The sequence below is a fragment of the Marinobacter excellens LAMA 842 genome (assembly GCF_001574445.1).
GTDB lineage: Bacteria > Pseudomonadota > Gammaproteobacteria > Pseudomonadales > Oleiphilaceae > Marinobacter > Marinobacter shengliensis.
Genome location: NZ_LOCO01000012.1, coordinates 57,672 through 111,210 on the forward strand (window position 1 = coordinate 57,672; position 53,539 = coordinate 111,210).

Sequence of the window (53,539 nt, forward strand, 5' to 3'; positions counted from 1 at the left end):
GATGAAGATCAAATCTCCGGGCTGGGAGCTGCGCACGAAGAACTGGCCGTAGGGGCCGGACAGGTTCAGTTCATCGCCTGTTTTCAGCTGCTCGTGGATGTAGGTGGTTGCAGCGCCCCCTTCAACCAGGCGAATGTGCAGTTCCACTTCATCGGGCTTGCCTGGCGGGTTAGCGAGTGAGAACGCGCGGGCACCCTCAACTCCGGGCACTTCAATGTTGATGTACTGGCCGGCCTGGAAGGTCATCGGGCGGTCCAGTTTCAGGTGCAGACCCTTGATGGTGGGCGACAGGTCAACAATATCCGTTACTGTCGCTACGTAATCCTCCACCGGGTGGCCCTCGAAGTCCGGATCGACATCGATATCGGCTTCGATGGTCACGTCGCTTTCCACTGTGGCGCAGCAGGCCAGCACCTTGCCTTCGCCTCGCTCCACGTCCATCAGGGCAAACGGTGAGGCGTCGCCAATCTCGACGTCGCCCTCAAGCACCTGCACCTTGCAGGTAGCACAGGTGCCGTGACCGCAAGCGAAGGGCAACCACACACCCTGGCGAAGGGCCGCCTGGAGGATAGTCTGGCCATCCTCGACTTCAATCTGCTCGCCAATCGGCTCGATAGTAACGGTATGACTCATCGCTCTGCCCTCAGTATCCGGCGTTCGCCATGCCTTTCAGGCCCGGCGTGGTAACCGTCAGCATGCTTTTGTGATCAATGCCCTGGTCTTTCAGGGTGGCATCCGCATTCGGGGTGAACAGCTCATCGTTCAGCAGCCATTCAGCATTCAGGAAGTCCGCTTTTGCAGATTCCGGGTGTGCTGCGGTGGCCGGCTTGAGGATCTCCTCCACCAGGGCACGGAAGGTCATATCCGGCTGCACCAGCAACGCAAACGGCGCGCAGAACAGCAGGTGGTCGGGCCAGTAGATATACAGCAGCTGCATGCCGTGAAAGTTTTCGACCTTGTCTTTCGGTTCAAACTTGTAGTCGTAAAGTGCGCTTACACTCATGATGGTCACCTTGTTGTTTTTGTGGGTGGTTCGCCCGGCGCCAGTGGCTACCGGGCGACTCCCGGGTCAGTATCAGGCGGCGTCCTGGTTCTCATCAGCAGGCTTTTCGCCCTTGATGGACATCCAGCGCTTGTGGTCCGGCGAACCGAGGTACTCGAAATTGTCCTCGCCGATGTTGATGTGGTAGTACTTCTGCACCACGGTCTCGACATCTGCGCCTTCGCAGTTACCCTGATAGATCTGATGCACCGGCAGCCAGGCCTGCACGTATTTTTCCGGCTCGTGCTTGAAGATGTCGCAGCAGGCTTCGGAGCAGAAATGGTAACGCTCGCCTTCATGAACCAACTGACGATGGCTCAACTTGGTGGGCGCGCCCATTTCGGTGAACAGGTTCGGTACCTGGCACACCTGGCACAGTTGCGGCAGGGTGTTGTTGTAGAAGCGACGGCCAGCGGCGGCCTCTTTCGCCAGGAACTCGTAGCGCGGACGGTAGTACTTGTCGAAAGTGTCCGGGTACTTTTCAGACATCCAGTCCATTTCTTCCTTCTCTGGAACCCAGGTATGGAAGTTGGTGGCATGGCTATACTGGTAGAAAGTGGTCCACAGCTGGTGGCTCAGGTGATGCTTGGCATCGTTGGCCACGTCCTGGTACTTGGGCGGACGGATGCCGTAACGCTCCAGATCCTTGAACAGGGCTCCACCGTTCTGCTCGTAATACACTTCCCAGGCCTCGGCCCAGCTCATCACCTTGTTCGGCAGCATGTAGTCCATCATCATGCTGACCAGGCTGAGCAGGCGGAATCCGCGCCAGAACCACTTATCGATCCAGCGCTGAACAATGGGCACGTTGTCTTCGTGCTGCTCCAGGATGAACTTGATCACCTCCAGGCCCAGAGTCATGTGGCGTGCTTCGTCTGACTGGGCAGAGAAGCCGAAGGTCACGGTGGCCATGTCGCCGTTGTATGCGGCGCCCGACATAAACGGAACGAACAAGAGGTTAGTCAGCACATACTCGAACGAGAACGAAATGGCGGTCAGGAATTCGAAAGGACCAGCGGTGCGGGCATCGTCAAAGAACGACTTGGGCACCGACAGGAACCACACCCGGTCGTGCATGTGCGCTGCATCATGCAGGCCGTTAAAGTGCTTGTTGTAATGGCTCATGGCGTGTTGCTGGGTCTGCGAATGACGCAACTCGTCAATCGACTGCATCTGACAAGCCACCCGCGCACCAGTACCACTGAACTGACGACCTGCCTTGGCATATCCCTGGAAGGCCCCATGTTCCAACGGAGATACGCCACCGAGGAACAGCTTCAGGGCGTTGACGTAGCGAGCGTCTGAAATGTTCTGGTGGCCATTATTCTGGGCAAACGCATCAAAAATGGCGTACAGCTTCTTCTCTTTTTCCGCCTGATACTTCCAGTACGAATCCATGGTCAGACGGAATGGGTCTTCCCACTGAGACCAATCGGTAATCTTGATACCTTCAAAGTCCTCGTGCGGGAAAATGTCTTCTTTTTTCTGGTAGGTAGGCTCCCAACCCATGTCGCGGGTCAGATACTGGTATTTGTCTTTGAGATTCAATTTCTTGTTTTGAACAGCCATGATGATTCTCCCAATTATTTCCACTCAAGAATAAAATGGTCATCGTCCTCATCGACATTGCCGCCGATGCTGATGACATTTACGAGCATTTCCTGAACATCCCAATCGCGCCCCAGCTTTTCTTCCATCGTTTCCCGATTTATCACCAGGCGCTTCTCAGCCTGGATCCGGATCAACGCAGGCTGGTGCTGTATTTCCGCATGAGGGTTATCCTCCATAACCGCTTCGGCGAGATAGCGAGAGTCATCGTTGTCCTGAAATACAATGAATACCAACTGGCTCATGCTGAGACTCCCCTACTCTGCAGTCCGAATTTCTTCAGGCGGGTAGAAAGCTCCGCCCGGGCTTCATCCAGAGCGTCAATACCCACCGAGGCTTCTGCCAGTGGTTGGAGAGCGCTATAGATCTGCGGCTCCCACTGATCGATCCACGTCTGGAGCAGTTCGCAATTGGCTTCGCTCTCACCGGCGACGGCTTTGATCATGGCGTTGGTCCAGCGAAGGGATTCTTTGTACCAGTCGCGCATGAACTCGGTGAGCATGGAAACGTCTTCCGCACCCTGAGTCGCAAGCCAGGCATCCATTTTGTCGTACACCAGGGTGTACATCAGTCCATCCAACAGAATGTTCTGAACCAGGGTCAGTTCGAACCAGTCATCAACGACCAGGGTGTCCTCCACGAGTTTGCGCATGGGCTGCCACAGCTCGTCATCCATCCAGTAGCCTTTGGACTCGTCCAGTGCCTTACCGGTGCTACCGTCAATCATCAGAGCAATGCGAGACAGGTACTGACCAATGCCCAGACGATCCATCGCGGCGTAGATGTGCATCTGGGAAACAGTGGTGGCTACAGCGTCACCAGCGATCTTGCTGTTGTTCATGTTGGCGCCCAGTTCCACATGGCGCAGGGGCACCATCAGGCGCAGCAACAGCTTCTGGGTTTCTTCGGGCAGGCGGGTCAACAAGTTGCGCTTGTCGCAAAAGCCAAAGCTGGTCTCGGCGGACTCCTGCATTTTGGCCCGGTTGCCTACGTAGGCGCCGTAGTAGTACTGGCGGGGATCAGACACCGCGTACCAGTCGTCCATGCGGATGGCGGTACGGCGATCATCATTGAGCTCGTATCGGGAATCCCATTGGGGGCGATAGTGGAAGTTGGTTTTCGCCTCCAGGTCGTAGCTCGCTTCCTGATAGCGAGTCGCCGGCTTGTCACCAAATCGGCGCGCAATGTGGCTGTAGGTGTGACGAATGGGTTCCATCGAGGTGGTTTTGATTTCGATACTCATATCAACCTTTCCGTTTTGTTTTTGTGGATCAGATTGTGGGTGTTGCTTGTTTGGCTCAATAACGCTGGCCGCGCTCTCCGAAGCGCCACTTGACCATGTCTTCGTCGATCTCGCGGATCATGTCCGAATCCATATGGACCACGTTGTTGTGCTTGCAGAAGATCTCGAAGGCTTCCCGTGGCAGCACAAGCTCGACGAACAGCTCCGGATAACCAATCGCAAAATCGAATTCCACGAATTTGTCACCTGGCTCGCTGCGGACCCGGATATAGCGGGTCATTTCGTTAAAGGTCTTGGCTTCTGGCTGGTTCGTCATAGTGAGCCCCGTTTATGTTTATGTTTGTGGTCGGCTTGCAGTGTACTGAGCAACGGCTGTGCCACTTCGGAGACGACCACCACGAGAAAGTATGTAGACCAATGTTTTTGATAGGTTTTTCAGGATCAAACGAACGCTTCAAGCGGTTAAAACGAGCTCCGAACTTCGGCTCGAGAGGGGTTCTTTTTTCACCAAATGATCAAAACCAAGGGTGATCTGACCAAATGCTCAGACCAAGGCCCAATTCAACGATCACCTCCATTTTTTTACTATTTGGTTGATTTTTGACCTTGATCAGGTGTTAGATGATCAATTAACGAGCTCCGAATGAGCTGTTCCCCGCCTACAACTATAAAAGGGGTCTCCGACCATGGCTGTCAGTTACAAGCCACAACTGAACTACACCGATTTCAAGGATCTGACGGAGCAGATTCATTTCCAAAGCTCGGAAGGCAAGATCTGGTTTGGCGAGCAGCGGATGCTGCTGATGAACCTCACCTCTCTGGGTGCGTTTCGCCGTGAGATCGTCAACAGCATGGGCGCAGAGAGAGCCAAGGGGTTCTTTCTGCGGCTGGGTTATCTGTCTGGTCTGAAAGATGCCGAGCTGGCCCGCAAACTTCGCCCGCATTGCAGTGAGCTGGACATTTTCCTGGCAGGCCCCCAGTTACACTCGCTCAAAGGCATGGTCAAGGTGATCCCGCTGGAAATCGATCTGGACCAGGAAACCGGCGATTTCTATGGCCGCCTTGAATGGATTGACTCCTGGGAAGTGGAAATCTGCAAAACCGAACTGGGGCAAATGAGCGAGCCGGCCTGCTGGGTTTTGCTGGGGTACGCCTGCGCCTATACATCGTCATTCATGGGGCGGGAAATTATCTTCCGGGAGGTGAGTTGTCGGGGTTGTGGCGACGAGAAATGCATTATTGAAGGCAAACCGGCAGAGGAATGGCCGGATGCAAAAGAATTTTCCCGCCACTTCAAAGCAGACCCGATCATTGAAGAGCTCTACGACCTGCAGGAGCAACTGAACTCCCTGCGCAGTACCCTGCAGCGACAGCAGGGCCAGTACTACGGCATCGGCCAGTCGGCTTCCTATAACAAAGTGTGCAAGATGATCGACAAGGCAGCCCAGGGCAAGGTGTCTGTGCTGCTGCTCGGTGAAACCGGCGTTGGTAAGGAGGTCATCGCCAAGAGTGTTCACCTCCGCAGCGAGCGGGCTGACGGCCCGTTCATCGCCGTCAACTGCGCTGCCATTCCGCCAGACCTGATTGAAGCCGAGCTGTTCGGGGTGGAAAAAGGCGCCTATACCGGCGCCAACCAGGCCCGTGAGGGTCGCTTCGAACGCGCCCACGGCGGCACGATTTTTCTGGACGAAGTGATTGAACTGACCCCTCGGGCCCAGGCAACCCTGTTACGGGTTCTGCAGGAGGGCGAGTTGGAGCGGGTGGGCGACAACCGTACCCGCAAGGTGAATGTCCGGGTGATTGCCGCGACTAATGAAAGCCTTGAGCAAGCGGTCGAGCAAGGCCGGTTCCGGGCCGATCTGTTCTATCGCCTCAACGTGTTCCCGGTACAGATTCCGGCCTTGCGGGATCGCCTGGAAGACCTGCCTCTGCTGGTGGGGCACTTTCTTGAAAAGTTTCACGCCCAGTACGAGAAGCGCACGCTTGGCCTCTCCGACAAGGCATTGTCGCTGTGCATGAGCTACCACTGGCCGGGCAATATCCGGGAACTGGAGAATGTGATTGAGCGGGGGGTGATCCTGACCGACAACAACGAAACCATCAGTCAGGATGCCCTGTTTGTGACTCCGCCCGCGACGGACAAACAGCCAGGTGAGCGTATTGATGAAGAAGGCAATATGCGGTCCGGCCCACCGGAAGGCGGCACGAGCAGCTGGTCAGATACGATTCTGGGGGCTGGAATAAGCCTGGATGAGGTAGAGGAAACCCTGATGCGCCAAGCCATGGAGCAAGCCAATCAGAACGTCTCCAAAGCCGCCCGACTGCTGGGCCTCACTCGCCCCGCCCTAGCTTACCGCCTGAAGAAATCCGGCATTCTTGTTGAAAGCTGACCAGCAACCTGACTCTTGCAGCAACAGGGATGTTGCAACACTTGACCGCCGCCTTACGAAATGGACAACCCGCCAGATCACTTGATCATTTGATTAAAATAAAACCCTGACAGCCCCCCTCTGCTTTTGCCTCCAACCCTTCTAGAAACAAAATATTTACATATTATTCAATACGTTAATCAATCACCATTCCAAATGGCACAGCCGTTGCTGATGGCATTGTCAGTCGCTTTTCACAACAACAAAGACGGTGACAAAACAATGCAAAACGCTTTCCTGCGCTCGAAGCGCAAAACGACGGTGGCTGTCGCGATGGTCGGCGCATCGTCGCTTATCCTGACCGGGTGCGAAGCACCGCTTAATCTGGAATCCGTCAGGGCGGTTTCAGAGCAACCCTCAAAACGCACAGATTTCTACCAGGCCATGGCCAGCAACCACCAGGTGATTGTGGTGTCTGGCAATGATGGGGTTCTCCTGGCCAGTGATGACCAAGGCGATACCTGGAAGCGGCTACCGGTCGACGCCGCCAGCAGTTTCCTGGCCATGGATGTGTGCCCCGACAACTCCTTTATCGCGCTGGCCTTCGACAACCACATCTGGCACGGCACAGCCGATGCATCCGAGTGGACAGCCCACGCCATGCCCAGCCAGGAGCAGATGATGACCGCGGCCTGCGGGCCCGATGGTAGCTGGGTCGCCGCAGGCAGCTTTACCACCGTTCAGTTCAGCACCGATCAAGGCGAAAACTGGGACGAAACCTCTCTCTACGAAGACGCCATCATCAACAATCTCCAGTTTGTCAGTGACGAGCAGGTGATCGCCACCGGCGAATACGGGCTGGTTCTACGCAGCGACGACAGTGGCATGAACTGGGAAATCGCCGGCCGTGCTCCGGACGAGTTCTACATTCACGCCAGTTACTTCGCATCTGAGTCTGAAGGCTGGGTAGGTGGCCTGAACGGCTTCATCTATCACACCACGGACGGCGGTGAGAGCTGGGATCAGGTGCCGACCGAAACCTCCGCACCGGTGTTTGGCTTCATTCCGGGTGCAGGTGCCGTCTACGCCCTGGCCGATAACGCCACGGTACTGAAACTGGGCGATGCCGGCTGGAGAAAGATCTCGGAATCCAGCCAACCACTCTACCTGAGAGCCGGGCTGGCTCTGCCAGACCATCGCCTGTTGGTGGCCGGTGGCCGGGGCCTGCTCTTCGACCTTGAACTCCCCACGGCCCTTGCCGCCAGTAAAGACTGAGGATTCCCACCATGTCCCAACTGCATCGTTTCACGCATTTGCTGCACCTGTTGGAAGTGTGGATCTTCAACAATCCACGCAAGGTGTTGTCGTTAATTGCCATTCTCACCCTGATGTTTGCCCTGCGCATTCCGGGGCTCAAGATTTTCACCGATTTCGCGGACCTGTTGCCGCAACAGCACCCCTACATTGAGCTGCACAACAGCATCAAAGACAGCTTTGGCGGCGCCAACGTGCTGGTGGTTGGTGTTGAATTCGAAGAAGGGGACATTTTCACCAACGAGAACCTGGCGCGGATTGATCGCATTACCCAAGCGGTGGACAGCCTGCCGGGGGTCAACCACAACCTGGTGTCCAGCGTTACCCACCGCAATTCCCGGAAGGTGTGGCTGACGGAAGTCGGCAGCATCAACTCCGAGCCTTACTACGATTCCACCCGGGGCCTGTACTCACCGGAGGCTCTTGAAGCCATGCGTGCGGATGTGGCTGCCAACCCGCGGGTTTACGGCCCCCTGGTGTCACCGGACCTAAAGATGGCCCTGGTGAAAGCCCAGCTGATTGAAGGCCAACTGGACTACGAAACAACCTTCGCCCAACTCCAGCAGCTTCGGGCCAATGAAGCCGCCGAAGGCGTCAATATCTACGCCACCGGCCAACCAGTCTTGGTGGGCTGGGCCTATACCTACATGGATCAGATCCTGCAGATCTTCATTTTCACCGTGCTGACCATGCTGGCCCTTCTGATCTTCCATTTCCGTAAAGCGTACGGTGTGCTCATCCCCCTTGGAGGCGTTCTGGTCTCAACGATTTGGGGGCTTGGGATTATCAGCCTGCTGGGCTACAACCTTGACCCCCTTGGGCTGGTAATCCCCTTTTTGATCGCCGCACGGGCCATGAGCCACGGGGTGCAGCTGGTCGAGCGCTACTACGCCGAAACCCTGGTATTGGGCAGCGGCCCCAAGGCAGCCAAAGCTACCTTCGACAGCCTGTTCCGCCCCGGCTCACTGGGCGTGGTGTCAGATGCCATCGGCCTGTCCCTGATTGCCATTGGCTCGATTCCCCTGAACACCCACCTGGGCATTTACGCGTCCCTGTGGGCGATCACCGTGGTGTTCACGGTGTTGATTGGTGTGCCGCTGCTGCTCTCCATTCTGCCCACCCCGAAAAATCCGGAAATCCGGGAAACCGCATTGCGTCACATTGGTTCCACCTGCTCCCGTACGGTCACCAAACCGGGGGCGGCACGGTTGATACTGGCGTTCGCCGCGGTCGCCATGCTCGGAGGCTTGCTGGCGTCTTCCAATGTGCAGATTGGTGATTCCGAACCAGGCTCTCCAATTCTGTATCCGGACCACGATTACAACCTCTCTTCCAGAATCGTTAACGACCGCTTTCCGGGTTCCGAGGAACTCTACATCGTTGCCGAAACCAGCGAGAACGGCGGTCTGAAGCGGCCGGAAGTGCTGGCGGCACTGTCCGATCTGCAAGCTCATATGCTGCTCGACCCGGAAGTAGGCGGCACCAAGGGCCTGCCAGACCTGATCAAGCAGGTTAACCGCCTGATGCACAACGACGACCCCCGCTGGTACCAGATTCCCCACGATGCCGGCTACGTGGGCGGATTGATGTTCACCTACATGGCTTCCAGCCCGGTTCCCGGCGCTTTGGACGAGTTCAACGATACCGACGACCGCGTCGCCAACCTGGTGTTCTATTACAAGGACCGCCAGGGCGAGACCATCCGCCGCGCCATTCACATGGCCAAGGAGTGGATTGACGCGAACGGCGACAGCGTGGAGGGTCTGAACATCCGCCTTGCCGGTGGCACCCTGGGTGTGGCCGCCGCCATGAACGAGTCCGCGTTCGAAACCAACGTGATTGTTCTGCCCCTGGTGTTCCTGCTGATTTTCATCTTCGTGATGCTGTTCTACACCTCCTGGCACGCCGGGCTGATGATGCTGTTGTCGATGCTGTTCGCCACCACGCTGACCTACGCCTACATGGGCATCAAGGGGCTGAGCATTGATATCAACACGGTACCGGTGATTGCCGTTGGCATTGGTGTGGGTATCGATTACTCCATCTACATGATGGATCGCATCCGGGAAGAAATGGCCAAGTGCCAGGATCTTCGCGAGGCGGTGCGTCGCGCAATATCCACCACCGGTATGGCCATCAGCTTTACCGCCCTCACCCTGATGGCCGGCATCGTGATGTGGGTGATCTTCTCTGACCTGCGTTTCCAGTCCGATGCCGCGTTGCTGCTGTGCGTGATGATCGTGATCAACGGCCTGGCCGCCATGCTGCTGGTGCCTTCCTGGGTGCTCAGTTTCCGCCCCCGTTTTATCACCGATGTGTACGCCGATGAAGACGGCATCCTGCATTCCGACCACAGAACCCCGAAATCAACTCCCTCTTCCGCTCCAGCCATGAAGCAGGAAGACGGATTTGTGCCAGGAGAACCGTACCGGGCCTGAGCCCGGTACCAACTCCCCAAAACCTGTAACGAGGACAAGCCATGCAAATAAAAACAAGAGGCCTGAGATTCTGGTGCTACACCCTGGCGGGTGGGGCCAGTCTGGCGCTGCTACCAATGACCACCACCGTGGCCGCGGAAGACACCCGCTTTAACGGCTACGTGGAAAACGCAACCTACGGGCGGGAGGGCGTTGGCCTTTCCAAGTTCCGTAACACCCTTCAGTTAGAGGCTCAGAAACGCGCTGGCGACATGGGCATCTTCAGTAACGTTCGCTTCAACGCCATCCTGCGGGGTAGTTACGATGGTGTTTATGATCTGAATGATGACGAGTATGGCCGTAACGCCGGCGGGCCGATTCAATTACAGGATCTTGCCCAGGGCTCCGTACCCCATGGCAGCGGTGTTGGCAGTCCTGCCAGCGCGATCCCCTTGCCGCCGGGAAACACCTTCGGCTTTGACACTACCCAAAACCCGAACGACGGCATGGTGGTACTGGGCGAACACCTGCACGGGCAGGACAACGGCGTAGCCTTTGGTGTTCCCGTCCGGCCCTGCGACAAAGACGACCGGGGCTGTATCCAGGGCTACCTGGATAAAGATTCAAATGAGATGAGGTTCCAGGAATTCAACGACCGGGCCGACTTCATCCGTGAACTCTACGCCGATTTCGACATTAACTTCTCCAACGGTAATATCCTGAGTACTCGTGTGGGTAAACAGCAGGTGATCTGGGGCCGAACCGACCTGTTCCGGGTGCTCGATGTGATCAACCCGGTCGACTTCTCCCGCAACAACATCTACGACGAACTGGAAGATATCCGGATTCCGATGTGGATGGTTCGTACCGACTACCGCATGGGGCCCACCGAAGTCTTCGACGGCCTGGCGTTTGATGATCTGAACTTCCAGGTGGTCTGGAACTTCGACAAGTTCCGGCCCCATGACATTGGCCAGTGTGGCCAGCCAAATGTGATTCTGGATGCCGGCTGCTTTTTCCGGGGCATGAATAACCTCTGGGAGAATGGTGGCACCGTGGCCAACTTCGCGGGCGCCACTCCTGACGGGGGGCTGGCAACAGACTTCGGCCCTGGCCAGATCGGTATCCGCAAGGCGCACATGCCCAGCTGGAGCCTGTCCAACACCCAGCTTGGTCTGAAGATGGAAGGGGTTTACGGCGATCTTGGCTTCTCGCTGAATGCGCTGACCTACCGTTCACAGCTGCCCTCGCTCCGTGGAGGCATACCCGCCCAGAACGGGTTCACAGGTGAAACCGGCGTTTGGCCGAGCCTGATTGCGTTCGACATTCACTTCCCGCGGGTCAACCTGGTGGGCGGTTCCCTCGATTACTACTCACAAGGCATCGATACCGTATTCCGGGTCGAAACCGCCTATACCTCCGGTGAGGAGTTCGCCAACACCCTCCGTGAACGGCTCTACTCCGAATCCGATGTTCTGCGTTACGTGATCGGTGCAGACAAGAACATCTTCATCCCGGCGCTGAACGAAAGCCAGGCGTTCCTGTTCTCAGGCCAGATCTTTGGTCAGCACATTCTGGATCACGAACGTGAGCAGCGCACCTACGGCGAGGCCGGTATCCCCGACTGGGAACACAACTGGACCGCGACACTGCTGATCAAGGGCTTCTACATGAATGGCCGGCTCAGCCCCCAGCTCATCACCGCTCACGATTTCCGTGCCCAGGCCACCGCCCTTGCACCGTCTGTTGAATGGCTGGTGACCGATCGGTTCAAACTGACCGCCGGCGGCAACTTCAAAGTGGGCACTGGCGCCCGCAAGTTTGACGACTGCCGCTCCTGTAACCCCTGGGATCCGTTCACACAAACCCCGGGCGTTGTCGGACACCAGCCGGGTGAATCCGCAGGTCTCTCCGGCTATGAACCGCTCGGTCGCTTCCAATCCGGCCCCATCGGCATGGCCCAGAAGGAAGATGAAATTCAGCTGACCGCCCGTTACAGCTTCTGATTACAAGAGGACAGAACCATGAGAACCCTAACCAAACCAACGCTGCTTTCCCGGTGCTTGGCCGCCGGCCTGGCCACCGGCATGCTGGCCTCACTGGCCCATGCCAGTGACGACGTTATCGAGAACTCTTTTTTCCCATATAACGATTCGGTGCCTACGAAAGAGGGCCTGAACACCGGCCTGGTGATCGACCAGTCTAACGTGGCTGAATTCAAAGATGTGATTGACCCGGCCTTCTACACGTTTATCGAGAATGGCTGGACTTCCATCACTGTGGGTGACACCACCTCCTTCGGATTAAATGAAGGATACATTGACGCCACCCGCGCCGCCCTTGGCCAGGTATCGCTGGGTGACCAAGTGGGTGAGATCAACGGCTGGCAAGCCGGCCGCCCGTTCCCGGAAGAGCCGGATGCCAACGACCCGCGCGCTGGCGAGAAGCTGGCGTGGAACTACAAGTACGGTTACAACTGGGGCGACAGCGCCGCCATTTACCCGTTCTACTGGAAGTACCGGGACATGAACTCCGGCAAGCTGGAGCGCACCATCAAGTTCAACTTCCACTTCCTGAACTTCAAGGGTCGGGTAAACCAGGAACCGACGCCGGAAATCACCCCCAACCCGTCTGACCTGTTCCGTGCCATCTACGTGCAGGTACTGGACCCGGCCGATGTGCGCAACACCCAGTTGCTGATTCACCGCGCCGCAGATGACCTCAAGCGCGACAACTCCTGGCTGTACCTGGGCTTCCAGCGCCGGGTTCGTCGCCTGGCCACCGGCCAGGTAACCGATGCCTTCCTCGGCTCAGACCTGATGATCGAGGACTTTGAGGGCTACAACGGCCGAATTTCAGACATGAACTGGACCTACAAAGGCACCCGGAACATGCTGATGCCGTTCTACAACCACAACGACCTGGAACTGGATACCGAGACCCACCAGGACAGCGATGGCTACCAGGTTGTGGCCTTCGGCGGCCAGGGTGGCTGCTTCCCAAACATCACCTGGCAGCTGCGCAAGGTCTACGAAGTGGAATCGGTGCCGGTGGATGACAGCCACCCGCTGTCGCGCCGGGTTCACTACATGGACGCCCAGACCTTCACTATCCCGCGCACGGTGTCTTATGACCGCAAGGGCAGCATGTGGAAAACCTTCACCATCGGTCAGGCCCATCCGGACCATCACCTGCCCAAGAACAAGGGCAGCGGCGTGTCTATCGATGACAGCTTTAGCATGATCGATGTTCAGGCCAGCCACTGCACCACCGGCCAGTTCAAGGGCCAGGTTGACCCGGAGATGTCACCGCCACAAATGTTCAACGTGCAACACATGCGCGCAACAGGCAGCTGATCGGCAAGTCGTAGTTGCTCTCCTTTGGGCCCGCTGTACGGGCCCCTTTTTCATTTCGGAGCGTAGAATATGTCAGACGCACTCCACACTCCCCTCACAGTGGTGGTTTCCCGCCGGGTAAAAAAAGGTGAGGAATCGGCCTTTGAGCAACTCAGCAGCCAGATGACCGAAAGGGCCGCCAGCTTCCCGGGTTATCTGGGTGCCACCATGTTCCGGCCCTCCTCGCCGGATGACCCGGAATACCGGATTGTCTTCAAGTTCAGGGACCGGGACACCCTGACCGCCTGGGAAGACTCCCCCGAAAGAGCCGAACTGCTTGAGCAGATTGAAGCGCTGCTGGCAAAACCCAGTGAGCGGGAAGTCACCTCTGGCATTGTCACCTGGTTTACCCTGCCCGGTCAGAACCCGGTCAAACCGCCACCCAAGTGGAAAATGACCTTCGTCAGCTGGCTGGCCCTGTATCCCGCCGTCACCCTGGTGTTCCTGCTCTTTGGCGACCTGCTGGCACAGATCCCGCTGCTGCTGCGCACCATGGCGGTCACCATCGTGGTCATGCTGCTGATGAGCTACGTGCTGATGCCACGGATGACCCGCTGGTTTGCCTTCTGGCTGTTTCCGAAAAAGAACCACGATGTTCGTTAACGGCAAGAAGGATCTTACCCGGCAATGACCAACCTGCCTGTTAGCCGGTCTCAGTGGCTCGCGCTGGCCCTGATTCCATTATTGTCTGCAGCGTTGCTGTTCAGCCCGGTGGTGGACTGGTTTGAAGGCCCGCAGCTGCTATCGGCCTTGCTGGTGATGGCCGGGCTTGTGCTGTTCGCCACCGGCGCCATGCCGGAGTTTGTCACTGCCCTGCTGGTGCTGACCCTGGCCATGCTGTTGTCGCTGGCCCCGGCCGAGGTGGTGTTTTCCGGGCTCACCTCAACCGCCTGCTGGCTGATTGTGTCGGGGCTGGTGATCGGCATTGCCATCTCGGAAACCGGCCTGGCCCAGCGGGTGTCAGACCTGTTTACCCGCCACCTGGATGCCAGCTATACCCGGTTGATCGCCGGCATCGTGGTGATTGGCATTGTGCTGGGCTTTGTCATGCCGTCCTCGGTGGGGCGTATTGTTCTGTTTATCCCCATCGCGCTGACCATCGCCCACAGCTGTGGCTTTGAGCCTGGCAGCAACGGCCAGAAAGCCGTCGGGCTGGCGGCGGCCTTCGGCAGCCATCTGCCCACCTTTGCCATTCTGCCCGCCAATGTCCCGAACATGATCATGATCGGCTCTGCCGAGAAGATTCATGGCTGGAGCCCGATGTTCGGGGAATACCTGTTGCTGCACTTTCCGGTGCTGGGCATCCTCAAGGCCATCCTGCTGGTGGTTGTGCTGGTGCGGTTGTACCCGGACAGCCCGAAACCGGCTCCGCAAGCGGGCCCCGGCCGGCCTTTCAACTTCACGGAATCGCGGCTGATGGTGATTCTTCTGGTGACCCTCGGGTTCTGGCTGACCGACACCTGGCACCAGATATCGGCGGCGTGGATTGGCCTGGCGGCAGCCACCCTGCTGCTGATGCCCGGTATTGGCATGATCTGCACCCAGAGCTTCAACCAGAAAGTGAATATCAGCTCGATTCTGGTGGTGGCCGGCCTGCTGGGCATTGCCGGGCTGATCAACCATCAGAACATCAGCGGCATTCTGGGCGGCCATGTACTGGCCTGGCTGCCGCTGGAGCCGGGGCGGGATTTGGCCAACTTCCTTACCCTGTCACTGGCGGCAACCGCGACCGGCATGGTCACCACCCTGGCCGGCATTCCGGCAACGCTCACCCCTCTGGCTGGCGCCATGAGCGAGATGACCGGCTTCAGCCTGGAAGCGGTGCTGATGACCCAGGTTCTGGGCTTCTCCACCATCATCTTCACCTACCAGTCCGTGCCCCTGATGATGGCCATGCCCCTGGCCGGAATTCCCATGCGCCATGCCGCCCGGTTGTGCCTGATACTGGCCGCCCTCACCATCGTGATTCTGTTTCCGCTGGATTACCTGTGGTGGAAGTGGCTGGGGTGGATCTGAGGCGACAGCGCGCCCCAGCCCCGGTTCTGATTGTCCCTACAGGTGGTTCATCAGTGCCCGCAATTGTGCGTTATCGGGGTATTGTTGCAACAGGGCCTGGGTCACTTGCCGGGCTTTGTCCTTCTGGTCCAGCTGGAACAGCGCAACCGCGTACCGGTAGCCAAACAGCCACTGGCCGGGCACCAGTTGATGGGCCCGTTCCAGATCCGCCAGCGCCGCCGGGTAGTCTTGCAGGCGAATGCGGATCAGCCCCCGCAGGTGAATCAGTTGGGGTTCGTCAGGGCTGTGTTCCAGGGTTTGATCAATGGCCCGGACCGCTTCCAGGTTACGGTCGCCGGAACGGAGAATATCGGTCAGCAGGATGGTGGCGGGCACATAGCCCCGGTCTTTGGCCAGTGCACGTTTGAGTTGTTGCTCAGCCTTGTAGACATAATCCCCGGCCATCAGGTATCGGGCTTTCAGCACACTGCCCGCGGGCAGGTCTGACTGCATATCAACATAGTGCTCGTATTCCCGCTTGACCCCGGCCCAGCGTTCGGAGTCCGGCAGGCTGCCGCTCCACACCATGGATTCAAAGGCCGCCAGCCTGACCGCCAGTGATTCATCAGCCAACCCCTGCTCGGCAAGGCTCCGGACCCAGCCCGTCTCGCCATGCCTGAGCACACGATAGGCGCTCTCGCGGATCACCGCATGATCGCTCTGGGCCAGACGCGCCACCACCGACATGTGCCGGGCCACGAGGGCGTCCCCGTGCTGTTCCAGCAGCGTTGCCCGGCGAATGGCAGGCTCGCCCTCATCGGCCAGATAGGCCAGAACCTCTGCCAGGTTACGTTGCTGAACGTGATGCCACGTGTCCGGCTGGTAAAGATCCGGATACCAGCTCCCGACGGTGTCCATCGACCAGGCACGATCCCGGTCTGTGTGGCACGCCAGGCAAACATCAGGGCTGCCGGATGCCTTCGACACATCTGGCCGGGGCACCATGAAACTGTGCTCCCGCCGGTCATCGATTCCCATAAACGTGGCTTCGGGCATGTGGCAGCTTACGCACTGCTCACCTTCGCTGTTGCGGGGGTGATGGTGGTGATCCGGGGTATCGTAGTCACCGGCGTTGTGGCACTGGGCACAGACACCGTTGCCTTCAATCTTGAGCTTGCCGGTATGGGGGTTATGGCAGTCGCTACAGACAACACCGGCCTGGAACATCTTGCTTTGTTCAAAGGAGCCCAGCACAAATACCTCTTCCCGGACTCGCCCATCAGAGTAATACAGCGGCTGGTCCAGCCGGCTCAGGCTGAACTGGTCGTGTACCTGGCCACCGGCGGAATCCGTCAGGCTGGTGCGCAGGGAATGGCACTGGCCGCAGGTGGCCACCTGTTTGGAACCAGGCTTGGCCCCTTTCAGGCGAGGTGGCTGTTTTCCTTCGCTCACCAGCCAGGCCCCCACCGCCGCCAGTTGCACACCGGCGGCCAGGGAGTCTCCGCTTTGCTGCGCAGAGGCATGGTCCAGAGCCGCATCATGGCAAGCGGTGCAACTCACGGCCACGTGCTGCCACTCGGTGTGGTATCGGTCTTCCACCGGGGCGTAGTTACGCTCCAGCCCGGTGGAATGGCAATCGGCGCATTGGTTGTTCCAGTTCTGGTAAATGCCGGTCCAGTGCATGGCATCACCGGGCCGGTTCTGCCCCGGTTCGTCTAACCGGAACCAGCGTTGGCCACCCTCGGACTTGCTGCGGGTATCCCAGGCAATGTTGAAAGCCTGAAGGCGGCCATCGCCAATATCAATCAGGTACTGTTGCAGCGGGTAAACCCCGAAGGTGTAGCGGACGGTCCACTGGCGTTTTTCGTCACCCTCCCGGGTGTGAATAACGAATTGCCCGTCTTTCTCCAGGAATTGAACGGCGAGCTCTGAGTCTTGATAGTGGGCGCCGGAGAAATCACCGGCCACCGCCTCCGGGCTGGCTTCCGCCATGGCGACGGCGTGCTGGGAGCGGGACCATTCGGCCACTTCCCCTTCATGGCAATCCACACAAACAGAAGGGTCGGCCACAGCGGTACCGCCGGTCAGCACCAGCAGACCGATGGCTAATAGCCTCCAGCCTCGCTTCATCATATCGTTCAATTCCATGTTACTTCAGCACCCATTTCACCAGATCATAAACCCGAATTCCCGGAATATCCTGCGACCACCCCTGTAAGCCCACGACTTGCAAAGGCTGGCCCAACTTTCGGGATGTGGCCTGCCGCTTGCTTGATTTATGATAAAGATCGCTAAGATCCCATTGGCTGAACACACAAAAACAACGACTCCGCCATGAACGAAAAACAGGTTCCATTCCGATACAACGTGGGTGTGCGCTCTCCCGATTTTGAGGAGGCAAAGGCCTTCATCAATGCCCACATTGAAGACCGCGAGGTTGCCCCTCTGTCTCACAACGGCCGGGCCGAGAACCTGCTAACCTTGCAGCCCGTGGGCAGCAGCTCGCTGTTCGGCGCCATGTGGTCCGAGAAGGTTCACATTCAGTCCGAAACCCAGCAGACCTTTCACGCGGTTCTGGTGCTGTCGGGCAACATCTATTGCAAATCCCTGGATACCAACGTGCCAGCCGACAGCCTGGTGTTGACAGCGCCGGGCAAGCAGGCAGACCTGGTCTGGGAAAAAGGCACCCGGGCCGTGGTGATGAGCCTGGCGCGCCAGAAACTGATCGACACCCTGGGTGTCCCGGACCTCAGCTTTCTCAGGGAAACCAACGCCTTTATCCCCGGCAATCATCAAGACGCCCTGGTGTTGAGAAACGCCATTACCTGCCTGGCGCAACAACACGAAATCTGTCAGGGGCGGATAGACCCGGCGGTTCAGTCCCAGTGGGAAGGCTTGCTGCTGGCACAATTTGCCAACCAGTTGCACCGTGAGGGCCTGGAAAACCCGTCGATACTCCCGAGCCGGATTCGCCTGGCAACGGAATGGATACTGGCGCATATTCGCGAACCTATCTCGGTGTGCGACCTGCTGCGGATCACCGGCGCCAGCCGGCGGTCGCTGGAATCCGGGTTTCGTACCTACCTCAACACCACGCCGGCAAAGTTTATTCTGTGCCACAAACTCAAAGGCGTTCGGGAGTTACTCCGAACCAGCCCCGACATCAACATCGGCGATGCGGCGTTTTCCTTCGGCTTCAACCACCTGAGCCACTTTACCCGCCAGTACCACGAAGCCTTTGGCGAGCTGCCTTCGGAAACCCTGCGGCAGTGCCGTGCATCCCGGGTTGTGGTCAGTAAAAAGGCCCGGCTCGATTCGGTTTAATGCCGAATCTCCCCGGGCAAGACGCTTTCAGAGTCAGAAGGTTAGGTTAAAGCCAATGGCGTAATTGGTATCGGTCACGAGCGCCCCTTGCGGGCTGACAACCGGCTTATCGTATTGGCCGGTTTCTGCCCATACCTTCACCTGAGGGGTGATTCGCTGCTCGAGCTTCACGGTGTAGACGGAGTTGTCCGCCGCCGAGTAATCGTGATCCTTTTCCTTGTAGCCCACCGCTATGCCAGCACCGCCTTCGGTGATGTATTGGGCAGAGACACCGTAGGAATCAAAATCGGCCTTGCCTTGCGGGTCCAGTGGGTATGGCGCATTCCGGTTGTTTTCCCAAACCGCACCCAGGGCCAGACCACCCAGCTGGTAACTCACGCCAGCGGCAGAGATCAGGTAATCATCCGTGGCAAACGGCGGCAGTTGCTCCTGCACCAATTGAGTGGTTCCGATGGCGAATCCGAGGTTGTCGCCCTTATGAACCAGTCGCACCGAGCGACCATCGGCATCTTTACCGTTACTGTCGTTCAGGGTGATCGCCGCGAATACCAGCTTGGTCTTCATAAACCAGGGGGTATGGTAGGCAAAGGTACCTGAGGTCCGATCCGGCTGGGCGAAGATGCCATCGGGCCGTGGGTCTGCCCGGGACACGTTGTATTCATAGTGGTTGATTGGCCCGTAGATATCCGTCCACTGGCCACTGGTGCCCCGGGGCGCCGCCACAAACAACCCGTAGCGGGTTGGCAGCCAGAACTTGGCCTCTTTCACATGCACATCGGCTTCACCATCACGGCCGGTGGTGGGGTCATCGGCGCTGTTGGCGGCCCAGGCAAGGTCCACCTCAACGGCGTAGTTCAGGTTCAGGCCTTGATCGATGGCCGCTTTGCCTTGCAACCCGAGTTCAAGTTCAAAAGCTTCTGCTTCCGCGTCTTTTCCTTCGATCTTCAGGGCACCGGCATTCAGGTTCCCGTAGAAGTTCGGTTTATCCAGCTCGACCGCGAGGGCCGGGGTGGCGGCGGCTGCGCATACCGCAGCCGCCAGCAGTGTCTGTTTCAGTTTCATGGCGTATCTCCTGTTTTCTGACATGGGGTCGGGTTACTCAACACACTTGCCGTACAGGCAGGTGGTGAAGCTGTATCCAACTCTCCGCATGTCGGCAGGGTCAGCTGCGATCACGCCATTGCGCTTGACGTACTTGTCCCACTCAGCCAGCAGTTGTTTCAGCTTTTCAGGTTCCTTGCTGGCCAGGTCCGTGGTTTCAGTAGGATCAACAGCCAGATTGAAAAGCTGCCACTCGCCCGGGCCATAAGGTGGCTCCATCAGTCGAATTTTCCAGTCACCCATGCGCACCGCCGAACGGCCATAGAGCTCCCATCCAACAACCCGGTTTTCCGGCGCGTTACCGTTCAGGCCGGGCACCATCGAAATGCCTTGAACCTCGAACACTTCCCGGCCCTTGTAGGGGCTGGTAGGAACATCGATACCCGCCAGTTCCAGGAACGTCGGCATGATGTCCATCACATGGAAAAACTCGTGGTTGATTTCACCGTTGGCGTCTTTGCCCGGCAGGCTGAGGATAGCCGGCACCAGAAAACCACCCTGGGTTGGGTAGCCTTTCCACATCGGCCAAGGCGTGGCACTTACCTGTCCCCACTGGGCGCCATACCAGATGTAGGAGTCACGACGGCCCATGTTCTCGAAGCTGTTGTCGTACTCAGAGGCAATCCATTCCTTGTTGCGGGGCAACACTTCCGGGCTGTTGCCATCTGCGCCGTTATCGGACATGAACATGACCACGGTATTATCGAGCTTGCCAGCTTTTTCCAGGTGACCAATAACACGGCCGATGTTCTCGTCCATGTTGTCCACCATGGCGGCGTAGATCTCCATCTTTCGGGCTTCGATCCTGCGCTGCTCATCGGTCAGCTCATCCCAGCTCGGCAGCTGGTCAAAAGGTACGTTGGCGGCGAGTTCATGCCCAACCAGCCCCATGTCTTTCATCTTGCCCAGGCGCTGCTGGCGAATGGCTTCATAGCCCTCGTCGTAACGACCCTCGTATTTCTTGATGTAGGAATCCGGCGCCTGCAGGGGCCAATGGGGTGCGGTGAACGACAACACGTGGAAGAACGGCTTGTCGCCGGCCGCGTTAACGTACTCGATGGCCTTGTCGGCGTAGAAGTCGGAAGAGAAGAAGCCCTTGGGCACTTCTACCTGCTTGCCGTTCTCCAGGTATATGGCTTTCGGATCGACCCCGATAATCGCGCGGCCATCATCAAAGTGGCTGGCGCCACCCTGCACCAGCACCCAGGATTCGTCGAACCCACGCGCATTGGGGCTCAGCGCCTCAGTCCGGCCAAGATGCCATTTACCGGTGGTGGATGTGTGGTACCCGTTATCCCGCAGTACCTCAGGCAGAGTCACCACCAGATCATTCAGGTGGCCCTCGTAGCCTGGCTGCCCTTTCTGTTCCGGCGTCAGCAGCTCGGCCATGTTGCCGATACCGGCGCGGTGATTATCGGTGCCGGAAAACAGCATGGACCGGGTCGGGGAACAGGTGGGTGCGGTGTGGAAGTTGGTCATCCGGATGCCTTCATTGGCCAGGGCATCCAGGCTCGGGGTTTCAATCTCGCCCCCAAACGCGCCGATGTCTGAATAGCCCAGGTCATCGGCGATAATCAGCAGGAAGTTGGGTTTTTCAGCCTGGTTGGCTGATGCCAGCGTAGACGCTGCCACCAACCCCAGGGCAAGCCCCAACCGACGAAGCAGCGTGTTGTTTTTGTACATGCTATGCCCTCAATCAGTTCGTTGTTGTGCCACCAGTGTGTGGTCAACTTCATTCTGCTGAGGGTTTAGGGGTAGGGGTTATCCCGTATGCGCAGCCATTGTCATAAATGCGCAACATTCTCTGAGACGCAACACACCCGATTACGCTAGGTAGTGGTGGTAATTCGCGTTGCACGAGGAGTATTCATGGAACTGGATCGTGAAGAAAGCTGCCCCCTGTTTGAGTCGGCAGGACAGTGACAATGTCACTGACCCCATTCCCACGGAGCTCTATATTGAGCGGTGAAAACCTCACTCAAGGAGCTCAACCAATGACCAATATTCTCAAACTTTTCACCCTGGCCGTTCTGGTGACACTGGCACCGATGCACGCGATGGCCGCCAGCCACGGAAACAAAGGCAGCGCCGTAGAAGAAGTTCTGGTGATTCTGTCCAGCGACTCCCTCCAGACCCAGGGCATGGCCATGGTGCTGGCCAATACCATGGCGGAAAAAGGCGCCAAGGTTAACGTGCTGCTGTGTGATGAGGCCGGAGACCTGGCCCTGAAATCCTATGAGGGTGAAGCTCTGGCGCCGCGCAACGTAACGCCCGGCCAAATGCTGCGTGGATTGCTGAAAGCGGGTGGCACTGCCAGTGTTTGTGCTCTGTACTTGCCGAACAGCGACAACAGTAAGGACGACCTGATTGACGGTGTTGGTGTCGCCATGCCGCCGCAGATGGCCGACCAGATGCTGAATCGCAATATGCGTGTCTTCACGTTCTGAAATGACAAGGACTTCGGGTGCCTTCCGCGGCAGGCACCCGAATAATCAAGGACGATAGATTTTTTCGGGGTTTGCCTTGGTGGTCCAGGGCATTCCGGAGTTCTGCCAGCCATTCTTCAGGCGCATACCCTTCTGCGGACCTTCTTTCAGGGAATCACCCTGGAAGCCGTGGTCCACATACTTCACGTTGGTAAAGCCACGCTCCAGCAAATAGTCCGCACTGGGCTTGCCACGGGCAGAACCTGAACGACACATGGTAATGATCAGCGAATCCCGGTCCAGCCCCTTTTCAGCCAACGCGGCATCCACCTCGGCAACAAAATTTTCGTTGATATCCATGGCGAAGACGGCTTTGTCTTCGTTGAACCGGGTGCGGTCCACCATCTGGAACGGAATGTTCAGGTCCACCGCATCGGTGAAGCCGATGAACATGATTTCCACCGGGTCCCGTACGTCAATAAACAACACCTGATCGCCCTGCTGCTGGACCATATCGAGGGTTTCCTGTGGCGTGACTGAAAGCGCTTCCTCAGCCTGGGCCGTGGTCACCAGGCCAAAACTGAACAGCAACATCACGAGTAACGATTTCATGGCAATCTCCTGTTTTGAGTCTAGGATTTCTCTTCGAGCATAACGATATAACCTCCCATTTGACACCCGCCAAACCGCTTCGTTCAGCGGCGAAATGTCGCAGCTAACCCTGAATATCCACGACAAAAAGTGAAAATTGACAGACATCAATTATGACGCCAACTCTGACCGGTTTTCCGTGCAGTTGCCGGGGCATTTGTTAACGTTGATTCAGAGAGACCAGACCTGTCTCATAAGGAGAGTGAACCATGATGAAACGTCCATTAACCAAAGCCCTGATTCTGAGTCTTGGATTTATGGCAGGGTCCGCTGCCGCGGATCAGCTGCTCGACCGGGCCAGAAACACCTTCGAACCGATTCCCAAATACCCGCCAGTGATAGACGGCAATGAGCTGACCCAATCCAAGGTGGAACTGGGCAAGATGCTGTTCTTCGAACCGCGCCTGTCTTCCAGCCATCTGATCAGCTGTAACACCTGCCATAACGTAGGTATGGGCGGTGATGATTACCTGCCGGTATCCATCGGTCATGGCTGGCAGAAAGGCCCCCGGAACTCCCCGACGGTATTCAACGCGGTGTTCAACGCAGCGCAGTTCTGGGATGGCCGGGCAGCAGACCTTGCTGAACAGGCCAAGGGCCCGGTTCAGGCTGGCGTGGAAATGAGCAGCACGCCGGAGCGGGTGGTTTCTACCCTGAAGAGTATGCCGGAGTATGTTGAGCGCTTTGGCGATGCCTTTCCGGGGCAGGATGACCCGGTAACCTTCGATAACATGGCCATTGCCATCGAAGCTTTCGAGGCAACCTTGATCACTCCGGACTCAGATTTCGACAAGTACCTGCGTGGCAACACTGAGGCGATGAACGAAAAAGAGAAAGAGGGACTGGCCCTGTTCATGGATCGCGGTTGCGCGGCCTGCCACAGCGGTGTGAACCTGGGTGGCCAGGAATACTACCCGTTTGGTCTGGTCGAACGCCCGGGCGGTGCCATTCTGCCTGAGGGTGACCGCGGGCGCTTCGAAGTGACCCAGACAGCAACCGACGAGTATGTCTTCCGTGCGTCCCCGCTTCGGAACATTGAGCTGACCGCACCCTATTTCCACTCTGGCGCAGTCTGGAGCCTGGATGAGGCCGTCGCGGTCATGGGGACCGCACAGCTGGGTACCGAGCTTAATGACAACGAGGTTCAAGCCATCGTTGCCTTCCTCAAGACCCTGACCGGTAATGTCCCTGAAATCCGGTACCCGATCCTGCCGCCGAGCACCGCCACCACACCTCGGCCCACCGACATGGTGCCGTGATCACCTGATCAGCCGGTACCTTTAACAGCGTGCCTCCGGGCGCGCTGTTTCGTTCAGGGCCAGGGCCATACGAACAATTCCCCACCTTTGTCCTGTTGTGCCAATCCTGATAAGCAAGCTATCGTCTGCCTTTACCCGCAGCAGATGAGGTCCTATGAATCCGACCATTGAACTCCTGAAATCCCATCGCTCCATCCGCAAATTCAAGGATCAGCAGATTCCCCGGGAACTGTTTGAAGACCTGATCCGTGCCGGACAATGCGCAGCTACCTCCAACCATGTCCAGGCCTACACCATTATTCATGTGGTCAACCCGGAAAGCCGGCGGAAACTGGCAGAACTGGCCGGGGGCCAGACTTATGTGGAAAGCTGCTCGGATTTCCTGGTGTTCTGCGCAGATATGAAGCGGGCGACCGAATCGGCAGAGAAAGCCGGTGCGGATGTGATTCGCGGTATGACCGAGCAACTGCTGGTGGCCAGCATTGATGCCGCTCTGATTGCCCAGAATGTGGTGGTAGCGGCGGAATCGGAAGGACTGGGTATCTGCTACATTGGCGGTATTCGCAACAACCCGCAGGAAGTGAGCGATCTGCTCAAGCTGCCGGAGCATGTGTACCCGGTATTTGGCCTGTGCCTCGGCTATCCCGACCAGCAACCGGAAGTTAAGCCGCGCCTGCCCCTGGCCGCCATCTTGAAACAGGATGCTTACGACGATTCACAGGATGAACACCTGGTGGCCCGCTTCGACGACACCATGGCCCGCTATTACCGCGAGCGCACCGGAGGCAACAAGGACACCAACTGGTCCGAGCAGCTTAAGCCGCTGTTTACCAGCAAGCTTCGGCCGCACATGAAGGAGTTCCTGAATAAAAGAGGCTTCGGCCTGAAATAGATCGGTTTTTTCGATCCTTTAATACCAAGAAACACGATTTTTACGAACCAGACGTTCGACTAAAGTATGCACCCTTTTATTCGTTTGCTACCGAAAGGGTCATACTATGGCGAGCTTCGATACAGATGTACTTCTGATTGGCGGCGGCGTAATGAGCATTACGCTGGCGTCTCTTATTTCACAGCTGGACAGCTCGCGCTCGATGACACTGGTCGAGCAGGGTCGGCAATTGGCCGGCGAGAGCTCCGACGCCTGGAACAATGCCGGAACCGGTCACGCCGGCTACTGCGAGCTCAACTATACCCCGGCGCAGGGTGATGGTAGCGTCGCCATTGACAGGGCTCTGGCCATCAATGAGCGGTTTGAAATATCCCTTCAATTCTGGAGTTCACTCGTCGAAAAAGGCCTGCTGCCGGGGCCTGACGACTTTATCCGCAGCGTTCCGCACCTCAGTTGGGTGCAAGGCCAGGACGAATGCCGGTTCCTGCGCGCCAGGCACCGCGCCCTGCAGGCTCACCCACTTTTCCGGGGTATGGAATTCACCGATCAGGATTCGACACTCTCAGACTGGCTGCCTCTGATCCACGGAGCGCGGCAAACATTCACACCCTCGGCAGCCACCCGCGTAACGCATGGCAGTGATGTCAATTTCGGCTCGCTGACCCGCCTGCTGGGGCGTTCACTCACCCAGTCCGGGGCCTGCGACATCCGCCTTCAGTGCCGGGTGACGGGGCTTGAACGTCACAACCGCGGATGGCGGGTGACGCTTACCAATTATGAAAGTGGCGAACAACAGGTTCTCACGGCCCGCTTTGTCTTTATCGGCGCCGGTGGCGCCGCGCTGCCCCTGTTGCAAAAAGCGGGGGTTCAGGAAGCCCGCGGGTATGGCGGCTTCCCCGTTTCCGGGCTATGGCTGGCTTGCAATGACCAGAGCCTGGCACTCCAGCACAACGCCAAAGTCTACAGTCAGGCCCCGGTGGGTGCTCCGCCCATGTCTGTTCCGCACCTCGATACCCGTTTTATCAACGGTAAGGCTGCTCTGCTGTTCGGTCCCTTCGCCGGTTTCACGACACGCTTTCTCAAAGAAGGTGGCGTGATGGATCTGGTTCGGTCGGTAAGACACCACAACCTGAAGCCGCTGCTTGATGTGGCTATCCACAACTGGCCACTGACCCGCTATCTGATCAAGGAGTCGCTCAGCCCGAAATCATCTCGCCTTGAGCAACTGCAGCGTTTTATCCCGGACATTGATCCCGACGCCTGGGCGCTGGTGAGAGCCGGGCAACGGGTGCAAATCATCAAACCCGATAGCCAAGGCCGCGGTTCACTGGAGTTCGGCACGGAAGTCCTGAGCACCAGCGATGGCAGTCTGGCAGCCCTGCTGGGCGCCTCGCCCGGCGCGTCCACCTGCGTCGCCGCCATGCTCGATGTGATAGAGCGCTGCCTGCCCGAACTGGTTCAGGGCGCCTCCCTACAAACCCTTCAGGCACTGATCCCCAGCTACGGCCAGTCGCTGCAGCAGGATCACCAGCTTCTGGCAGACATCCGAAAGCACACCCTCAGCACCCTGGCATTGGGTAATGGTATGGAAAACACTCAAACTGAACGGAGCCTTTACGCATGATGATTGGCATACCCCGAGAGCGAGTCCCGAATGAGAACCGGGTCGCTATCATACCAACCGGTGTTTCGACGCTGCTCGAAGCTGGCTACGAAGTCATCGTCGAAAGCGGCGCTGGATTGGCCGCACACTTTACCGATGACGATTATCGCCATGCCGGCGCAATCATCGCTGACGATGCCAGTGCCCTGTATCGGCAAGCATCCGTCATTCTGAAAGTGCTTGCCCCCTCCCTTGAGGAAGCCGAGCTTATTCAGGAAGGGAGTACGATCATCAGCTTGCTGAACCCATGGTTCAACAAGCCACTTCTGGAGCGGTTTGCGTCCAGAAAAGTACAGGCATTTGCGCTAGACCTCGTGCCCAGAACAACCCGGGCGCAGCCGATGGATGTGCTGAGTGCCATGGCCGGCATCAGTGGCTATCGAGCCGTGCTCAGCGGCGCCATGGCACTGCCACGATACTTCCCGATGCTGATGACCGCCGCCGGCACCATTCACCCGGCCCGGGTGCTTGTCATCGGTGCCGGCGTCGCCGGATTGATGGCCATCGCTACCGCGCGGCGCCTGGGCGCCGTAGTCGAGGCTTACGATCTGCGACCAGAAGTAAAAGAGCAGGTTCAGAGCCTGGGAGCCGATTTTATCGAAATTCAGGTGCCATCATCGGAGACCTCCGGCGACAGCGGCTATGCAAAAGCCCAGAGCGAAGCCTTCTATACAGCACAGCGCCAGCAACTGGCAGATTGTGTTGCACGGGCGGATATGGTGGTCACGACCGCGGCGGTTCCAGGCAAACAGGCACCGAAACTGATTAACAGCGACATGATTCATCGCATGAAGAGTGGCTCGGTGATTGTCGACCTGGTGGCCGATAAAGGTGGCAACGTAGAGGGCACCGTACTGAATAAAAAAATCGTGGTGGATGGGGTAACACTTGTCGGGCACGCCAACCACCCTTCCCGGGTGCCGGTTCATGCCTCCCAACTGCTGACCAGGAACATAACCGCCTTCCTTCTCAACATGACCAAAGCCGGGCAGCTTGTCCCCAACTTTGACGACGACATTGTGTCCGCAACCCTGGTCACCCAGGGCGGACAGGTGCTTCACGGCGCTGAGCCTTCCGCCCCAAAAAACGAACCCACCGAAAGCAAGGAAACCGCCTGATGGAACTGTTTGTCCTCAGCTTCACCATTTTCATTCTGGCACTGTTTGTTGGCATTGAACTGATCAACAAGGTGCCACCAACACTCCACACGCCATTGATGAGTGGCACCAACGCCATTTCCGGGATCGTCATCGTGGGCGCCATCATCAGCGCTGGCAGTTCGGACCTCTCTCCCAATGTTGCCGGCGTGCTCGGTTTTATTGCTGTGACTCTGGCAAGCATCAACATTGTAGCCGGCTTCATGGTTACAGATCGCATGCTGAATATGTTTAAGCGAAAGGGATAATCATGTTTGCATTAATCAACCTGTCTTACCTGGCTGCGGCGGTTTGCTTCATTCTTGGCATTAAAGGCATGACCCGCCCGAAAACCGCGGTTCGCGGCAACCAGATCGCCGCAATCGGTATGCTGATCGCCGTTGTCTCCGCCCTGTTGCACCAGGGAATCATTAACTACGCCGCTATCCTCGCCGGTATGATTCTGGGCGGCAGCATCGGTATCTGGCTGGCCAGGCGCACCGCCACCACCGAAATGCCTGAACTGGTGGCCAGCCTGAACGGTATTGGCGGGGGCGCGTCGGTCGCGGTGGCCGCCAGCACCTGGATGCAGACCGTGGCCGTGTCCGGCGCCGGCAACAGTGGCTGGACGGCAGCGATTCTTGTCTCAATCATTATTGGTTCCGTGACATTGACCGGCTCGGTGGTGGCGGTGCTGAAGCTGAAAGGCAACCTTGGTGATAGTCGCAATAACCGCCTGTGGCACAGCGTCACACTGATCACACTGGTCGCAGCTCTGATTGGTGCCGTTCTGTTCACGACCGAAGCCAGCACCAGCCCACTGGCACTGGCTGCACTTATCGGCCTTTGCCTCCTGCTCGGGGTTGGGCTGGTCCAGCCGATTGGCGGTGCCGATATGCCGGTGGTGGTGGCACTGTTGAACGCCTACTCGGGGCTCGCCGGCGCCGCAACCGGTTTTGTGCTGGGCAACCAGGGGCTGATCATCACCGGTTCCCTGGTGGGTGCATCGGGGCTGATCCTGACGGCCATCATGTGCAAAGCCATGAACCGTTCCCTGCCCAACGTGCTATTCGGTGGCGTCTTCGGCGCCACTGGCAACAGCGCCAGCAAGCAGGACGAAGGCGAGTTCTACGATGGCAAGGTGAAATACGCCACGCCTGACGATCTGGCCCTGCTGCTGGACGGCGCCCGCAATGTGGTCATGGTGCCGGGTTATGGCCTGGCGGTGGCGCAGGCCCAGCACGCGGTCAAGGAACTGGCCAACCAGCTTGAGGGCCGTGGTGCCAAAGTCAGCTACGCCATTCACCCGGTTGCCGGGCGCATGCCGGGGCACATGAATGTGCTGCTGGCGGAAGCTGAGATTCCCTATGATCAGCTGAAAGATATGGAGGCGATCAATCCGGAACTGCCTCAGGCCGATGTGGCCATCGTTCTGGGGGCCAATGACGTGGTGAACCCGGCCGCCGCCGAAGATCCGAACTCTCCCATCTTCGGCATGCCGATCCTGGATGTTCACAAGGCAAAAACCGTGGTCGTGGTCAAGCGAAGCCTGTCCGCCGGCTTCGCGGGCATTCCCAACGGCCTGTTCATTCGGGACAACAGCCTGATGGTGAAAGGTGATGCCAAGGAAGTACTTCAGGCAACCACCACCGCAATCAAAGATCTCTGATCAGGCGTCCTCAAGGATGAGGACCACCAGCTCTTTCGGGCCATGGGCACCGTAAGCCAGCACCTGCTCGATATCCGCAGTCTTGGACGGGCCGGAGACCAGCAACAGGTTCGTGGGCAAACCCGCGGACCAGTTGTGTTTTTGCATCATCCCGTACAGGTTATCTTCCACCTCACTGGCCTTGAGCAGGGCTATGTGCAACGGCGGCAGCAGGCTCATCAGGCGCGGTTCATGACGGTCCGGCCAGAGCACCAGGGACCCGGTGGCTGCAATGCCGCCCACAGTACCGGTTATGCTGGCATCCACCTTCCAGAACAACTCATCTTTCCATTCCTCGATGGGCCGGTCGTAGACCATCAACTGAACTTTCGCACTGCTCCTCTGCCAGTGCACCGCCAGCTGTCTGCCATGGGCGGTGCCTGGGGCATATAGCAGGTTGCCCAGACCTCGGCTCTCCAGCAATTCCTGCACTTTGGCAGGCCACTGGGCGCTGGTGACCTGATGAACCTCGGTGTGTACCGCTTCCATCAAAGTGCGCAGGCGGGTAATCCGGTCTTCCGGGGCGTACTGCCAGGGAGTTGTAACCAGACCCTCGTCAAAATCATCAGGCCGGGGCGTGGTGCCGGCCAGGCCGGCACGAAGTTTGTTCAGAATATTGCTGCGAGCGCTCATCACCGATCCCCCTGATTCAGATGGGCTTTGGCCAGATCGTGCAACGACCGGCGGGCCGGCACCGGTGCTGAGTGGTTCTCGGTCCATGGGCCGACGTTTTTCGGTGCCAGCTTGCGCAAGCGGGTCGCGCCCCACAGGAACAACCAGTAGAACACCGGCGACGTGTTCAGTCTTGCCCAGAAGCGCCAGATCGCCCGCTCCTTGCGGGAGTATTTGGCACCGCCATCTTTCACTTTCGGCTGCTCCGCCGGGCTTTTCACGTTTTCCTGCCGCAATCGCTGCAGCATTTCCGGAATCGGAATCTTCACCGGGCACACTTCGCCACAGGCACCACACAATGACGACGCGCTGGGATGGTCGGGCACCTTATGCAAGCCCACCATGTGCGGCGTAATGATCTTGCCGATCGGCCCCGGATACACCTCACCGTAGGTATGGCCGCCCACCCGGGTATACACCGGGCAATGGTTCATGCACGCGCCGCAGCGGATACAGTTTAATGTCTGGCGCAGTTGGGCATCGGCGAAAGCGCCGCTGCGACCATTGTCCAGCAACACCAGATGCACTTCTTCCGGACCATCCAGCTCATCCGCCTTGCGGGGGCCGGAAATCATGTTCACGTAGGTGGTGATGGGCTGGCCCAATGCGGAACGGGTCAGCAAGGACAACAGGGGCACCACGTCCCGCAGGTTCTCCACCACTTTTTCGATGCCGGTGACGGCAATGTGCACTGGCGGCGCCGTGGTGCTCATGCGGCCATTGCCTTCGTTCTCCACCAGCAGCAAGGTGCCGGTTTCGGCAATGGCGAAGTTGACGCCGGAGACCCCGACATCCGCTTCAAGGAATTTCTGGCGCAGGGTGCGGCGGCCAATCTGGATCAGTTCGTTCACATCCTCGGTCTCATCCACGCCCAGTTTGTCGTGGAACAGTTTGGAGACCTGAAAGCGGTTCTTGTGAATCGCCGGCATGATGATGTGGGAGGGCTTTTCGCCATCCAGCTGGACGATGTACTCGCCCATGTCGGACTCCAGGCACTCGATGTTGCGTTCGGCCAGGTAGTCGTTCATCTCCATTTCTTCGCTGACCATGGACTTGCCCTTCACCACCTGAGAGCCCTGCTTCGCCTCAATGATGGAGTGGACAATCCGGTTGGCCTCTTCGGTGGTCTCGGCCCAGTGGACCTTGACACCGTTGGCGGTCAGTTTGGCTTCCAGCTGCTCCAGTAAATCCGGCAACCGGGACAGGGCCCGGGCCTTGATGTGGTTACCCAGTTCCCGCAAGCCTTCGCGCTCGTCTTCATCCGGGAAAGCATCGGCGCGCTTTTTCATCAGCGAATCCATAGCCACCCGGAAGTTGGTGCGCAGCTGGTCGTCCGCCAGGGCACCCACAGCGCGGCCACGGAAGCTGTCGGTCAGCTCCTTAATGGGTATGCGCTGGCTCATGGCGTCACCTCACCACTGACCCGCTCCCACAGGAAGCTGGCCAGATGCCGGCCCCGGAAGGCCTGTTGCTGTTTTTCCAGGGAGCCATTGATGTTGAGCAGGCAGCCACCATCGGCGGTGACCATTTCCACCGCGCCGGACTCCCGTAGCGAACGGGTTTTGTCCAGCACCATGGCGCCGGAGACTTCCGGCATGCGCACCGAGAACGTACCACCGAAACCACAGCACTCGCTTTCATGGTCGTGGTCCAACCGCTGCACGTTGGCCAGTTTTCCCAGCAGCTCTCGGGCGTGCACGTGAGTGTTCATTTCCCGACGGGCAGAGCAGGAGGTGTGCAGGGCAATCTGCGTGGGCTGGCCCAGGTCCTGCCAGTCCACTTTACATACATGCAACAGGAATTCGGTCAGCTCGAACGTGCGCTCGGCCAGGCTTTCAACACGCTCGAGGGTATCCGGCTCTTCGGCAAACACTTCATGATAATGCTGCCGGAACATGCCGGCACAGGAACCGGAAGGCACCACCACCGGCAAGCCATTATCCAGCAGATTGAGCTGTGCCCGCGCCACCTCCCGGGCCTCATTCACGTAACCAGAGGTCCAGGCCGGCTGGCCGCAGCAAGACTGCGCCTGCGGAAAATGTACGCGAATACCCTCCCGTTCCAGCAGGCGGATGGCGTCCAGCCCGGCCTCGGGGAAGAACAAATCCACCACGCAGGTACCAAACAGCGTGACCTCGGCCGGCTTTGCCGAGTAGGTCCGGGGCTTGGGGCGCTCCGGAGCCACACGGGTGGCGTTGGGGGCGGCATCGTAGAACAGCTCACTCATCAGTCATTGCCTCCGGGCGATACGGCCACCGGCCGCCCGCCCGTCATTGTTATGTCAGCGTTACCGGCTCATTAACGGGTCCATTACACCCAGGCCATAGGCCGCCAGCAGTGCAATCAAACCGGTCGCCAAGAGGTAGTATAGGGTCGGCCACACAGTCTTGCGCAGGGTCTGTCCTTCACGGCCCAACAGCCCCACCGTGGCTGAGGCGGCCACCACGTTATGAATGGCCACCATGTTACCGGCAGCGGCACCCACGGCCTGCACCGCCACCATCAGGGCGGTGGACAGGCCGAGGCTTTCAGCGACACCAAACTGGAACTGACTGAACATCATGTTGGATACGGTGTTGGAACCCGCCAGAAAGGCACCCAGCGCACCCACGGTCGGTGCCAGCAGCGGATAGATACCACCCACGGCATCGGCGGCCCAGGTGGCCATGGCCAGCGGCATACTGGGCAAATCGGACATGTTAACGCCCGAGTTGATCAGGATCCGCACCATCGGCACCGTAAACAGAAGAACAAAGCCTGCGCTCAACAGCACACCACTGGATTCCTTGACGGCATTCCCAAGGGCACGAGCGCTCATGCGGTGAATGAAGAAGGTTGCCAGAACAACCATCACCAGGATACCGCCCGGCAGGTAAAGAGGCTGAACACCGGCATTGATGCCTGCCTCACCCAGAATATTCGAGAACGATACACCAACGCTGGTGAAGGCCTGTTTGATCGGGTCGACGGTCCGGCTCAGTACCAGCACGACGCCCACCAGTACGTAGGGCACCCAGGCGCGGAAACCGCTCATGGGCTTGGCCGCGATGTCTTCGAGTTTCATCTCGATACTGCCCAGCCACTCGGAGGGCCAGTCCTTGCGGTCGGCAAAATCCCAGGCGTTTTTGGGCATAAGGAAGCCTTTTTTCGCCGCCATGGTCACGATCGCCAGGCCAATCAGGCCACCCAGCAGAGACGGGAACTCCGGCCCCAGAATCACACCGGTCAGCGCATAGGGCACAACAAAGGCAACGCCGGCAAACAGGGCAAACGGGAGCACCTCCAATCCTTCTTTCCAGCTTTTGTTCTTGCCGAAGAAGCGGGTCATCATGGTCACCATCAGCAACGGCATAACCACACCGACAACGGCGTGGGTGATGGCCACTTCCGAGGTGATCAGCTGCAGGTACGCATCCCAGTTGGAGCCCAGAGCCTCCAGTCGCTCGGTAATCGTGGCACGGTCGAGACCCGTGGTTACACCAACCACCACCGGGGTGCCCACGGCACCAAAGGACACCGGCGTGCTCTGCACCATCATGCCCAGCATCACAGCCGCCATGGCCGGGAAGCCCACAGCCACCAGCAGAGGCGCGGCAATGGCCGCCGGCGTGCCGAAGCCGGAGGCGCCTTCGATGAAGCTGCCGAACAGCCAGACAATGATAATCGCCTGAATACGGCGGTCCGGGGTGATGTTGGTAAAGCCCGCCCGAATGGTGGTGATGGCCCCCGAATGTTTCAGCGTGTTCAGCAGTAAAATAGCGCCGAAGATAATCCACAGCAGTCCAATGGTAATCACCAGACCCTGCAGGGTGGAGGCCAGAATACGGTTCAGGGTCATATCCCAGGCGCTGTAACCGATCAGCGCAGTGACCAGGAACACCACGGGCATGGCGCGGCGGGCAGGCCAACGCAGGCCAATCAGAAGGATTCCGGCCAGCAGAATCGGGGCAAATGCCAACAGGGCGAGCAATCCGGACGACATGATTTTCTCCAGAGTATTGTTGTTGGATACTATTTTTGGATAATTGGTAATACCAATTTACAAGTCTGTCCAAGTACGTTATTTGAACACCCTTTGGGCTGTCAAAAGCAGAGCGTTCGACATTCGTCTAATTGCCTATGGGTTTTACTGGGAAAACAAGAACAAAGCAGGCTAATATTTATTGGTAAGACCAATTTATTTATCAACCGGAGCCGTACATGGCCATCAATCAGGTGGCGCCCAGGCGCCTCGCCGACACCATCGTTGAGCAACTGGAAACCATGATTCTGGAAGGCACATTGCAACCGGGCCAGCAGTTACCTCCGGAGCGGGTGCTGGCAGAGCAATTCGGTGTGTCCCGGCCATCGTTGAGAGAAGCAATCCAGAAACTGGCCGCCAAAGGCCTGCTCCACAGCCGCCAGGGAGGGGGCAACTTTGTCACCGAAACGCTGGGTGCCAGTTTCAGTGACCCACTGATCAAGTTGCTGGAGACGCACCCGGAAGCCCATCGCGACCTGCTGGAATTTCGCCGCACGCTGGAAGCAGACTGCGCCTTTTACGCAGCGCAAAGAGCCACCGAAGTTGACCGCCAGTACCTCACTCAAGCCTGGACCGCCCTGGATGCCTGTTACCGTGACAGCTCCGGCAACAACCTGGAAGCCGAAGGCGCAGCGGACGCCCGCTTCCACATGGCCATCGCCGAGGCCAGCCATAATGTGGTGCTGATGCACACCATGCGTAACCTGTTCAACATGCTCAAGAACAACATTGTGACCAACATCGGCGGCATGTATGCCAGGGCCGCCAAAACCCGGCAGGGCCTGGTAGACCAGCATTCCCGGCTGTTTCAGGCAATCATGGAAGGAAGGGCCGAGGATGCCCGGGCCATTGCCGGCCACCACATCGAGTTTGTCCAGCAGACCATCTCGGAACACTCGGAAAACGAACGGCGCAAACAGCGGGCCTTGCGCCGGGAACGGCACAACGCTGACGAGCAGGCATAAAAAAGCCGGGGGAGTTCCCCGGCCAAAGTATTCACACGATGCACCAACACAATGCGTGTCGTCCTGATGAGTCTTTAAATTAACACCCGAACATGACCGTTCAGTGACAGCGCTCGTCAGGCCGGCAACTTTTCCCAGATGGTCAGTTCTGAAAAGCTGTGCTGGAATTTGTTACGGGTTTCCCGGATCACGAACGGTAGGCTTCGTGGCTCGCCCAACAACTTGAAATGAGACGCCAGCATATCCTTCAGGCCGTCGAGCGTGGTGAAAGGCTCACCGTTTTTCAGGTAACCGCCCACCCACTCGGATTTCGGCGTGTAGTCTTCCAGCCAGGTGTAAGGTGATGCGATCACCAGCAAACCCAGATCATTGATCCGCTCGTGGATGGTTTCAAGAAACAGGGACGGCTTGTATAACCGGTCGATCAGGTTACCCGCCAGCACCAGATCATAATCCCGGTAGTCCTGCCCCAGATCGCAGGCATCGCCCTGGTGGAAAGCGACGCGTTGAGCCGCTTCTGCCAGACCCAGTGCCGCCAGTGAGCGCTCCTGATAACTGACCAGCTCACCCTCTTCCGGCCTGGCGTAGCGGGCCCTACCGCTGGCCACAACATCCCGGCAGGTGTTCACAAAGGTCTGGGAAAAATCGACGCCATCGACATGATCAAAATGGCGGGCCAGTTCCAGCGTGGTTCGCCCCACCGCACAGCCGATATCCAGCGCCCGACAGGTTTCACGGCCATTCAGTGCCTCCAGGGCAGCCTCCGCCAGCTCTTTCGGGAAATTCGCCTCGCCATGCCAGGATTCACCAAAGTGAAACTCCAGATACTGGGCCAGGGTGGTATCGTTTTCATAATAATCGCTGGGATTGTTCACCTATTTCTCCTAGTAGAGAGCCACTTAATTCGGGACGTGGATGTTCCAGACGAAAGGAAGTCAATCTCGACTATCCTTGAAAATACACATAAGAAACACCACTGTCAGTGGTCTCGAAGCTCATCATATCGGAGAACTATGCCTACCCTGCCCGATTATTCCCTGCTCGAACTGGCCTCCGTCCGCGAAGGTGATTCGGTGAGCACCACGCTGGCAAACAGTGTTGCCTACGCCCAACATGCCGAAACACTGGGCTTCAAGCGGTTCTGGCTGGCCGAACACCACAACATGGAGGGCATATCCAGTTCCGCCACGTCTGTGCTGGTGGGTCATATCGCTGGCCGAACCAACACCATTCGGGTTGGCTCTGGCGGCGTCATGCTGCCCAATCACCCGCCGTTGGTGGTCGCTGAACAGTTTGGCACCCTGGAATGCCTTTATCCGGGGCGCATTGACCTTGGCCTTGGCCGGGCACCGGGTACCGACCCGATCACGGCCAGGGCGCTGCGCCGTGAAGGCCTGGGAGCAGAACAGTTCCCGGAAGATGTGGCCCGCCTGCAAAGCCTGCTCGGCCCCCTGCAACCGGGCCAACCGGTCAAGGCGATTCCCGGGGCGGGCACCGAGGTGCCCATCTGGCTTCTGGGCTCAAGCCTGTTCAGCGCCCAGCTGGCAGCAGCGCGGGGCCTGCCCTATGCCTTCGCTGGGCACTTCGCCCCAAGGCTGTACCGGGAAGCCCTGAGGGTTTACCGGGACAACTTCCAACCCTCCGAGCAACTGGAACAGCCCTACGCCATGCTGGCCATACCGGCGATCCCCGCCGACTCCCTGGATCAGGCAAAGTTTCTGGCCACCACCAGTTACCAGCGCATTCTGTCTCTGTTCCGTGGCCAGCCCCTGTGGATGAAACCGCCGGTTGCATCCATGGACGGCCTGTGGAATGCCGGTGAGAAGGCCAGCGTACTGGATTTCCTGGGGTTACAGGTGATGGGCAACGCCGGTGACATACGCCAACAGCTCGATAACCTGCTGGCGGATATCCACGTAGACGAACTGATGTTCACCGTCGATATCTATGACCCGGCACAGCGCCGTCATGCTCTCGACATCCTGGCGCAAACCCGGGATCAGAGCACCTCTTCAATGGCTTCCATTAACTGAGGATCGTCCGGGCGAACCCGGCTGGGGAAGCTGGCGGTGACCTTGCCGTCCCGGTCCAGTACGTATTTGGTGAAGTTCCAGCGCGGCGGCTGGCTCTGACGGTTGATCTCGCGGAACACAGGGTTCGCCTGGGTACCGGTCACCGGCCCGGGCGCGATCATCGTGAAGGTGACACCAAAGTTGACGAAACAAACCTCGGCGGCTTCTTCTTCGGTGCTCGCCTCCTGCCGGAAATCATCGCTGGCGAAGCCCACCACAACCAGGCCCTTGTCGCGGAATGTCTGATGCAGCGCTTCGAGCCCCTCAAACTGGCCGGTATAACCGCAACGGCTTGCGGTGTTCACAACCAGCATCGGCTGGCCGGCGGCCAGGTCACACAGGTTGACGGAATCCCTGGAGTGCAGCTTGCGCTGGTCATGGTCGAGAAACGCGGGGCACTCGGCGGTCCATGCTGGCAAAGCAGCAACCATAAGGGCGATCAGCGACCACCGCTGCCATCGTGTCGTGTGCATTGTTAGACTCCTTTTCTGCTGACAAGAAGGAATACGATTGCGAGTGGCAATCCGCTCATAACCCGACTTAACGACAAAGTTCCTGACCAACCACCGGAGTAAATCCCGTGTCTGCACCCGAAACTTTCGTTTTTCTTTCCCATGGGCTCGAAAGCGGCCCCGGGAGTACCAAGATCCAGGCCCTTAAAACGGTGGCGGAGTCGTTCGCCGGCGTCCACGCTGAAGCCATTGATCATCGTAGCACCAAAGACCCGGCCCAGCGCCTTGGGCAAATGCGAGATGCCATGGCGGCAGCGGGTGCTGACCCGGCCCGGACCATTCTTGCCGGTTCCAGCATGGGCGGCTGGGTGTGTGCGCAAACCAGTGCAGACACACCGGTACTGGGCTGTTTCCTGCTGGCGCCAGCCCTGGCCCTCCCCGATTACCCCCAAAGCCGGCCTCGCATTCAGGCTCGGCATACCCAGATCATCCACGGTTGGCAGGACGACGTGGTGCCACCTATGCCGGTCATTGAACTGGCGCAAGCGCAGAACCTGCCAATCCTGCTGTTACCCGACAACCACCGGCTGGAGCACAGCGTTTCCCGGGTTGCTGATGAGTTCCGTGCCTTTCTCATGAACACCGGATTAAACCCGCGTCATCATTAACCGATGTCATCCAAACGCCGTGCATGACCGAATCATTTTGGTAGGGTGGTTCTGCTGCCCTCGCCGTTGCCTGAACCCCGGTTCCGGCAGGGCAATCCACAAATGATGAGAGAGAAAGGAGTTACCAATGAGCGATTTCAATAAAAGTCGACGGGTATTCCTGCGCACTGCCGCGTTAGGTGTCGCTGCCGTTCCACTGGCACGGGTAGCTACACACGTTCCGGCAGCCCGAGCCGAGAAGCCGAGAGCGGAGGACGGCCATGCACTGGACTACGTGAACGACGGTAGTACCAGCGATCATGAGAAATATCAGGATGGAAACAAGTGTTCCAACTGTGCGTTTTGGGCCGGGGAAGTTTCCGGGGGATGGGGCGGTTGCCGCCACCCGCAGTTCAGCGATGTACTGGTCAATGCCGATGGCTGGTGTAACACCTGGGTACCGGGCGGTTAACGTAACATGACAGGCGGCCACAAGGCCGCCTGTCATCCACCTGCCCGCCATCAAAAATTCAATTTTTTCCTCCCCTGAGTAAGACAGAAAACCGAATAAATCGAAAATTCATAGACTTGCGATACCAATAAAACCTGTCGCCTGAATTATCTGATTTTGGCCATTTCCTTGCGAAAACCCTCATGTTTTGCCAGTCTTTAATAATGTAACAAAGGATTTCAGCAAAAAAACAAACGGAGACAGCGCGATGAGCAACACAAGTAAATTCAGGAAACTGGCCGGTTTTTCGGCGTTCGCCTTTGCAGCGATCACTGCGGCAAACTCGGTAAACGCAGCCAACTGGCGCTATGCCCATGAAGAATACGAGGGTGATGTTCAGGACGTTTACGCCTACAAATTCAAGGAATACGTTGAGGAGAATTCCGACCACACGGTCCAGGTGTTCCGCTTCGGCGAGCTGGGCGAGTCTGATGACATCATGGAGCAAACCCAGGCTGGCATTCTCAACTTCGTAAACCAGTCACCAGGCTTCACCGGCTCCCTGATTCCCGAAGCACAGATCTTCTTCATTCCCTACCTGATGCCGACCGACATGGAAACGGTCATCAAGTTTTTCCGGGAATCCAAGGCCATCAACGAAGACTTCCCGGAGCTCTATTCCGAACAGGGCCTGGAACTGCTGAAGATGTACCCCGAGGGTGAAATGGTGGTCACGGTAGATGAGCCAGTCACCTCACCGGAAGAATTCCGCAACAAGAAAATCCGGGTAATGACTAACCCGCTGTTGTCTGAAACCTATTCCGCCTTTGGTGCCACACCCACGCCGCTGCCTTGGGGTGAAGTGTACGGTGCCCTGCAGACCAACATGATCCAGGGTCAGGAGAACCCGATTTTCTGGATTGAATCCGGTGGTCTGTACGAGGTATCCCCGAACCTGGTATTCACCGGCCACGGCTGGTTCACCACCGCCATGATGGCGAACCAGAATTTCTACAACGGCCTGTCTGATGAAGACAAAAAGCTGGTTCGCGATGCTGCGGACTACGCCTTTGAGGAAATCATCGTTCACATCGATGGCCTGGCCGATGAAGCCCTGGAGAAAATCCAGGCAGCCAGTGATCGGGTTACCGTTACCCGCCTGAACGACGAGCAGATTGAAGCCTTCCGCGCCCGCGCCCCGCAGGTGGAAGAGCGCTTCATCAACATGACCGGCGAACGTGGCAAGCAACTGCTTGACCAGTTCAAGGCCGACCTCGAAGCCGTTCAGGGACAGTAAAACGGCAGGATTCAAAGGGTGGCACTTCGCCACCCTTTGATGTCCGGCCCTGGTTTAACCCCCGCCCCGCCGGGGTCTTTACCGGCCGGGAGCAAATGATTCTGGAGAGGAATCTATGTCTGAACATCCCCAGGAGGTTGTTGAAGACGATACCGGCAGCTATGAGTCCGGTCTACCGGGCTTTCTGGGCACCATCGACGAATGGATCGCCAAGATTGAAGCCGTCATGCTGGCCGCCGGCGTTATCCTCATGGCCATCAACACCTGCGCCAACGTTATCGGGCGTTTTGTGTTCGGAGAAGGGCTGTTCTTCTCTGGTGAGATCAACCGTATTCTGATCATCTTGATCACCTTCGCCGGCATTGGTTATGCCGCCCGCCATGGCCGCCACATCCGGATGTCTGCGGTCTACGACGCCCTGCCCGCCAAAGCGCGCAAGGTTCTGATGATCTTCATCGCCCTGTTCACCTCGGTGGTGATGTTTTTCTTGTGTTACCACGCCTACGGCTACATCGAAACTCTGTATGGCCGTGGCCGCATTTTGCCTGCCCTGGGCATACCTATCTGGATCATCTACATCTGGGCGCCCATCGGTTTCGCCATTACCGGTATCCAGTATTTCCTGACAGCCATCAAGAACCTCACCAGCAAGGACGTCTACCTCTCAACCGGCGTGGTGGATGGCTACGCTGATACCGAGTCCGAGGTCTGAGACAGCCGTAACCCGATAAGGAACAGGAAGATTACTTATGGCAACCATTCTGATGTTGATCATGATCGGGCTACTGCTGCTGGGCTTCCCGATGATGATCCCACTGACCACCGCGGCGGTGGTTGGCTTTGTAATGATGTTCGACGGCTTCGGCCAGATGCAAACCTTCATCCAGCAAATGATGGGTGGTATCCGGCCGGCGTCGTTGATTGCGGTACCCATGTTTATCCTGGCCGCCGATATCATGACCCGGGGCCAGTCGGCCGACCGGCTGATCAATATGGTGATGTCCTTCATCGGCCACATCAAAGGTGGCCTGGCCATCAGTACCGCCACTTCCTGCACCCTGTTTGGGGCAGTTTCCGGGTCTACCCAGGCCACGGTGGTGGCCGTTGGGTCGCCACTTCGCCCGAAAATGCTGAAAGCGGGCTATTCTGACCCGTTCACGCTCGCACTGATCATCAACGCCAGTGACATCGCGTTCCTGATTCCCCCCAGTATCGGGATGATTATCTACGGGGTTATCTCCGAAACCTCCATTGCCGAACTGTTCATTGCCGGTATTGGTCCGGGCGTTCTGATCCTGTTCATGTTCTCGTTGTACTGCCTGTTCTATGCGTACAAGCACAATGTGCCAACCGAAGAAAAGGCCAGCTGGAAACAACGGGCGCTGTCAGTGCGGGATGCCTCCTGGCCGCTGATGTTCCCGGTGATCATTGTTGGCGGTATCTACGGCGGCATTTTCAGCCCGACCGAAGCCGCTGCCGTGTGCGTACTTTACGCCTTCCTGCTGGAGTTCGTGATCTTCCGCTCCCTGAAGCTCAAAGACGTTTACAAGATCGCCAAGTCCACCGGCCTGATCACCGCCGTGGTGTTTATTCTGGTTGCCGTTGGCAATGGTTTCTCCTGGATTATCTCCTTCGCCCAGATTCCCCAAGCCATTCTGGAAACCGTCGGCGTGAACGAAGCCGGCCCGGTGGGTGTGCTGATTGCCATCTGTATTGCCTTCTTTATCGCCTGCATGTTTGTTGACCCGATCGTGGTCATCCTGGTGCTCACCCCCATCTTTGCGCCAGCCATCCAGGCAACCGGGCTGGACCCGGTTCTGGTAGGGGTGCTGATCACCCTGCAGGTAGCCATAGGCTCCGCAACGCCGCCGTTTGGCTGTGACATCTTTACCGCCATCGCCATTTTCAAACGCCCCTACATGGAAGTGATCCGGGGTACGCCACCGTTTATCTTCATGCTGGTGGCCGCTGCCGGGCTGATCATTGCCTTCCCGGATATCGCCCTGTTCCTGAGGGACCTGGCTTACCGAGACTGAGCCGGGTTCCCCGGCCAGTAACAGGAGAGACCTATGTTCAAACGGATCCTGGTAGCCGTGGACGGCTCCAAAACCTCGCTGAAAGCACTGGATAAGGCGATTGACCTGCAAAAGCTGATTCCGGATGCCGAGATTTTCATCCTGTGCGTCTACAAGCATCACAGCCTGTTCGAGGCGTCATTGTCGATCGGACGCCCCGACGACATGGACATTCCGGACAAGGTACTGTCGGATTACGCCAAGGGAGTGGTGAACCATGCCAAGGAACTGGCCAAGGAACACGGCGCGACCAAAGTGCGCGGCTTTGTGAAAGCCGGCCGGCCATCCAAGGTGATCGTAAAATTCGCCCAGGACAAAGAGGCGGATCTGATCGTCGTTGGTACCAAGGGCACCAACAGTGATAAAGACGGCATGTTCCTGGGCAGTGTTTCCCACCGGGTGGCGTCCCATGCCAAATGCCCGGTATTGGTGGTCTGAACAGACATTGATGCTGCAATCTCGGGCCGGTATTGCAAAATACCGGCCCTCTGGCAATCACGGATTTCCGCAGTCTGATCAGATTTTCACCGTGCTAGACTCCCCCGCCTTGCGTTTCTTTCAATTCACAAAACTCAAATCACAAGGCGTCTACCCATGACTGCAATTGTCGATTTTCTCAACTCGATTCTCTGGGGTTATGTCCTCGTCTACGGCCTGCTGGCCGTCGGTGTCTTCTTCACCATCCGCCTGGGTTTTCTGCAATTCGTCAATTTCGGCGAAATGGTCAGGGCCATCCGCGGTTCCCGTGAAAGCGACGTTCACGGCATCTCACCCTTCCAGGCGCTGTGTACCAGCCTTGCTTCCCGGGTCGGCACCGGCAACCTGGCCGGCGTGGCCGTAGCCCTGTACCTCGGCGGTGCCGGCGCCATTTTCTGGATGTGGATGGTCGCACTGGTGGGCATGGCCACGGGCTATGCCGAAAGCACCCTGGCGCAGCTTTACAAGGTGCGTGACGGCAAGGGCCAGTATCGGGGCGGTCCGGCGGTTTACATTGCCAAGGGCCTGAAAGCCCCCTGGGCAGCGGCCATTTTCGCAGTTTGCCTGATCATCTCGTTTGGCCTGGTGTTCAACGCTGTGCAGGCAAACTCCATCGCCGACGCCATGGAGGGTGCCTTTGGTGCACCCAAACTGGGTGTTGGTGTAGTCATCGCGGCGCTCGCCGGCATCGTGATTTTTGGTGGTCTGCGCAAGATCGTTCGCTTTGCCGAGTTCGTAGTGCCGTTTATGGCGGGCGCCTATGTGCTGCTGGCGCTAGGTGTGATGGCCATGAACATCACCGAGGTACCGGGCATTCTGACGATGATCGTCAAAAGCGCCTTCGGCCTGGAAGAAGCCGCCGGTGGCGCCGCCGGCTCGGTGACCGCCGCGATGCTTAACGGCATCAAGCGGGGCCTGTTCTCTAACGAAGCCGGCATGGGTTCTGCCCCCAATATCGCGGCCACCGCCACACCGGCACCGCACCACCCGTCGTCACAGGGCCTTGTTCAGGCATTTGGTGTGTTTGTCGACACCATCATTATCTGTACCGCCACAGCCGTGATGATTCTGCTGGCCGGCGTGCTGGAGCCCGGTTCGGGCATCACCGGCACGCAACTGACCCAGCAGGCCATGGAAGTCCACCTGGGTGAATTCGGTGGCTACTTTATTGCCGTCGCCATCCTGTTTTTTGCCTTCACGTCCATCGTGGCCAACTACACCTATGCCGAGAACGCCCTGATCTACCTGAAAGGCGGCAGCACCCTCGGGCTCACCCTGCTTCGCCTGGCAGCCCTGGCCATGGTGATCTGGGGTGGCTATGAAGCCGTGGTGACGGTATTCAATGCTGCGGATGCCTCGATGGGACTTATGGCGGCCATCAACCTGGTGGCGATTGTGCTGCTGTCCGGCACGGTAGCCAAGTTGACCAAGGACTACCTGGCCCAACGGAAAGAGGGACTGGTGCCCCACTTCAAGTCAAAGGATTACCCGGAGCTGCACGAGAAAATCGACAGCAACATCTGGCATTAAGCTCAAACGCTGGCCGTAACCACACGGTTACGGCCAGCGGCCTTGGCCTGATAAAGCGCCCGGTCGGCTGCCCGGAACAGCTCGTCGAACTCCGGGCTGCTTTCCGGCCAGCATGCAATACCTGCCGATATCGTCAGGTTGCCCAACTGCTTTCCAAGGTATTCAACCTGAGATTCGGCGATGGTTACCCGAAGATTTTCCGCCCGCTGGCGGGCTTCCTCCCGTGACGCCCCAGGCATCAGAACCGTAAACTCCTCTCCCCCATAACGGCATACCGTATCGCTCCCGCGAAAACAGTTCTCAAGGACTCTCCCAACCATTCGCAGAACCTCATCTCCGGCATCATGGCCATGACTGTCGTTGAAGCGCTTGAAGTGGTCGATATCGAAAATCAGAAGGCTCAGTGGGCGCTCTGAGCGGATGGCGACCTCCCGCTCATGTCGGAATAACTCATCAAAGTAGCGCCGATTTTTAAGACCCGTCAGGCTGTCCTCATAGGAAAACCGTTGCAATTCGGATCGCAGGGCCAACCCTGACAGGGTAATCCCGATCTTCTCGACAGACTGATACACCCAGGCAACCACCCGGGCGGTGCCATAATCCTTCACGACGTCTGGCAGATTCGGGCGCTCCAAAAGCAACACGCCCTCAGGAACATTCCCGAACTGGGCTGGTTCAATCCGGAGCAGGAAACAGAGTTGTGCAGGTACGTCCTGGCTCCGCACGGGCAAAACGGTCTCCGTCAGGCCGGAAAGATCCTGTGTCAGGCTGGGTGGAAAGGTATTGGCAGCGGATCTACCCCAGAGGCTGGCCCGATCATAGCCGCCACCCGGGTTGCGCCGGTAGAAACAGCCGGCAATCGGCAAGTACAGTTGCGGTAGCGCCTGAAGCAAAGGCTGGAAAGCCTCTTCCACACCCGCACAGTCCTGCAGGGCAGCAATGGTATCTGCCAATTTCTGACTTTTCTTGCTCTCCAGCGCTAACAGCCTTGACCGCTCTACCTCTCGCTCAGCAAGCGCTTCAGCTCGAGCAGTGCGCTCAGCCACCTTGTGTTCCAGTTGAACGGTCAACTGATGCAACGCCTGTTGGGTTTTACCGTAATGCCACACCGAAATACTGATAAGCGCCAGCGAGAACGCCAGCGCCCCCCAACTGACCGGCACCCGCCCCCAGGGGAGAAAGCCATGGGCAACCGCCATATCCAGAATCAGCAGAACAATGAACACGCCACAGGTGAACAGGAATACTTGCTGCTCCCGATACAGGCTACTGAAATTCCTGACAACCACCGCGACCATTAATGCCAGGGAGATCAGCAAAACACCGTCAAACACCGGGAATGTGGAGGACAGGTTCACCAACCCGAGTAGCGCCAACATAAGGGCAAGGGCCGCAAACACCAGATGCAGCCACATCAGCCAGCGAACCAGGCGGGGGCGCCGGGCGTCGAGCCACTGGCTAAGCAAGAGCGCCAGTGCAACCGGAATCAAATAATAAGAGCCCGCTGCCAGATAGTCCCACAGCAGTGGCTGATACAGGATCAGCAAACTTGCCTGGCTTTCCGCCAGCAGCATCACGCCGGTCAGGAAGGCAAACAGCGCAATGCTGGCAAAACTTCTCTGGCGTCGCTGAATCAGGGCAAACACCAGAGCAAGAAGTGCAATCAGTCCGGACAACGCTGCAATGACCAGGCTCTCAGCCGAATTGCTGACGATGTGCAGCACCAGGTCCGGGTGGTCGAGAATGGCCACCTCACCCCATAACCCGATATCCGTGTAATTGGAGAACACACGGAAGTACATGGTTTCGCCTTCGTAGCCATCGGGCAACGGAATCTCGTGCCAGGGCCAGCCCTCGAATTTGCCACGTCCATGCTCGTCGAAGGTGCCGTACTGATACAGCAACTCGCCCCGGAACCAGACCTGCAGGATGATATCGACGCTGTAGATGTAAAGTGCCGGCGCATACCACTCCCCTTCCGGTAACGTCACCCGGAACCAGACATGTTCTTGCCCCTTGCGGCCAGGAGGGTTGGAAGGGAAGGCAATGTCGTGCCAGTGTTTGTCGCTGTCCGGTTCGTCCAGCCAAAGCGGTGTGCCGTCAGCCAGGAAAGGGGAGTCGCCCCAGCGATATTGCCACCCTTCATCCACTGGCTGCATGGCAGACAACGCCGGTTGGGACAGGCAGAGCGCCAAAACGAGTGTGGCAAGGCAGAATAAAGTGCGACAGGAAGAGGGGCGCAAAGCGAAACCTGCTGTTGGACGCTATGTTTTCAGTATAAACCGTAGGCAGCAGTTACAGAACTATTCTGGCGGGAAGAATTCAGGGCGGCACTGGGCCGCCCTGGCAGGAGGCCTCAACGGCCGGATTTCAGCATTTCCCAGAACTTTGCGTAGATCTGCAAAGCATCATCACCGATATCCGCCTGGAATTCAGCATTCTCCATATCCGCATCGGTCGGGTAGCTAGCTCGGTCGTTAGCAACGGACTCATCCAGCAACTCAAGCGCGGCCTGATTAGGCGTCGCGTAACCAATGTCTTCGCTGATCAGGGCTGCGATTTCCGGCTGCAACACAAAGCTGATGAACTGGTGGGCCGCTTCCGGGTTACGGGCATTCTTCGGGATCACGAAGCTGTCGAGCCAGGCAATGATGCCTTCTTCCGGGTACACGTATTCCAGGCTCGGCATGGTTTCCTTACCCATCACCGCCTCGCCGTTCCAGATCATGCCCACGTCGGCTTCGCCTTCCAGGTAGGGCATGCGGGGCGCATCAGAGTTGAAGGTGCGCACAGACGGCATCAATTCCGCCAGTTTTTCGTAGGCTTCTTCGATTTCCTGCGGGTCAGTGCTGTTACCGGAATAACCCAATACCCGCAGGCCCACGTGGAACACTTCGCGCATGTCGTTGGTCAGCATGACACGGCCCTGGAAGCGCTCATCCCAGAGATCTGCCCAGGCCGTCACCTCGCCTTCCACGTCATCGGTGTCCACCGCGATGCCAGTGGTGCCCCAGAGATAAGGAATGCTGTACTGGTTGTCCGGGTCAATATCCAGGTTCACCAGATCGTCGTCCAGGTTACCAAAGCCTTCAATCTTGCTGCGATCAATGGGCATCAGGAGGTCTTCCTGGCGCATTTTGCTGACGTAATAGGTCGAAGGCACAGCCAGGTCATAGGCAGCGCTCTCGTCCAGCAACTTCAGCCGGGCATACATGGCTTCGTTGCTGTCGTAGGTGGTGTAAACCACCTGAATACCGGTTTCCTCGGTGAACCTGTCCAGGACTTCCTGGGGCATGTACTCGGACCAGTTGTACAGGTTCAGCACCTGCGGGTCTTCAGAGCTACACCCGGTCAGGCCTATGGCCAGCATACCGGCCAGTGCCAGTTTCTTCATCGTCTACTCCTTAGCAATATCCATTGAGACAAGATCAACATGAACAGTGAGAACACCAGCAACAGCGTACCCAATGCATTCACTTCCGGCTTCAGCCCTACCCGCACCATGGAGTAGATGCGCAGGGGCAGAATTTCATAACTCGGGCCGCTGACAAAGGTACTGACGACCACATCGTCCAGTGACAGTGTAAACCCCAACAGCCAGCCTGCCACCAAAGCCGGCATGATCACCGGGATCAGCACCGTGCGGGTCATGGTGAAATCGCTGGCGCCCAGGTCCCGCGCGGCTTCCGGCAGACGTTCGTCAAACCCGCTCAGGCGCGCCATGACGGTAATTACCACAAACGGCAGACAGAAGGTGACATGGGCCAGCAGCAACGACACATAGCCCAGTTTCAGGCCCACTAACAGGAACAGCGCCAACAGCGAAATCGCCAGCACGATCTCCGGCGACATCATCACGATAAACAGCATGCCATTGAGCAGCTTCTTGCCCCGGAACCGGTAGCGGTGCAGAGCCAGGGCGGTGAGGGCACCAATCATGGTCGACACAGTGGCGGCAGACAAAGCCAGCCACAGGGAGTTCCACATGGCCTGCACCATGGCCCGGTTATTGAACAGCGCCTCGTACCAACGCAGGCTAAGCCCACCCCACTCATAGCCGCTGCGGGAATCGTTAAAAGAAAACACCACCAGCACGATGATGGGTACGTACAGCAGGACATACACCAGGGTCAGGTAAGTGCGGGGCAACCAGCGGCTCATACACCGTCCTCCCCGATGCGCCGCTTACTCAGGCGGTGAGCAAACATCAGAAACGCCATGGCCAGGGTCAACACGATACTGGCAGCGGCGCCGAAGGGCCAGTTACGGGCATCCAGGAACTGGTTCTTGATGACGTTACCCACCAGCAAGTTGCGGGAGCCGCCGAGAATATCCGGCACAAAGAACAGCCCCATGGCCGGCAACAGCACCAGCATAACGCCCGCCAGCACACCGGGCAGGGTAAGCGGCACAATCACATGAACAAAGGTCGCCAAGCGGCCGGCGCCAAGATCGTGAGACGCCCGAAGCAAATCGTCCCTCAGGTCATCAAAGACCGCATACAGCGGCAGGATCATGAACGGCAGCAGCAAATACACCAAGCCGACAATCACGGCTCCCTCGGTGTAAAGCATCCGCAGGGGCTCTTCGATTATGCCCAGGGACATCAGCGCGTTATTCAGCAGGCCATTGGTGGCCAGCAGCAGCTTCAGGGCATAGGTGCGCACCAGTGAATTGGTCCAGAAGGGTACGATCAGCAGGAAAATCAGCAACATTTGCCGCTGCTTGCCAACCTTGGTCAGCGCCCAGGCGAAAGGATAGCCGATCAGCAGGCAGATCAGGGTGGTCATGGCCGCCATGTACAGGGAGTGCAGGAACACATCCAGGTACAGGGGGTTCATCAACTGCCGGTAGGCATCCAGGTTCAGGGGCAGGGACAGAAAGCTGCCTGGGTCCCGGGTCATCACACTGGCGCCCACCACCAGCAGATTCGGGGTCAGTACCAGGAACAGCAGCCAGCCCCAGACCAGCACCAGTACCGCCGTGCGAAACGGCTGCTGCGTGACGCTACTCATCCAGGTTGGCTTCCGCTTCAGCTTCCGGACTCTCCATGGGAAGCAGCCATTCCCAGCCGTCCACCCAGCTGACCTTCACCGGCTCACCCAAACGGTAGTCAAAGGTGGGGTCGTCTTCATCGAAAAATTCCGACGCCAGTACCTCGGTGCCGTCGTCCAGGTGAATAACCGAATCCAGGGTGCTGCCCTTGTAGTTCCGTTCCACCACCTTGCCGGCTACACCGTCGTCGTCATCCGGCGCCAGAACCCGTATGTCCTCCGGGCGCAACAGAACATGCAACGGCTGGCCGTCAGCCACCGGGAAGTCGGGTTTGCGAAAGGTGCGTTTCAGGCCAAACACATCCACGGTAATGGTGTCATCGCCGTTGGCTTTGTCGATGCGGCCAGGGAAGAAATTGGTCTCGCCCACGAACCGGGCGGTGAACAGGTTGGCCGGACGCTCGTAAACTTCTCTGGGCGTGCCCAGTTGTTGAACCAGGCCATCCTTAAGAACCACCACACGGTCCGACATGGACAAAGCTTCTTCCTGGTCGTGGGTGACGAACACAAAGGTAATGCCCAACTCGCGCTGCAAGCGCTTGAGCTCTACCTGCATGGTGCGGCGTAACTTGTAATCCAGGGCAGACAGGGGCTCGTCCAGCAACAGCATCTTCGGCCGTTTGACCACCGCACGGGCAATGGCTACCCTCTGCTGCTGGCCTCCGGAGAGCTGATGCGGCTTACGCCGGGCAAACTCCTCCAACTGGACCATGGCCAGGGCTTCGTCGACCCGCTGGCGAATCTCGTGCTTCGGGCGCTTTTCCATTTTCAGGCCATAGGCCACGTTGTCGAACACCGACATATGGGGAAACAGCGCGTAGTTCTGGAACACGGTGTTGAGCGGGCGTTTCTCCGGCGGGGTGTGGGTCAGGTCCTGGCCACCCAGCAGAATCGTGCCGTCATCCGGATGCTCAAAACCGGCCATCAGCCGCAACAGGGTGGTTTTGCCACAACCGGACGGCCCCAACAGGGTAATGAACTCGCCATCAAGGATCTCCAGATCCAGCGAATCCAGTACCGTTTTGCCGTCAAATTGCTTGGAGAGGTTGCTCAGAGATAGCAGTGTCTGTTTCATCGGCCCTGCCCACAGAATGAGCGGCTTATTTTTCCAGAAACAGGGGCAAACAGAAAGGGGCGTCGGGATAATCCGCAATCCCGACGCCCCTTGATCTCAGCTTACTTCGGCAGGTTTGCCAACATGCTGCTCACTGGTCTGCAACGCTATCCAGATAGGCTTTGTCCGAAATGTTGGTCCAGGGCCGCACCTGGCTGAGGTAGTCGCGCTGGGAGGTGATGATTTCACGGGCCAGCTCGTCTTTCTCCGCGAATTCATCCAGCAGGCGATTTGTGGTGTCACGCAGGGCGTTGATGACTTCCGGCGGGAACACTTTGTGGGTGACGTCCGGATAGTCCTCGGTCATGCGGCTCCAGGCAACACCGCTCTCATGGGTGCTCTGGATGTACATGTCATAGGCTGCCGTGCGCATGGATACCCGCAGGATTTCCTGCAGATCTGCCGGCAGCGAATCCCAGGTTTTCTTGTTGATCAGGAACTGCACCTCCGCATTGGGCTCCTGCCAGCCGGAATAGTAGTACTTGGCGATCTGGTGAAAGCCCATCTGCAGATCCAGAGCCGGGCCAACCCATTCCACGGCATCAATGGTGCCCCGCTCCAGGGCTGTGTAAAGCTCGCCGGGCGGAAGGTTGGTGACAGCCACACCCAGCTCGGACATCACTTCTCCGGCAAAGCCCGGGGTGCGCATTTTCAGGCCTTTGAGGTCGTCCAGAGAGTTGATTTCCTTGCGAAACCAACCACCCATCTGGTTACTGGTATTACCACCCGGAAACGACAGCAGGCCGTAGGGCTCGTAGACCTTCTGCATCAGCGCCATGCCATCATCGTGGTAGAACCAGGCATACATTTCCGGCGCGATCATGCCAAACGGTATGGTGGTGAAGTACATGGCATTAGGGATGGTGCCCTTGTAGTAGTAAGAGGCAGTGTGGCCCATGTCGTACTGACCGTTGCGCACCAGGTCAAAGATGCCAAAAGGTGCCTTGTGTTTGTTTGAGGAATCGATCCGGAACTTCAGGCGGCCGTTAGACATTCGCTCGGCCATGGCAGCCATGTTGCGAGGCGCCTCACCCAGGATTTTGGAGTTTGGGCCCCAGGTTTCGGCCAGGCGGATGGTGTAGGTTTTCTCGGCCACCGTAAACGGGCTGGCCAGCAGGGCAACCATCGTAAGGGCCGCCACGAAGATTCTGCGCGTAGACATGGTGTTGGCTTCCATTGTTATTGGTTTCAGGGTGAAACGAACAAGTAATAGAAAGCCATGATAACCCTGGAGGCCGGCCACGCCAATGCGGCGGGCCGGTCCAGGGCATCCTCAGACTTTGAACTGCCCCACCAGCTCACGAAGATGCTCACCCAACCTGGCCAGCTCGTGACTGGCTTCGTTAGTCTGGGTAACACCGGTGTCACTGCGCTGGGCCGCATCAACAATGCGCACCACGTTCTGGTTGATTTCTTCGGCCACCTGGCTCTGCTGCTCCGCCGCGGTAGCGATCTGGGTCACTTGGTCATGAATCTGGGTCACCGAGGTCACAATGGTGTTCAGCGCACCGGTAGCGTGGTTGATCCGCTCGACGGTGGCTTCGGAACTTTTGCGGGAATGGTTCATTCGTTCAACAGAGGCCTTGGATTCGGCCACAAAGCCGTCAATCATTTCCCGGATCTGGTCGGCGGATTCCGCAGAGCGTTTGGCCAGTTGCCGGACTTCATCCGCCACCACCGAGAAGCCTCGACCATGCTCACCCGCCCGTGCCGCTTCGATGGCCGCGTTCAGGGCCAGCAGGTTAGTCTGTTCGGTGACCGCATGGATCACATCCAGAACCTGCTGGATATCATTGGATTTCTCCGCCAGGGCGTTGATGCTGGCCGCCGTGCTCTCCATTTCTTCTGACAGCTGGTTGACGGCTCCTTGCGCGCTGGTGATGGTTTCACCACCCTCACGGGCCATGCGGTCGGCGTCTGAAGCGGCGCTTTCCACTTCATTGGCATTGCCGGAGATCTGCTGAATTGTCGCTGCCATCTCGTTGATCGCGGAGGCAATCTGGTCCGTTTCCGAACCCTGCTCCTGAACCGACTGTCGGGTTTCATTGGCCACTCGGCTCAACTCTTCGGCGGCCGAAGCCACCTGATCGGTGGTCGAACCCACCTCCCGGATGGTGTCCTGAATCTTGATGACGAAATGATTGAACCGACGACCCAGTTCCGCCAATTCATCCTTGCCATCCTCCGGCAAACGCTGACGCAGGTCGCCATCACCATCGGCAATTTCCTGCATGATGTTGCTGACTTTGTTCAGGGGCGCTGTCACGGTACGGCCAATCACCAGGCCGATGATCAGGGACACGGCAACTACGATAACCGTCACCAACAGGATAAAGCCCATGGCCTCCGCCATGGCCGAATCGATTTGCTTTCGTGCCTCAACCAATACCCGCTCAATATCGGTTACGTAAATACCGGCCCCCACCATCCAGTCCCAGCCCGGAATAATAATGGAGTATGACACTTTCGGCTCCACCTCGCCCGAGGCGGGGTTTGGCCAGTCGTACTCGTAGAAGCCATCGGTTCCCGCCGCTGAAAACAGATCCCGAACCAGCTTCTGTGTCGTCGGGTTGGTCGTCGGCCCCTCACGGGAAGGGTCCGGAGCGTAGGCGAGATTGTCCAGATTACGGGCGTAGGCAAAAACGTAGTTATCCTTCCCGAATGTGATGGAGCGCAGCCGTTTGCGGGCTTCCTCGCGGGCTTCTCTATCAGACAACCCGGAGTTGTTCTTGGCATCCATGACCACTGCCCGGGCCGTTTCCACGAGGTTCTTCAGGCCTTCCTTACGGGCATCCAGAAGCTCTTCCCCCAGGCGTTCCAACTGGGCTTCTCCTTTTGCCTGGATCTGGCTGCCGGTGATCCAGGCAATGGTGCCCGCCGTAATCAGAACCGGCACAAGTACGCCAATCAACAGGCGGGCTCGGATGGTCAGGTTGCTCATAAAGGTCATGGTTCTGCTCCGGATTGTCTGCTCAGGCCTCGGGATTATCCACAGTGCCACGCACAATGCTGTTCCAGTTTGTTAACGCCTGTATACCAATACTTACTAATGAGTTCGAAAGTAAGCGAACATCATTTATAATGTAGGCTCCGTTCGCCAAGCTTATCGGATATTTACACACATGCGCCACGATGACGGTCGTAAACTTGATCACAAAACATTAGAAGC

General features: G+C 58.0%; 47 protein-coding genes (1 of these 47 running past the window's edge). 24 read left to right on the forward strand and 23 right to left on the reverse strand.

What is annotated here, in order from left to right; genetic code table 11:
* The 6 genes from J122_RS11595 to J122_RS11620 all read right to left on the reverse strand — a co-directional run.
* A protein-coding gene (locus J122_RS11595) for an NADH:ubiquinone reductase (Na(+)-transporting) subunit F (protein WP_061332467.1) crosses the window boundary here: on the reverse strand, nt 1-633 show its 5' portion. Its footprint begins 429 nt before the window's first position; only the first 633 of its 1,062 coding nucleotides appear in the window; its start codon is at nt 631-633; its stop codon lies off the left edge, out of view.
* A gap of 10 nt (nt 634-643) precedes the next feature.
* A complete protein-coding gene (locus J122_RS11600; protein ID WP_061332468.1) occupies nt 644-1,003 on the reverse strand; it encodes a phenol hydroxylase subunit P4 in 360 nt (119 codons plus the stop codon).
* Nucleotides 1,004-1,075: 72 nt separating this feature from the next.
* On the reverse strand, nt 1,076-2,611 hold the full coding sequence (locus J122_RS11605) for an aromatic/alkene/methane monooxygenase hydroxylase/oxygenase subunit alpha (protein WP_061332469.1): 1,536 nt from the start codon (nt 2,609-2,611) through the stop codon (nt 1,076-1,078).
* A gap of 14 nt (nt 2,612-2,625) precedes the next feature.
* The gene (locus J122_RS11610) at nt 2,626-2,895 is read right to left on the reverse strand and encodes an MmoB/DmpM family protein (protein WP_061332470.1); all 270 of its coding nucleotides are present in this window, start codon (nt 2,893-2,895) and stop codon (nt 2,626-2,628) included.
* A complete protein-coding gene (locus J122_RS11615) occupies nt 2,892-3,893 on the reverse strand; it encodes an aromatic/alkene monooxygenase hydroxylase subunit beta (RefSeq protein ID WP_061332471.1) in 1,002 nt (333 codons plus the stop codon). Before J122_RS11615 ends, J122_RS11610 begins: the two co-directional genes overlap by 4 nt.
* 55 nt (nt 3,894-3,948) lie before the next feature.
* Nucleotides 3,949-4,209 carry a phenol hydroxylase subunit gene (locus J122_RS11620; RefSeq protein ID WP_061332472.1) on the reverse strand — a complete coding sequence of 87 codons (261 nt, stop codon included), beginning with the start codon at nt 4,207-4,209 and terminating at the stop codon, nt 3,949-3,951.
* Nucleotides 4,210-4,579: 370 nt separating this feature from the next.
* Between J122_RS11620 and J122_RS11625 the strand changes: the two genes are divergently transcribed.
* The 7 genes from J122_RS11625 to J122_RS11655 all read left to right on the forward strand — a co-directional run bounded on the left by J122_RS11625 (nt 4,580) and on the right by J122_RS11655 (nt 15,404).
* Nucleotides 4,580-6,283, forward strand: coding sequence for a sigma-54-dependent Fis family transcriptional regulator (locus tag J122_RS11625; protein ID WP_058092977.1), 1,704 nt, complete (start codon nt 4,580-4,582; stop codon nt 6,281-6,283).
* A gap of 261 nt (nt 6,284-6,544) precedes the next feature.
* Complete coding sequence (locus J122_RS11630) at nt 6,545-7,537, forward strand: WD40/YVTN/BNR-like repeat-containing protein (RefSeq protein WP_061332506.1); 993 nt, start codon at nt 6,545-6,547, stop codon at nt 7,535-7,537.
* A gap of 11 nt (nt 7,538-7,548) precedes the next feature.
* Nucleotides 7,549-10,014, forward strand: a complete 2,466-nt coding sequence (locus tag J122_RS11635) for an efflux RND transporter permease subunit (protein ID WP_061332473.1) — start codon at nt 7,549-7,551, stop codon at nt 10,012-10,014.
* A gap of 41 nt (nt 10,015-10,055) precedes the next feature.
* Nucleotides 10,056-11,999 (forward strand): DUF1302 family protein, encoded by a 1,944-nt coding sequence (locus J122_RS11640; RefSeq protein ID WP_061332474.1) that lies wholly within the window; start codon nt 10,056-10,058, stop codon nt 11,997-11,999.
* 18 nt (nt 12,000-12,017) lie between these two features.
* Nucleotides 12,018-13,349: a DUF1329 domain-containing protein gene (locus tag J122_RS11645; protein WP_061332475.1), complete on the forward strand. Its 1,332-nt coding sequence runs from the start codon at nt 12,018-12,020 to the stop codon at nt 13,347-13,349.
* Nucleotides 13,350-13,418: 69 nt separating this feature from the next.
* On the forward strand, nt 13,419-13,991 hold the full coding sequence (locus J122_RS11650; protein WP_061332476.1) for an antibiotic biosynthesis monooxygenase: 573 nt from the start codon (nt 13,419-13,421) through the stop codon (nt 13,989-13,991).
* A gap of 24 nt (nt 13,992-14,015) precedes the next feature.
* Nucleotides 14,016-15,404, forward strand: a complete 1,389-nt coding sequence (locus tag J122_RS11655; RefSeq protein ID WP_061332477.1) for an SLC13 family permease — start codon at nt 14,016-14,018, stop codon at nt 15,402-15,404.
* Between the two features lie 36 nt (nt 15,405-15,440).
* Here the strand turns inward: J122_RS11655 and J122_RS11660 are convergent, their stop codons facing one another.
* A complete protein-coding gene (locus tag J122_RS11660; RefSeq protein WP_082780576.1) occupies nt 15,441-17,531 on the reverse strand; it encodes a tetratricopeptide repeat protein in 2,091 nt (696 codons plus the stop codon).
* A gap of 186 nt (nt 17,532-17,717) precedes the next feature.
* Between J122_RS11660 and J122_RS11665 the strand changes: the two genes are divergently transcribed.
* Nucleotides 17,718-18,707, forward strand: coding sequence for a helix-turn-helix domain-containing protein (locus tag J122_RS11665; RefSeq protein ID WP_061332479.1), 990 nt, complete (start codon nt 17,718-17,720; stop codon nt 18,705-18,707).
* 33 nt (nt 18,708-18,740) lie between these two features.
* Here the strand turns inward: J122_RS11665 and J122_RS11670 are convergent, their stop codons facing one another.
* Together J122_RS11670 and J122_RS11675 are read right to left on the reverse strand one after the other, a co-directional pair.
* A complete protein-coding gene (locus J122_RS11670) occupies nt 18,741-19,769 on the reverse strand; it encodes a porin (RefSeq protein WP_061332480.1) in 1,029 nt (342 codons plus the stop codon).
* Between the two features lie 33 nt (nt 19,770-19,802).
* Nucleotides 19,803-21,491, reverse strand: coding sequence for an arylsulfatase (locus J122_RS11675; protein WP_061332481.1), 1,689 nt, complete (start codon nt 21,489-21,491; stop codon nt 19,803-19,805).
* A 311-nt stretch (nt 21,492-21,802) separates the two neighbouring features.
* On the opposite strand from J122_RS11675, the gene J122_RS11680 reads away from it, so the two are divergent.
* A complete protein-coding gene (locus J122_RS11680) occupies nt 21,803-22,255 on the forward strand; it encodes a hypothetical protein (RefSeq protein WP_143151245.1) in 453 nt (150 codons plus the stop codon).
* A gap of 45 nt (nt 22,256-22,300) precedes the next feature.
* Here J122_RS11680 and J122_RS11685 read toward each other — a convergent pair whose 3' ends face one another.
* Complete coding sequence (locus J122_RS11685; RefSeq protein WP_061332482.1) at nt 22,301-22,846, reverse strand: rhodanese-like domain-containing protein; 546 nt, start codon at nt 22,844-22,846, stop codon at nt 22,301-22,303.
* A 248-nt stretch (nt 22,847-23,094) separates the two neighbouring features.
* Here J122_RS11685 and J122_RS11690 point away from each other — a divergent pair, with 248 nt between their 5' ends.
* From J122_RS11690 to J122_RS11715, 6 genes are all read left to right on the forward strand, one after another.
* On the forward strand, nt 23,095-24,144 hold the full coding sequence (locus tag J122_RS11690) for a cytochrome-c peroxidase (protein ID WP_061332483.1): 1,050 nt from the start codon (nt 23,095-23,097) through the stop codon (nt 24,142-24,144).
* Between the two features lie 154 nt (nt 24,145-24,298).
* Nucleotides 24,299-25,036: an oxygen-insensitive NADPH nitroreductase gene (gene nfsA / locus J122_RS11695; RefSeq protein WP_061332484.1), complete on the forward strand. Its 738-nt coding sequence runs from the start codon at nt 24,299-24,301 to the stop codon at nt 25,034-25,036.
* A 106-nt stretch (nt 25,037-25,142) separates the two neighbouring features.
* Nucleotides 25,143-26,660 carry a malate dehydrogenase (quinone) gene (gene mqo, locus J122_RS11700; RefSeq protein WP_061332485.1) on the forward strand — a complete coding sequence of 506 codons (1,518 nt, stop codon included), beginning with the start codon at nt 25,143-25,145 and terminating at the stop codon, nt 26,658-26,660.
* Nucleotides 26,657-27,817, forward strand: coding sequence for a Re/Si-specific NAD(P)(+) transhydrogenase subunit alpha (locus tag J122_RS11705; protein WP_061332486.1), 1,161 nt, complete (start codon nt 26,657-26,659; stop codon nt 27,815-27,817). Before mqo ends, J122_RS11705 begins: the two co-directional genes overlap by 4 nt.
* Nucleotides 27,817-28,104 (forward strand): NAD(P) transhydrogenase subunit alpha, encoded by a 288-nt coding sequence (locus tag J122_RS11710; RefSeq protein WP_058092994.1) that lies wholly within the window; start codon nt 27,817-27,819, stop codon nt 28,102-28,104. Before J122_RS11705 ends, J122_RS11710 begins: the two co-directional genes overlap by 1 nt.
* A 2-nt stretch (nt 28,105-28,106) precedes the next feature.
* Complete coding sequence (locus J122_RS11715) at nt 28,107-29,504, forward strand: NAD(P)(+) transhydrogenase (Re/Si-specific) subunit beta (RefSeq protein WP_061332487.1); 1,398 nt, start codon at nt 28,107-28,109, stop codon at nt 29,502-29,504.
* On the opposite strand, the gene J122_RS11720 is transcribed toward J122_RS11715, so the two are convergent.
* From J122_RS11720 to J122_RS11735, 4 genes are read right to left on the reverse strand one after another with little or no spacing between them, the layout of a single operon-like run.
* Nucleotides 29,505-30,176, reverse strand: coding sequence for a LutC/YkgG family protein (locus J122_RS11720; protein ID WP_061332488.1), 672 nt, complete (start codon nt 30,174-30,176; stop codon nt 29,505-29,507).
* A complete protein-coding gene (locus tag J122_RS11725; RefSeq protein WP_061332489.1) occupies nt 30,176-31,618 on the reverse strand; it encodes a LutB/LldF family L-lactate oxidation iron-sulfur protein in 1,443 nt (480 codons plus the stop codon). The genes J122_RS11720 and J122_RS11725 overlap by 1 nt, the downstream gene beginning before the upstream one ends.
* Nucleotides 31,615-32,442, reverse strand: a complete 828-nt coding sequence (locus tag J122_RS11730) for a (Fe-S)-binding protein (protein WP_061332490.1) — start codon at nt 32,440-32,442, stop codon at nt 31,615-31,617. The genes J122_RS11725 and J122_RS11730 overlap by 4 nt, the downstream gene beginning before the upstream one ends.
* A 60-nt stretch (nt 32,443-32,502) precedes the next feature.
* Complete coding sequence (locus J122_RS11735) at nt 32,503-34,197, reverse strand: L-lactate permease (protein ID WP_061332491.1); 1,695 nt, start codon at nt 34,195-34,197, stop codon at nt 32,503-32,505.
* A 218-nt stretch (nt 34,198-34,415) separates the two neighbouring features.
* Here J122_RS11735 and J122_RS11740 point away from each other — a divergent pair, with 218 nt between their 5' ends.
* Entirely contained in the window at nt 34,416-35,201 is a 786-nt protein-coding gene (locus tag J122_RS11740; RefSeq protein ID WP_061332492.1) for a GntR family transcriptional regulator, read from the forward strand.
* Nucleotides 35,202-35,317: 116 nt separating this feature from the next.
* On the opposite strand, the gene J122_RS11745 is transcribed toward J122_RS11740, so the two are convergent.
* A complete protein-coding gene (locus tag J122_RS11745; RefSeq protein ID WP_061332493.1) occupies nt 35,318-36,076 on the reverse strand; it encodes a putative 4-mercaptohistidine N1-methyltransferase in 759 nt (252 codons plus the stop codon).
* A 138-nt stretch (nt 36,077-36,214) separates the two neighbouring features.
* Between J122_RS11745 and J122_RS11750 the strand changes: the two genes are divergently transcribed.
* Entirely contained in the window at nt 36,215-37,234 is a 1,020-nt protein-coding gene (locus J122_RS11750) for an LLM class flavin-dependent oxidoreductase (protein WP_061332494.1), read from the forward strand.
* On the opposite strand, the gene J122_RS11755 is transcribed toward J122_RS11750, so the two are convergent.
* Entirely contained in the window at nt 37,201-37,704 is a 504-nt protein-coding gene (locus J122_RS11755) for a glutathione peroxidase (RefSeq protein ID WP_061332508.1), read from the reverse strand. The two genes, J122_RS11750 and J122_RS11755, sit on opposite strands and share 34 nt — an antisense overlap.
* Nucleotides 37,705-37,853: 149 nt before the next feature.
* Here J122_RS11755 and J122_RS11760 point away from each other — a divergent pair, with 149 nt between their 5' ends.
* The 7 genes from J122_RS11760 to J122_RS11790 all read left to right on the forward strand — a co-directional run bounded on the left by J122_RS11760 (nt 37,854) and on the right by J122_RS11790 (nt 44,202).
* Nucleotides 37,854-38,393 (forward strand): alpha/beta fold hydrolase, encoded by a 540-nt coding sequence (locus J122_RS11760; protein ID WP_061332495.1) that lies wholly within the window; start codon nt 37,854-37,856, stop codon nt 38,391-38,393.
* A gap of 127 nt (nt 38,394-38,520) precedes the next feature.
* The gene (locus J122_RS11765; protein WP_061332496.1) at nt 38,521-38,844 is read left to right on the forward strand and encodes a high-potential iron-sulfur protein; all 324 of its coding nucleotides are present in this window, start codon (nt 38,521-38,523) and stop codon (nt 38,842-38,844) included.
* A gap of 247 nt (nt 38,845-39,091) precedes the next feature.
* Nucleotides 39,092-40,120, forward strand: coding sequence for a TRAP transporter substrate-binding protein DctP (gene dctP, locus J122_RS11770; RefSeq protein ID WP_061332497.1), 1,029 nt, complete (start codon nt 39,092-39,094; stop codon nt 40,118-40,120).
* A 115-nt stretch (nt 40,121-40,235) separates the two neighbouring features.
* Nucleotides 40,236-40,832: a TRAP transporter small permease gene (locus J122_RS11775; protein ID WP_061332498.1), complete on the forward strand. Its 597-nt coding sequence runs from the start codon at nt 40,236-40,238 to the stop codon at nt 40,830-40,832.
* Between the two features lie 37 nt (nt 40,833-40,869).
* Nucleotides 40,870-42,156 carry a TRAP transporter large permease gene (locus J122_RS11780; RefSeq protein WP_061332499.1) on the forward strand — a complete coding sequence of 429 codons (1,287 nt, stop codon included), beginning with the start codon at nt 40,870-40,872 and terminating at the stop codon, nt 42,154-42,156.
* A gap of 33 nt (nt 42,157-42,189) precedes the next feature.
* On the forward strand, nt 42,190-42,633 hold the full coding sequence (locus J122_RS11785) for a universal stress protein (RefSeq protein ID WP_061332500.1): 444 nt from the start codon (nt 42,190-42,192) through the stop codon (nt 42,631-42,633).
* A 156-nt stretch (nt 42,634-42,789) separates the two neighbouring features.
* Entirely contained in the window at nt 42,790-44,202 is a 1,413-nt protein-coding gene (locus J122_RS11790; RefSeq protein WP_058093010.1) for an alanine/glycine:cation symporter family protein, read from the forward strand.
* Between the two features lie 2 nt (nt 44,203-44,204).
* On the opposite strand, the gene J122_RS11795 is transcribed toward J122_RS11790, so the two are convergent.
* From J122_RS11795 to J122_RS11825, 7 genes are all read right to left on the reverse strand, one after another.
* Complete coding sequence (locus J122_RS11795) at nt 44,205-46,361, reverse strand: GGDEF domain-containing protein (protein ID WP_082780579.1); 2,157 nt, start codon at nt 46,359-46,361, stop codon at nt 44,205-44,207.
* Between the two features lie 197 nt (nt 46,362-46,558).
* Nucleotides 46,559-47,596, reverse strand: coding sequence for an extracellular solute-binding protein (locus J122_RS11800; protein WP_061332502.1), 1,038 nt, complete (start codon nt 47,594-47,596; stop codon nt 46,559-46,561).
* Complete coding sequence (gene potC, locus J122_RS11805; RefSeq protein WP_058093013.1) at nt 47,593-48,363, reverse strand: spermidine/putrescine ABC transporter permease PotC; 771 nt, start codon at nt 48,361-48,363, stop codon at nt 47,593-47,595. Before potC ends, J122_RS11800 begins: the two co-directional genes overlap by 4 nt.
* The gene (gene potB, locus J122_RS11810) at nt 48,360-49,217 is read right to left on the reverse strand and encodes a spermidine/putrescine ABC transporter permease PotB (protein WP_058093014.1); all 858 of its coding nucleotides are present in this window, start codon (nt 49,215-49,217) and stop codon (nt 48,360-48,362) included. Before potB ends, potC begins: the two co-directional genes overlap by 4 nt.
* Entirely contained in the window at nt 49,210-50,331 is a 1,122-nt protein-coding gene (potA, locus tag J122_RS11815; protein ID WP_061332503.1) for a spermidine/putrescine ABC transporter ATP-binding protein PotA, read from the reverse strand. The genes potB and potA overlap by 8 nt, the downstream gene beginning before the upstream one ends.
* A gap of 130 nt (nt 50,332-50,461) precedes the next feature.
* Nucleotides 50,462-51,532: a TRAP transporter substrate-binding protein gene (locus tag J122_RS11820; RefSeq protein ID WP_061332509.1), complete on the reverse strand. Its 1,071-nt coding sequence runs from the start codon at nt 51,530-51,532 to the stop codon at nt 50,462-50,464.
* 111 nt (nt 51,533-51,643) lie between these two features.
* Entirely contained in the window at nt 51,644-53,320 is a 1,677-nt protein-coding gene (locus tag J122_RS11825; protein ID WP_061332504.1) for a methyl-accepting chemotaxis protein, read from the reverse strand.
* Nucleotides 53,321-53,539: the final 219 nt, after the last annotated feature.

What these genes read in the sequence shown, in the direction of transcription:
- J122_RS11600 (WP_061332468.1), bottom strand. Translation starts at nt 1,003, where the DNA reads ATGAGTGTAAGCGCACTTTACGACTACAAGTTTGAACCGAAAGACAAG.
- J122_RS11605 (WP_061332469.1), bottom strand. Translation starts at nt 2,611, where the DNA reads ATGGCTGTTCAAAACAAGAAATTGAATCTCAAAGACAAATACCAGTAT.
- J122_RS11610 (WP_061332470.1), bottom strand. Translation starts at nt 2,895, where the DNA reads ATGAGCCAGTTGGTATTCATTGTATTTCAGGACAACGATGACTCTCGC.
- J122_RS11615 (WP_061332471.1), bottom strand. Translation starts at nt 3,893, where the DNA reads ATGAGTATCGAAATCAAAACCACCTCGATGGAACCCATTCGTCACACC.
- J122_RS11620 (WP_061332472.1), bottom strand. Translation starts at nt 4,209, where the DNA reads ATGACGAACCAGCCAGAAGCCAAGACCTTTAACGAAATGACCCGCTAT.
- J122_RS11625 (WP_058092977.1), top strand. Translation starts at nt 4,580, where the DNA reads ATGGCTGTCAGTTACAAGCCACAACTGAACTACACCGATTTCAAGGAT.
- J122_RS11630 (WP_061332506.1), top strand. Translation starts at nt 6,545, where the DNA reads ATGCAAAACGCTTTCCTGCGCTCGAAGCGCAAAACGACGGTGGCTGTC.
- J122_RS11635 (WP_061332473.1), top strand. Translation starts at nt 7,549, where the DNA reads ATGTCCCAACTGCATCGTTTCACGCATTTGCTGCACCTGTTGGAAGTG.
- J122_RS11640 (WP_061332474.1), top strand. Translation starts at nt 10,056, where the DNA reads ATGCAAATAAAAACAAGAGGCCTGAGATTCTGGTGCTACACCCTGGCG.
- J122_RS11645 (WP_061332475.1), top strand. Translation starts at nt 12,018, where the DNA reads ATGAGAACCCTAACCAAACCAACGCTGCTTTCCCGGTGCTTGGCCGCC.
- J122_RS11650 (WP_061332476.1), top strand. Translation starts at nt 13,419, where the DNA reads ATGTCAGACGCACTCCACACTCCCCTCACAGTGGTGGTTTCCCGCCGG.
- J122_RS11655 (WP_061332477.1), top strand. Translation starts at nt 14,016, where the DNA reads ATGACCAACCTGCCTGTTAGCCGGTCTCAGTGGCTCGCGCTGGCCCTG.
- J122_RS11660 (WP_082780576.1), bottom strand. Translation starts at nt 17,531, where the DNA reads ATGGAATTGAACGATATGATGAAGCGAGGCTGGAGGCTATTAGCCATC.
- J122_RS11665 (WP_061332479.1), top strand. Translation starts at nt 17,718, where the DNA reads ATGAACGAAAAACAGGTTCCATTCCGATACAACGTGGGTGTGCGCTCT.
- J122_RS11670 (WP_061332480.1), bottom strand. Translation starts at nt 19,769, where the DNA reads ATGAAACTGAAACAGACACTGCTGGCGGCTGCGGTATGCGCAGCCGCC.
- J122_RS11675 (WP_061332481.1), bottom strand. Translation starts at nt 21,491, where the DNA reads ATGTACAAAAACAACACGCTGCTTCGTCGGTTGGGGCTTGCCCTGGGG.
- J122_RS11680 (WP_143151245.1), top strand. Translation starts at nt 21,803, where the DNA reads ATGACCAATATTCTCAAACTTTTCACCCTGGCCGTTCTGGTGACACTG.
- J122_RS11685 (WP_061332482.1), bottom strand. Translation starts at nt 22,846, where the DNA reads ATGAAATCGTTACTCGTGATGTTGCTGTTCAGTTTTGGCCTGGTGACC.
- J122_RS11690 (WP_061332483.1), top strand. Translation starts at nt 23,095, where the DNA reads ATGATGAAACGTCCATTAACCAAAGCCCTGATTCTGAGTCTTGGATTT.
- nfsA (WP_061332484.1), top strand. Translation starts at nt 24,299, where the DNA reads ATGAATCCGACCATTGAACTCCTGAAATCCCATCGCTCCATCCGCAAA.
- mqo (WP_061332485.1), top strand. Translation starts at nt 25,143, where the DNA reads ATGGCGAGCTTCGATACAGATGTACTTCTGATTGGCGGCGGCGTAATG.
- J122_RS11705 (WP_061332486.1), top strand. Translation starts at nt 26,657, where the DNA reads ATGATGATTGGCATACCCCGAGAGCGAGTCCCGAATGAGAACCGGGTC.
- J122_RS11710 (WP_058092994.1), top strand. Translation starts at nt 27,817, where the DNA reads ATGGAACTGTTTGTCCTCAGCTTCACCATTTTCATTCTGGCACTGTTT.
- J122_RS11715 (WP_061332487.1), top strand. Translation starts at nt 28,107, where the DNA reads ATGTTTGCATTAATCAACCTGTCTTACCTGGCTGCGGCGGTTTGCTTC.
- J122_RS11720 (WP_061332488.1), bottom strand. Translation starts at nt 30,176, where the DNA reads ATGAGCGCTCGCAGCAATATTCTGAACAAACTTCGTGCCGGCCTGGCC.
- J122_RS11725 (WP_061332489.1), bottom strand. Translation starts at nt 31,618, where the DNA reads ATGAGCCAGCGCATACCCATTAAGGAGCTGACCGACAGCTTCCGTGGC.
- J122_RS11730 (WP_061332490.1), bottom strand. Translation starts at nt 32,442, where the DNA reads ATGAGTGAGCTGTTCTACGATGCCGCCCCCAACGCCACCCGTGTGGCT.
- J122_RS11735 (WP_061332491.1), bottom strand. Translation starts at nt 34,197, where the DNA reads ATGTCGTCCGGATTGCTCGCCCTGTTGGCATTTGCCCCGATTCTGCTG.
- J122_RS11740 (WP_061332492.1), top strand. Translation starts at nt 34,416, where the DNA reads ATGGCCATCAATCAGGTGGCGCCCAGGCGCCTCGCCGACACCATCGTT.
- J122_RS11750 (WP_061332494.1), top strand. Translation starts at nt 36,215, where the DNA reads ATGCCTACCCTGCCCGATTATTCCCTGCTCGAACTGGCCTCCGTCCGC.
- J122_RS11755 (WP_061332508.1), bottom strand. Translation starts at nt 37,704, where the DNA reads ATGGTTGCTGCTTTGCCAGCATGGACCGCCGAGTGCCCCGCGTTTCTC.
- J122_RS11765 (WP_061332496.1), top strand. Translation starts at nt 38,521, where the DNA reads ATGAGCGATTTCAATAAAAGTCGACGGGTATTCCTGCGCACTGCCGCG.
- dctP (WP_061332497.1), top strand. Translation starts at nt 39,092, where the DNA reads ATGAGCAACACAAGTAAATTCAGGAAACTGGCCGGTTTTTCGGCGTTC.
- J122_RS11775 (WP_061332498.1), top strand. Translation starts at nt 40,236, where the DNA reads ATGTCTGAACATCCCCAGGAGGTTGTTGAAGACGATACCGGCAGCTAT.
- J122_RS11780 (WP_061332499.1), top strand. Translation starts at nt 40,870, where the DNA reads ATGGCAACCATTCTGATGTTGATCATGATCGGGCTACTGCTGCTGGGC.
- J122_RS11785 (WP_061332500.1), top strand. Translation starts at nt 42,190, where the DNA reads ATGTTCAAACGGATCCTGGTAGCCGTGGACGGCTCCAAAACCTCGCTG.
- J122_RS11790 (WP_058093010.1), top strand. Translation starts at nt 42,790, where the DNA reads ATGACTGCAATTGTCGATTTTCTCAACTCGATTCTCTGGGGTTATGTC.
- J122_RS11795 (WP_082780579.1), bottom strand. Translation starts at nt 46,361, where the DNA reads ATGCAGCCAGTGGATGAAGGGTGGCAATATCGCTGGGGCGACTCCCCT.
- J122_RS11800 (WP_061332502.1), bottom strand. Translation starts at nt 47,596, where the DNA reads ATGAAGAAACTGGCACTGGCCGGTATGCTGGCCATAGGCCTGACCGGG.
- potC (WP_058093013.1), bottom strand. Translation starts at nt 48,363, where the DNA reads ATGAGCCGCTGGTTGCCCCGCACTTACCTGACCCTGGTGTATGTCCTG.
- potB (WP_058093014.1), bottom strand. Translation starts at nt 49,217, where the DNA reads ATGAGTAGCGTCACGCAGCAGCCGTTTCGCACGGCGGTACTGGTGCTG.
- potA (WP_061332503.1), bottom strand. Translation starts at nt 50,331, where the DNA reads ATGAAACAGACACTGCTATCTCTGAGCAACCTCTCCAAGCAATTTGAC.
- J122_RS11820 (WP_061332509.1), bottom strand. Translation starts at nt 51,532, where the DNA reads ATGTCTACGCGCAGAATCTTCGTGGCGGCCCTTACGATGGTTGCCCTG.
- J122_RS11825 (WP_061332504.1), bottom strand. Translation starts at nt 53,320, where the DNA reads ATGACCTTTATGAGCAACCTGACCATCCGAGCCCGCCTGTTGATTGGC.